Origin of the sequence: Aeromonas sp. CU5 (genome assembly GCF_002586745.1) — a bacterium.
Taxonomy (GTDB): Bacteria; Pseudomonadota; Gammaproteobacteria; order Enterobacterales; family Aeromonadaceae; genus Aeromonas; species Aeromonas sobria.
Genome location: NZ_CP023817.1, coordinates 1,265,092 through 1,322,762, shown reverse-complemented (window position 1 = coordinate 1,322,762; position 57,671 = coordinate 1,265,092). Strand labels below are relative to the sequence as shown.

The following is a 57,671-nucleotide window of genomic DNA, read 5'->3' as shown; positions in this document are numbered from 1 at the left end:
ATACGTTACCGCCGCTGGTGCCGCCAGCTGGAGGGGGATCCGGCGCTACTGGTGCCACACATACAGGAGGCCCTGCGCCATGAAGCGCTGCAACGCTGGCCCGAGGCGCGCCAGTTGCAGGGAGAGGCGTGGCTCGCCTTCGTCGATCGTCACGGCGGCAGCGATTTCAGCCAGTTTTCCCATCACTGGAGCAGTTGGCTCTATGGCAGCCAGAGCCCGACTCGCGAACAGTGCGAACTGCTGCGGCAAGATTATCGCCGCTGGGGCCAAACCCTCTTCTTGCAGCGCTCTCCCCGCTCAGGGCGTAAAGCCGCGCGGAGACATCCATGATCCTGGCCTGGCCTTGGTTCGCACCGGCACTGGTGCTGCCCTTGCTGGTGCGCTTCGGCTTGCCGCCCCTGCGCCGTGGTTATCTGACTCACCCCGGGTTTGCCCTGTTGCGCCCTCACGCCGGATTGCCGCTCTGGCGCGCCATGCTGCTCTGGTGTGCCCTCATCTTCGCCCTCTGCCGCCCCCAGTGGTGGGGAGAACCGGTTATCAGATATGAAGGGAGCCGGGATCTGCTGATCGCGGTGGATCTCTCCGACAGCATGCGCACCCCGGATATGCTCGACAACGGCGAGCAGCAAGCGCGGCTGACAGCGGTGCGCCAGCAGATCAAGGCATTGATCGCCAAACGGGCCGGTGACAGGGTGGGCATTATCGTCTTTGCCGATCACGCCTACCTGCTCTCTCCCCTTACTCAAGAGATCCCGGCGCTGCTGACCTTGAGCGACGAGCTCGATTTTGATCTGGTCGGCCGCACCACCGCCCTTGGTGAGGCCATTTTGCTGGCACGCCAGCATGGAGACCCTGGTCGCCCGACCGCTCTGCTACTGGTGACCGATGGCCGCAATACTGCAGGCAATGCCGACCCGCAGCAGGAGGCCAAACTCGCCGCAGCGCAGGGAATACGGATCTATACGCTGGGGGTTGGGGCTGATCCCGATACCTTTATCCAGCCCTACGATGAGGCGGGCAGTGGTCAGGCCGATCCCAGCAGCGAACTGGACGAGCCGCTGCTTAAAGAGCTGGCGCAGATCGGCAAGGGGCATTACTTTCGGGCACGCACCCAGAGCGATCTCGATACCATCAACGCGACCCTCAATACCCTTGAACCTGCCCCCATGCCCGTTGCCCACTACCAGCCGGTGATCGAGCTCTACCCTTGGCCGCTGACACTGCTTGGTGGCTTGCTGCTTCTGCCGGCAGGGCGTGGCAGGCTGGAGTTGCGCAAGGTACGTAGCTGGCTGGCCCGAGGCGCGCGCAGATGGAGCTGATCTTGTTGCGGCCCCTGTGGCTAATCGCAGTCATCCCCTGGCTCTGGCAAGGGTGGCGCCGTCGTCGCCAGCCTCCTCTGCTCGCGCCAGCCATGCACGCTTATCTGCTGCCAGCATCCCGCCCTCAACGCCCCTGGCTTTGGTTGGCAACCCTGCCCGTCATTTTGGCCCTGAGCGGACCGGCACTGCGCGGTGAGTTGCAACAGCAGCCTGCAGCGCCGCTCGATATCTGGCTGCTGGACTTGTCACGATCGATGACCGCCACCGATCTCAAACCGGATCGGGCGACCCGGGTCAGATGGCAGTTGCAGCAACTGCTGAGCCGCGCTCAGGGCGAACGCATTGCGCTGATCCTCTACGCCGGTGATGCCTACCTCGCCATGCCGCCCACCCGGGATCATCAGGCCCTCGCGTTACTGCTGCCCGACTTGCGCCCCGATATCATGCCGCTGCAGGGCAGCAACCCGGCACGGGCCATTGAACTTGCCATGAAGCAGCTGGCCGCCGGTGAGCAGGCGCGTCTGCTGCTGATCACCGACGACCTCACCACGAACCAGATGGAACAAATTAGCGCCTTGTGGCCCTGCCAACAGCGCCTGCTTTGCCGCGACACTCAACCGGCTCGCCTCGATATTCTGCTCGCCAGCAGCGGCCAAGCGGCCTCCGTGCCCGCCATTCCAGCCAATGAGCTGGGGTTTGCTACCCGCTTGCCCGCACAACTGCCTGCCCCCGATCGTCAGGCCATAGCCGCGCTGGCCAATCGCCTCGGCGGTGAGCTGCAGTGGCTTGGCAGCGACGCGCCGCGCTTTGCGCCGCTGCCCGCCACTAGCTCGGCCCTCACCCCGGCGCCACTCGATTTGGGCCCCTGGCTGCTGATCCCCTTGTTACCGCTGGCCTTGCTGGCCAGAGTCGGCGCCCGGCTGATGGTGGCGCTGATGCTGGGATGGCAACTGCTTGCGCCGCAAGATCTGCAAGCAGTTGAGAGGGGCGAGCAGCAAGCGATGCAGGATTATCAACAGGGGAATTTTCAACAGGCCGCCCGCACTTTCGACGATCCGATCTGGCGCGGCAACGCCTGGTATCGGGCCGGAGCCTACCGGCAAGCCATCGCAGCCTATCAGCAAGCAACGAGCGCCACCGCCCACTACAACCGCGGCAATGCCCTGCTGCAACTGGGGGAGTTTGCCGCAGCCAAGGAGGCCTATCTGGCCGCCCTGGCGCTGGAACCCGGCCATGAAGATGCGCTCTATAACCTCTCTCTGTTACAAGGCGGAGCGGCCGCCGCTCCCGATACCAACAGCAGCAAGCAACCCGAACCATCAGCTGATCAGCAGGCAACGGCAATGCCCCTGCCACCCTCTCCCCCGGTGTTGCTGCTGGAACAGCGACTGCGCAAAGAGGCGCTGCGCCGGGATCTGATCAAGGTGGAGGAGCCCTGGTGACGCGGGCAGGATGGGGACTGTTGCTCGCACTGGCGAGTCCGCTTGGCTGGGCCCTGCCCCCCCGGGCAGAGCTGCTGCCGGGGGCCGACCCCAGCGATTGGCTGCTGATCATCGAAGCGGATGGCGAGCGCCAGAGCAGCGAGCTGGAGATCACACCCTTGCTGCGCCAGTTTGCGGTGGGCAGAGTGACCATGAGCCGGGTCACTACCCCGGTACAACAACTGACTCGCTGGCAGATCCCGCTGCACCAGAGCGGTTCACCTGCCAATACAGGGGTGGTGATTGCCCCGCTCAAACTGGGAAATGAGTTCACCCCTTCGCTCACCCTGCCCATGCGTCAGGCGAGTGCAGCGGCACTGCCGCAGCCCGCAGCCCCCTCGCCCCTCGAGATGCAGGCAAGCCTTGACCATCAGGGCCCGCTCTATCCCGGCCAGCCGGTGATCTATCGGCTGATCCTCTGGCTGCCCATCAGCATGCAAAACCCGGGACTGAGCGAGCTGAGCTCCACCCACTTCACCATCCGTCGCCTCGGCAGTGATGAGTGGATCGCCCCCGCTCAGGCTGGACTGCCCGGCAGGCTCACCCGCAGCTGGCTCGTTCAGGCAAAAGCAGCGGGGCTCTGGCATATCGACTCCCCCCGCTTGCAAGGCCAGCTGATACAGCAAGGGAGCAACCCACAGCGACTCTCAGCCAGAGCGGCACCTCTTGCGATACGGGTAGACAAGGCCCCCGCCACTGCGGTGGCATCCCGCCTCACCCTGACACAACGACTGGAACCCGGCACCTCCACAGAGGTGGGGGAGCCGCAGATCCGGATCCTGACCCTGACTATGGAAAATGGCGATGGCAGCCAACTCCAGCTTGCCCAACTGATGGCTCATCAGCTGCCAACCGGGGTGCAGGCCCATCCCGATGGCGAGCAGCAACAGGAACGCTATCGCGAGGGAACACTGCTGTTTGAACGGGAGTGGCGTCAAACTCTGGTCGCAGAGAACAGCGGCAAGTATCAGCTCCCCCCCATTGCGGTGCCCTGGTTCAGCACCCAAAGTGGCCGGATTGAGCAGGCCAGTCTGCCGGCTATCGACCTGACTGTCCTCGCGACGGCTCGCCCACAGCCAGACAGTCAGCCGCCACAGATCCCTAGACCAGAGAGCCTCTGGTGGGTGCTGCTAGCGCTAGCCCTTCGTGCCGTCCAGCGCCACGGACCACGCTGGTACGCCTTCTATCGACTGCAACGGGCACTGGCCCGGCGTCAACCAGAGGCAAGCCGCAAGGCGCTGATCCACTGGGCTACCTTGCGCTGGCAGGTTCCCTATTATCAATTAGGCCAGTTGCCCGGAGCTGGGCATAATCGGATCAGCAACGCGCTCGGCGAACTCGAGCGAGCCTGTTTTTCACCACCCTCTTCTGGCGAGCCCATCGAGTGGTGCGCTCTGGCGCATACCCTCAGGGCTCATGAAACCGCTGGTATTGCGCACCTGATTTCCCTGCTGGCGTACAGGGGTTCCCGCTCCCGCCGCCACGCCCCCTGACAAGGATTACCCCATGGCTCTGCTGTTTTTTAGCAAAAAACGCGCTCAACAGCATATGGGTGGAAATGATCCGGCCACTGCGCCGGTCTCTACTCCTATGGCTGACAAACAAACCAAATTTGAAGCTCTGGTCCATGCGCTGCACGGGGATCTCTACCGGTATGGCTACTGGCTGACCCGGGATCCCAGCGTGGCGGAAGATCTGGTGCAAGAGACCTTCCTGCGCGCCTGGAAGGCGATCGACACCCTGCAGGATGACAAGGCGGCCAAGGGGTGGTTGATCACCATTCTCAGACGGGAGAACGCCCGCCGCTTTGAACGCAAGCAGTTCGATTTGGTCGATCTCGATGATTTCCCGCAAAGTGATCCTGACGCCTTACACAGCGAGCAGGAGATGGAAAACGAATGGCTGCGCCGTCACATCACCCGCCTGCCAGAGGAATATCAGGAGCCACTCCTGCTGCAAGTCGTAGGGGGATTCAGTGGTGAGGAGATCGCCAAGATGCTCGGCCTGAACAAAAATACTGTCATGACCAGACTGTTTCGCGCCCGCAACCAGATCAAGGAGGCGATGGAGCAGAAGAACCAAGCAAGAGGACACGGACATGGATGAACTCGAATTTCGCCGCAACGCCATGATCCAGCCCAACGATCAACAGCCGGACTTTCTCAAGACTGCCGATGCCAGCCAGGCCAATCGCCACTACCTCGACGAGATGAAGCAGTTCGACCGCGCCCTCAAGGGTGCCATGCAGGTAGACGTCCCCGCCGGATTGGCCGAGCGGATCCTGCTCAAACAAGCCATGTTGCAAGATACGCCCGATGACAATATTCATCCCCTGAACAGCGCCAAAACATTAGCCAGCGATCGGACGCCGTCCCCCTGGCGCCAGATCGCCATGGCGGCATCGGTGGCCTTCTTGTTGGGGATGAGCACTCGCTGGATCAGCCTGCCAGAAGCGCCCCCCACCGCCCGATCCCTCGCACAAGTGGCCATGGCCCATGTCTATGAGGAAGCGCCCTTTATCCAGGGAACGGATGAGAGGGTCAACTTGTACAGCATCAACAGCAAGATGGAAAAATACGGGGCAACACTGAGCGAGATGAATGGACTTAACGTCACCTATGCCAATCACTGCTCGTTTTACCAGGGGCCGGCCTTACACATGGTGATCCAGGGGAAGATGGGGCCCATTACCCTGTTCTTGGTGCCCAAACATGTCCCCCTCACCCTGCAACAGGCCAGCTTTGAAGATGGCACCCTCAAAGGGGAAATCGTCCAACTCAAAGGGGCCAACATGGTGCTGATTGGCGAGATGAAAGAGTCCCTCGAACCTGTTGCCACGGCACTGCAGTCACGCTTGCACTGGGCCATTTAACAAAGCTTGACAGCCCCTGAATGACAGGTGGCGGTGGTAAGCCGCTGCCTGTTATCTCCCCTTACACCCCTTTACCGCTGATTTGCCTCAAAATTTCGAAAAATCAGTAAAATTATTTTTGTGACTAGGATCGGTTATCTCGGTCAATAATCCCCCGTTACCCCTTGAAAGTGATGAATTAAACAGCAAGTTAAAACAAATGATTAACACATTAGTCACTTTTATGTATTCTGCTGTCACTGGTCTGATTTCTTACCTCCTACCAGATCCATAGAATCGAACCAGAATTGACAAGAAGAAGCTGAAATAAAAACGGATTTTGCCGTGATCTGCACCGGACGTGCAGCCTTCATTGGCAAAAAAATCTGCCTACAAGAGAGAACTCCATGACGACAACTATTTTCAAGAAGAGCCTGATTGCCGCCACCATCGCACTGGCCACCGGTCAAGTCCATGCTGCGGCATTCCAGTTGAACGAGCACTCAGCCTCCGGTCTGGGTCGCGCCTATGCAGGCGAAGCAGCCATCGCCGATAACGCCTCCGTGCTGGCCCGTAACCCGGCAGCCATGATGACGTTTGACAAAATGGCGGTCTCCGTCTCCGGCACCTATATCAAGCCGGATGTGGATGTGGATGGAGCCCTATACGCAGGCCCTAACAAAGCGGCGCCGGCAAGCGAAAGTGGCATTGCTCCAGCAGCCTTCGTTCCCGCCTCCTACTTTATTCAGCCGCTGAATGACCAGTGGGCTTGGGGTATTGGCCTCTTCTCCAACTACGGTCTCTCCACCGAGTACTCCAAAACCTTCCCAGCCGGTGCCGGTGCCGGCGATACCGAGTTGATGACGTTCAACATCAACCCTAACATTGCATATCGTATTAATGAGCAATTTAGCATTGGTGCAGGTATTAATGCTGTTTACGCACAAGCAGAATTGAATCGTTATGCTGGCGTGCTATCTACTCAGCCCCCGTTAAATAAAGTTCCGGGTATTGGTTATGACACCAACATCAGTAGCCTGAAAGGGGACACATGGGGCTTTGGTTGGAACGTTGGTACTCTGTATGAAATTAACGAAAATAATCGCTTTGCCCTGACCTATCGCTCTCAGGTTGATCTGAGCTTTGATGGTGACTTCCAAGGTTCTGCGGCCGGTCTTCAGACAATCCAAAATGGTAAGCCTGTATTTAAAACCGTTGATGGCAATTTGAAACTGGATCTGCCAGCTCAGGCTGAGTTTGCCGGTTATCATCGTCTGAACCAGCAGTTTGCCGTCCATTACTCAGTCAACTGGACCGACTGGAGCGCATTTCAAGAGCTGAAAGCCACCAGTGGTGCTTGTAATGACGGCACACTAGGTCAGTGCCTGCAAAAAGATGAGAAATTCAAAGACGCGATGCGTTACTCCATCGGTGGTACTTGGTATATCAATCCAGCTTGGGAAGCGCGTCTGGGCTTTGCCTATGACAACAGCCCGATCGAAGCTGAGTACCGTAGCTTGAGTATTCCCGACTCAGACCGTATCTGGTATAGCGCTGGTGCCACCTACCATTTCAACCAAGATATGAGTCTGGACTTTGGTATGACATATATCGATGGGAAAGAGGTGGATGTTAACGAAGGTATCCCAACTCATAACAGTCCTCTTCGCTGGAAAGGTACTTCCCATGGTGATGCCTACCTAGCTTCTGTTGGCTTCAACATGAAGTTCTGATGATTGACCGATTTGAAAGAGCGCCGCCAGGCGCTCTTTTTTTATCCGCAAAACCCATTTCAGCGCACACATGTAGCACACACGTGTTTATTTTTCTTTTTTAATCAAGCTATTAGAGTGCATCATCCCAGCATTAAATCTTGTTTTATCCAGATACCGGCCATTACCGTTGCCTTACTGGTCATACCATATAAAATCCTGCCTCCATTCATATGACCTATTGAACCTTCGGGTAACAGCAAGGATTTTGCCATGCATCCCATCATCAAACCGTCCGCAATCGCCCTGCTGGTGATCGCGGGTCAGACCCATGCCGCCGGGTTCCAGCTGGCTGAACAGTCCGCTACAGGTCTGGGACGCGCCTTTGCCGGTGAGGCCGCCATTGCGGATAACGCCAGCGTGCTCTCCCGCAATGCGGCTGCCATGACCCGCTTCGATCAGATGGCGCTGTCTGGCGGTGCCATCTATGTCAGTCCTGACGTCAATATTGAAGGCAACACCCGCTTGCCGACAAAAACCGGCATCGTCACTTCCGATGCAAGTGCACATGATATAGCCGCCGCGGCCTGGGTTCCCAACGCCTATCTCATCATTCCACTCAATGAGCAGTGGCGCCTCGGCTTCTCGGCTACTTCTTACTATGGTCTTGGCGTCAAGATGCCGGATAACTACAGCGCCGGCCACTTTGGCAATGTCTCTGATATCAAGACCATGGATCTGGGTACCTCACTCGCCTATCGCATTAATGAGATGTGGTCGGTGGGGGCCGGAATTTCGGCCATTCAGGGCGAAGGCGAGGTGGGTGGCACCTTCCCCTCCCGTAACCTGATCGCGAAACATCTACAAGGTGATGGCTGGGCATGGGGCTGGAATGTCGGCACCTTGCTGGAGTTGTCCGAGCAAACCCGGATCGGCCTCTCCTACCGTCACGATGTCACTTTGACGCTCTCGGGGAACGCTATTGTAGGCCGGCCCAATGCTGACGGCTCCGTTACCGAGCTCAGAGATACCGGCAGTCTGGATCTACCATTGCCCGCGACGGCAGAATTGGCGGCTTTCCATCAGCTGACTGACAAGCTGGCTCTCCACGGCAGTCTGAACTGGACCAACTGGAGCAAATTCGTTCAGTTGGAAGCTGATCTTAACAATTTGCAGAGCATGCACATCAAGGATGAGCACTGGGAAGATAGCTGGCGCTATGCCGTCGGTATGACCTATCAGGTCACGCCCAAGTGGCAACTGCGATCCGGTGTGGCCTATGACGCAAGTCCGGTGCCAACCGATCGTCGCACCATCTCCATCCCGGACGCCGATCGGATCTGGTACAGCCTGGGGATGGGGTATCAGTTCACACCCAACCTGACCGTGGATCTGGGGCTGACCCTGATCGATGGCAAAAAGGTGGATGTCACTGAAAAAATGGAGCTGCTACCAGGTATCACATCTACCTTCCAGGGCACTTCCGAAGGGGACGCCTGGCTGGCTGGTGCACAATTGAGCTATCTCTTCTAAATTCCTTCCCTGCAGAAAAACACTATGCCAATTATTGCCTTACTCCATAAGGTGAGCACTGGCATAGTGTTCTGCTACACCATAAACTCAACCCAGTACCCATACTGGAGCAAGGCATGTATTCCTACGTAGCAAGACAGCCAATACTCGATAGAGACCTCAATACTTATGCCTATGAGCTGCTCTTTCGCGATAGTCTGAATAACGTCTTCCCTGGTATCTCCTCCCAGCAGGCGACTTCGCGTCTGGTGGTCGAACAATTCCTGCAACAGAACATCGATCAGCTGCTGGGTGGCCTGCCCTGCTTTATCAACTTCCCTCACTCACTGCTGTTGGAAGGCTTGGCAGAGTGCCTGCCGCCCGAAAAAGTAGTGATCGAAATTCTGGAAGACTCGCCGCCGGATGATGCGTTGCTGGAAAAGGTGAAACAGCTGCACAAACTGGGTTATCAGCTGGCGCTCGATGACTTCACCATGTCGCCGGATTGGGAGCGTTTTCTCCCCTTTATCCATATCATCAAGTTTGATTTGCGGGCCACGTCGTTGCTGATGATCAAGGTGTTTATCCAGCGTCATACATCACTTGGATTAACCTATCTGGCAGAAAAAGTGGAGGACAAGGCCGAGTTCGAACGGGTCAAAAACATGGGGATCCAGCTGTTCCAGGGCTTTTTCTTTAGCCGCCCAGAGATGGTCAAGCAGGCCACCATGGCACCAGCCCAGGTCGTGGTGATGCAGTTGCTCAATGTGGTCAACGAAGCCGATCCGGACTTTAACCGGATTGAACAGTTATTGAGCCAGGATGTGTCCCTCTCCCTCAAGCTGCTACGCTACGTCAACCACCTCAAAGGACAGAGCAACCCTATCTCCTCGTTTCGCCAGGCAGCCATCTACCTCGGCGATACCCAGCTAAAACGTTTTGTTTCGCTGATCGCCACCACCAGTGCAGGTAAGGGTAAGAGCGCCGAGCTCTACCAGATGTCGCTGATCAGAGCTCGTTTCTGCGAGCTGCTCGCCCATGCCCATGCCCCGGCCCAGCAGTCACAACAAGCCTTTATTACCGGCCTTTTCTCTTTGCTGGATGTGTTGATGGAACAACCCATGGACAAACTACTGGGGACTATCCCCTTAGTCGAAGATATCCGGCTGGCGTTGCTGAAACGCCAAGGCAACCTCGGTTTTTATCTCGCGTTTTGTGAAGATTATGAAAATGCCAACTGGTCGCGGATCACCGCCAAGACAGCACAGTTAGGGCTCAATGAGGACAAAGTGAGTCACCTCTACCTGACGGCAACCGCCTGGGTCAATGAACAGTGGCAAGCAATGACGGCCCCGGTTAAATGACTTCGACTGCGATGGCGGTCGCCTCCCCGCCACCGATACAGAGGGTAGCCACCCCCCGACGCAAGCCCCCTTGTCTCAACGCAGTGATCAGCGTCACCAGAATGCGCGCGCCGCTCGCCCCCAGCGGATGCCCCAGCGCACAAGCCCCGCCATGCACATTGACCTTGTGATGAGGAATGCCACAACCGCTCATGGCCAACATGGTGACCATGGCAAAGGCCTCGTTGATCTCGAACAGGTCCACCTCGTCCACCGACCAGGCCAACCGTTCAAGCAAGCGTGATATTGCGCCAATAGGTGCAGAGGTAAACTCGGCGGGCAACGCAGCATGGCTCTGATAACCGACAATCCGTGCCAGCACCGGTATCTGCCACGCGCGCGCGGTGGCGCCATCCATCAAGATCAGCGCCGCCGCGCCATCCGAGATTGAGCTCGAATTGGCAGCGGTGATGGTTCCGCCCTTGCCAAACGCCGGTTTCAAGGTAGGTATTTTATCCGGTCGCCCCTTGCCCGGCTGTTCATCTTCGGCCAGCAACAGCTGGCCATCGCGATAACATGGCGCCAGCTCCATGGCAAAAGAGCCCGCTTGTTGCGCCTGACGAGCCCGTTGCAACGATGCCAGAGCAAACGCATCCATGGCGCTACGGGTTAGCCCGGCATGATCCGCACTGTGCTGGGCATGTACGCCCATCAGCTGGCCATCATAGGCATCCTGCAAGCCATCAAGAAAGAGGTGGTCCAGCACCTGTTGATGACCCATCCGAAAGCCGCTGCGGGCATTCTCCAGCAGATAGGGGGCGCGGCTCATGCTCTCCATTCCGCCCGCCACCACCACCCGGTTATCTCCCAATCGAATGGAGTCTGCCGCCAGCATCACCGCCTTCATGCCTGAACCGCACACCTTGTTGACCGTGGTGGCGGGTACACTATCAGGCAGCCCCGCCTTCAACAGCGCCTGTCTGGCAGGTGCTTGGCCCATCCCTGCAGCCAGCACGTTACCCATGAACCCTTCATCGATCTGTGCAGGATCAAGCCCGCTTTGAGTCAGTGCCGCCGCAATGGCGCAAGCGCCCAACTCAGGGGCCGTCATCGCTGCCAATGCCCCCTGAAATGCCCCCATGGGGGTACGCTTTGCCGCCACAATCACAATATCCATCTGCGAATCCCTCCTTGTTACATGGCAATAACATAGGCGGTCTGGCGCGATGGAACAAGAGTTGCAGTGCCGTTTACGTTTAGGTAAGGTGCCCATCAGGAACGTTCGCCAAGAAGCCTGTATGAACAAAAGCAAGGATGATAAACGGCGCTACAGCATCAGTGAGCTGGCCCGGGAATTTGATATTACAACGCGCAGCATTCGCTTCTATGAAGATCAGGGTCTGCTGGATCCAAGCAGAGAGGGTCAGACCCGGATCTACAGCAAGCAGGATCGGGTGCGTCTCAAGCTCACCTTGCGTGGCAAACGGCTTGGTTTTAGTCTGGCGGAGATCCGCGAATTGTTTGATCTCTACGATGCCGACAAGAGCAGCCGCAGCCAGCTGCAGACCATGCTGGGGCTGGTCGCAGAGAAGCGGGAGACACTGCAACAGCAGATGGAAGATATCAGGATGGTACTGCTGGAACTGGATGCAGCCGAACAGCGTTGCCAGCAAGCACTCGGTCAATTGAGATAGCCTGGATCAACTAGCACCGCCCGGCATCTCATGCTTCGGGTCGCTGCTGGCTGGCTTTATTAAATACCAGATAGCAAAAAGCCACTCCTGAGAGTGGCTTTTTCTTCAACTGAATAGCTCGCGATTAAACGCGAACGAAGTCCAGGTGAACCAGCTTGTAACGTACAGGGTGACGCTGGATAGCTTTCACTTTTACGTTAACTTCTTCGCCATTGATAACCATGGTCAGTACAGACTCATAGAATTCCGGCTTCTCTTGAGCCAGAACAATTTTCTTGTGGTCAACAGCGATGGACAGTGCTTCTTTACCAGCACCGTAGATGATGGCAGGAACTTGGTCAGCGTGACGCAGGCGGCGGCTCGCACCTTTCCCCAGGTCAGTACGGACTTCAGCTTGGAATACGAAAGACATAGTGTGTATCTCTTTTAAGATGAATTTATGGTGTTAACTGCGACCGGTCAACACCTCGCAAAACGAGCGCGAATACTACCACGGGCTAAATAGGGATACAAGGTAGATGCCCCTTACCTCCGCTGCCCCTGCTCCAGGCGGGCAAATTGCTGCTGGCGCTGGGCCGCACTCAAAGCATCGAACTGCGCCAGTGTCTCGGCGCGAGGGCAATAAAGTCCATCCCCCGTCCTGACGTTGATGCTGTTACCGAGCCGCCCCTGATTTTCGGCTACCAGCGCCAGTAAATAGCTATAGGTATCCGCCCCCCGGGCACTGGATAACTGGTTGGCAATGCGCCACAGGGTCTCACCCGCGGCGACCTGATGGCACACCGTATGCTGCGTACCCGCTGCCGGAGCAGAGAGGGTGAGCATGGTATCGCTGCTCACTGATGACTCAGCCACGCGACTGGCCAGCGTCATATCGGCAGGCTTCATCCCTTTGGTGGACAGCATTCCCGCTGCACGCGGCGTCAGCCCAAGCTTTGCCAGCAGGGGTTCGCTGTTGTCCGCGGGAATGGGCATATCAGTGCCGCCAAACGCCCCTTGGGGGATATGAAACTCGGCGATAAAAGGGATCACAGACTGCGCAGTATCAACATCAACCGGCGAACGACTCCCCTGCTGCATCACGGCAACGGCCTGGCCAGACGCGACCCCATAGGCCATCTCATCGATACGCCGCAGCCTTGCCAGATAGGTTTTAGAAAGCTGCGCCTCCCCCTCGAACAGATCAAAGGGGGGCACTAATCTGGCAGGAAACAGGATCTGCCAGCGACCCTGTTTCTGCTTTTGAGCCAAAGGCGGAAACTGATTGCCGCGCCAGGCAACAAACATCGCAGGCGGGGTACGCGCCAATGGGTAGTATTCCGGGTTTAATTGCACCCATGTGTGTTCCGCAATGGGTTGATAGCCGCTGATCATCACCTGTGCGACCCCTAACCAGATCCCCAGCATCCTTGCCTCCTGATCCCCAGAGGAAGGGAGCCGCCACACAGCAGCCCCTTCTCATTCTCTATATCACGCTGTTAAAACAGACAGATAGCAGCTTAGCACTGCGCAATGGCGTTAAGCACCCGTTTATCTGAAACCGGATAGGGGGTCCCCAGATTCTGGGCAAAAAATGACACCCGCAGCTCCTCGATCATCCAGCGGATATTAGCCACCTCGGTCGGTACCAGCTGGGATTTGGGGATCTTGGCCAACAGCCCCTTGTAATCGCTTTCCACGCTCTGCACCTTGAGCATGTAGACCCGATCCCGGTTGGGGTCGATAGCCAACTTCTCCATGCGCCGCTCAATGGCACGCAAGTAACGCAACAAGTCCGGCAGCCGCTGCCAGCCGGTCTCGGTCACAAAGCCTTTATGGATCAGTTTGTCGAGCTGGAGCTGAATATCTGACATGGCGAACGCGGTATCGAGCTGCATCTTGCCCTTGAGCCGCTTCTTGATCTCATGGGAGAGGGTCAACACCGCCTCTACCTGCTTGGCCACCTCCACCACCGCATCGTTGAGCTCGGCCCGGACAAACTCTTTGAGCCCCTCAAAACCGGCCTCATCCCATGCCAATCCACCATGCTGGGCGATCAGCTTGTCGCAACCGCAGGCGATGCAGTCATCAATCAGCTCGGCCACCTTGCCAAAGGGATTGAAGTAGAGCCCCAGCTTGGCTTTATTGGGTAGCTTCTCTTGCAGGTACTTGATGGGAGAAGGCACGTTGAGCAGCACCAGCCGGCGCTGACCCGCCCACATCAGTTGCTGCTGGGCCACCGGACTCTCCACCAGCTGGATGGAGACCGAGTCTTTCTCATCCACCAGCGCCGGATAAGCCTTCACTTCGAAACCGCCCCGCTTCTGGCTGTACTCCTGCGGCAACTCGCCAAAGCTCCAGAGGGTCAGGCCGGATTGTTCGATATCGTCATCAGCCACTTGCGACAAGGTCTCCTGCACCTTGCCACGCAGGGATTCTTTCAGCGCGTCCAGATCTTTCCCTTCCGCCACCTGCTTGTGCTTGTCATCCACTACCCGAAAGGTGAGCTTCAGGTGATCGGGCACCGCATTCCAGTCCCACGACTCGCGAGGCACGGTGACCCCTGTCATCCGCCGCAGCTGACGCTCCATCTCGTCCAACAACGGCCCCTGCTCGGGATTAAGGCTGGCCAGCAGCGCATCGGCATAGTTGGGCGCCGGTACGAAGTTTTTGCGCATCGGCTTTGGCATCGACTTGATCAGCGCGACCAACAGCTCGTGGCGCAGCCCGGGGATCAGCCACTCGAACCCCTGCACGTCTACCTGATTCAGTAGCGGCAACGGAATATGCAGGGTGACGCCATCGGCAGCCTCCCCCGGTTCAAACTGATAGCTCAACTTGAGCTTGAGCCGCCCCTGCTGCCAGAAGTTGGGATAATCAAGATCACTGATGTGGGCCGCATCCCCCTTCATCAACATCTCTTTCTCGAAGTTGAGCAGTTCGGGATCCTGCTTGTGGGCCTCCTTCCACCATTTGTCGAAGTGGCGGCTTGATATCACCTCCTCCGGCAAACGGGCATCGTAGAAGCGGAACAGATCCTCGTCATCCACCAGAATGTCGCGGCGACGGGATTTGTGCTCCAGCGCTTCCACCTCGGCCAACAATTTGCGGTTTTCGCCAAAGAAGCGATGACGGGTCTCGAAATCCCCCTCCACCAGCGCGCGGCGGATAAACAGCTCACGGCACAGGGCCGGATCCAGGGTGCTGAAGTTGATGGTCCGCTCATTGACCAGGGTCAGACCGTAGAGGGTCACCTTCTCCTTGGCCATCACGGCACCATTTTTCTTCGACCAATGGGGGTCACTGTGGTGCAATTTAATCAGATGCGCTGCCAGCGGCTCCACCCATTCGGGTTCGATCTTAGCGTTGACCCGGGCGTAGAGCCGTGAGGTCTCCACCAACTCGGCGGCCATCACCCACTTGGGCGGCTTCTTGAACAGACCAGACGCCGGGAAGAGGTGGAAACGACCGTTGCGGGCGCCGAGAAACTCAGGTTTTTCCAGATCCTTGTTACCGATATGGCTGAGCAACCCGGTCAACAGCGCACAGTGCACCGTCTTGAAGTCTGCCGGTTCATGGTTGGCTTTAAAACCGAGCTCTTTTACCGTCTGGCGCAACTGGAAGTGGATATCCTGCCATTCGCGTACCCGCAGGGAGGAGAGAAACTCCTTCTGACACATCCGGCGGAACGGGTTGCTGCCCAGCAGATCCTGCTGCTCTTTGAGGTAGTTCCACAGATTGACGAAGGCGAGAAAATCCGAGTCTTTGTCTTCAAAGCGTCGGTGCTGCTCGTCGGCGGCCTGCTTTTTCTCCATCGGCCGCTCGCGAGGGTCCTGGATACTGAGACCGGCGGTGATCACCATCACCTCACTCAAACAACCGGTTTGCGCTGCGGTGATCACCATCTTCGCCAGACGGGGATCAAGGGGGATGCGCGACAGCTGACGACCGGTATCGGTCAGTTGCAGTTTGGCTTCCAGCTCCTGCCCTTGTGATTCACGGGCCGGCAGTTCACGTACCGCTCCCAGCTCTATGAGCAGCGTCAGGCCATCCTTGATATGACGCGACTCGGGTGGCTCAACGAAGGGGAAGGCTTCCATATTGCCAAGCCCCAGCGCCAGCATCTGCAAGATGACCGACGCCAGGTTGGTGCGCAAGATCTCGGGATCGGTAAAGGCCGGACGGCCGTTGAAATCCTCCTCCGAGTAAAGCCGGATACAGATACCGTCCGCCACTCGGCCACAACGCCCTTTACGCTGGTTGGCACTGGCCTGAGAGACCGGCTCGATGGGCAGGCGCTGCACCTTGGTACGCCAGGAGTAACGGCTGATCCGGGCTGTACCCGGATCGATGACATAGCGGATGCCCGGCACTGTGAGTGAGGTCTCTGCCACGTTGGTGGCGAGCACGATACGCCGTCCTGCATGCTGCTGGAACACCTTGTTCTGCTCGGCGTTGGAGAGACGGGCGTAGAGCGGCAACACCTCGGTATCGCGCAGATTGAGTTTGCGCAAGGCATCGGCGGTATCACGGATCTCCCGCTCACCGTTCATGAAGATCAGGATGTCCCCCAGCCCTTCACGGGCCAGTTCTTCTACCGCGTCGAAGATCCCCTGCAGCTCGTCGCGCTCCTCCAGCCCTTCACTTTTATCACTGGCAAGGGGGCGATAACGCACATCAACGGGATAAGTCCTGCCGGAGACCTCGATCACCGGCGCCTTGTTGAAATGGCGAGAGAAACGCTGCGGATCAATAGTGGCCGAGGTGATGATCACCTTGAGGTCCGGGCGCCGTGGCAGCAGTTGCTTGAGGTAACCCAGAATGAAGTCGATGTTGAGGCTGCGCTCGTGGGCTTCATCGATGATGATGGTGTCGTACTGGGTGAGCATCCGGTCATTCTGGATCTCTGCCAGCAAAATACCGTCTGTCATCAGCTTGATGTGGGTCTGCTCGCTCACCTGATCGGTAAAGCGCACCTTGTAACCCACATATTGACCCAGCTCGGACTCCATCTCCTCGGCAATACGCGCAGCAACGGTTCGGGCCGCCAGACGTCGCGGCTGGGTGTGACCGATAAAGCCCTTCACCCCGCGCCCGAGGGCCAGACAAATCTTGGGGATCTGGGTGGTTTTGCCCGAACCGGTTTCCCCGGCGATGATCACCACCTGATGTTCACTGATCGCTTTGGCGATCTCCCCCTGCTTCTGGCTGACCGGCAGGTTGGCTGGATAGGTGACCTTGGGCACGCCGGCCAGACGCGACTGATAGCGCGCTTGCGCGGCATCCAGATCAGCGGCAATGGTCTCAAGCACAGCAGTCTGCTTAGCCTCCGGCAGTTTCTTGACCCCGTGCAGACGGCTGGAGAGACGACGGGCGTCGAGGTTCATGCAGGCGGAAAGGCGGCGGCGCAGCGCCTCGATAGAGAGAGACAAGGTACGAATTCCTTAAATGAGAGCCCGACAAGGGGCCATATCGATAAGCTGCGGCAGATCCTAAAGAGCGAGTGACACAGGTGCAAGCCCTAACATCATGCAAGCCAAGCGGCCGGGATGTGCCACTGATGATCAGCGAACGAATTGGGACATTTTTTGTGATGGCATACATCATCGCTAATTGATGCCCCAACATAGTCAAAGCAGGCCGAAGCCTGCTTTGGGGAAGAGAATATCTGGGGATCAGCCGTGGGAATGGTGGACAAAACAACTGGTAAGCTGGGCGTGAATGGCCTGCATCACGTTGTGACGGTTGATCACCCCGAGCAGCCGTCCATCCTGCACCACCGGATAGATCTTCGGCTTTTGCCCCATCATCATCTCTGCCAGTGCCAGAATGCTGGTATCGGGTCCGACCGTCAGCACCTCGTTGCGCATCACATCCTTGACCTGCGCTATTTGCTCGCAGTGATAGGCCTCCTTGAGCATCACAGCAATACAATCCTGCTCCGAGATCCAGCCGATCAAATGCCCCTTCTCATCCACCACCGGGCCGCCCAATTGATGACTGTTCAAAAATTTTTCGACCGCAGACTGCACCATCATGTCGGCAGTGAAGGTAATGGGCCTGCTTTGCATATAATCTTGGGCTTTTAGCGATTCCATATCGACTCCCCTATTGTGGTCAGTAACGCTGGCCTCATGCGCTTATTCCGGCAAGCGCTATGCACCGCTTATTGCAAGCATAGCTGGCTCGCGGTTAGATGTGCGCCGCCACCCGCACGTTAGTGGCCATATAAATCAACCGCTTTGGCAACCGGAATGGCCGCCTGCATCATGGCTGGCAGATTATCAGCGAGGACCGCAACCACTGCAGGATCGACTCGCCCCTGACCTGCCAGTTGCATCATAAAGGCAAGCACCTCACCGGTGGGCAGACCGCACCGATAAGGCCGATCCTGCACCATCGCCTGAAAAATATCCGCTACCCGTAAAATGCGCGCCTCCAATGCCATAGCAGAGGCGGGCAGGTGGAATGGGTAGCCCTCTCCATCAGGCTCTTCGTGGTGATAAGCAGCCCAACAGGCGATCTCTTCAAATCCCTCGATATGGCGCAAAATCTGGTAAGTTTCGAAGCTGTGGGTATTGATAACGGCACGCTCGGCCCCCGTCAGACGGCCGGGTTTATCCAAAATTTCGTCCGGCACCCTGAGCTTGCCCAGATCGTGCAATAATCCCGCGATTTCGAGCATATCGCAATGAGTCCTACTGACCCCCATATCTTCGGCTAGCAAACGTGACACACGGGCAACCCCCAGGGAGTGAGCCATGGTAAAGGGGCTCTTGGCATCAACAATGCCGGAAAAGATCCGCGCCAGCGCTTTCAGTTCTCCATTGGAGGTCAAGCAAGGTTCCCGCTCCCGCAACATTTCCAACATGTAATCATTGATGGCTCTAGCTTCCAGTTGCAGCCAGAACGCTTCCGCACGGGAGGTGTCCAAAAAGGCATCCACCAGCTCAGGGGCAAAAAACTCGCCGCTACATGACTGCAATTTTGCGCGAATGTCACTGGTATGCAGCAACAGTGTGCCATCACCATAATAGGGTGCTGCCAGCGCATCACAGCGATCCACCAGAAAGATAAGGTTCGCCTGAAGAGCGACCTTGGCGTCGACTTCACGCAGCTTGCACAGCTGATACCAGTGGGTGTGATGATAACGGATGGGCAGAGCCAGAGGGGCCAGCGGTCGAAAGTCCTTGAGTAGTTGATATCCCACCTCACAGTGGCGCTGGGACGACTCCCAATCGAACTCGCTAACAAGGTGATGGTGAGTAATAGTTGAAGAGACACCGATGTCGTGCAGCACCCCTAACTCGAACAACAAGCAGCGTTCAACATCATCCATTCCCAAGTTACGGCTACATTCTGCAGCCATAATCCCGACCCGCTTACCATGAGCCACATCACCGATCCCCACCAAATCAAGTGACGCCGACAGGGCATACACCACCTGCCGAAGATCTACCTGCAACGAAATTGTGCTCGTCCCTGCATGCTCATTGTTCATGATCCACATCCCATGCGGTGCTATTTTCTACGTTATGCTGAATAGAATGAGTCGATTTACACCCTCTTAAATATTAAGTTAGTCAACAAAAGCCGCTTTTACCTCATAGCCCCGATAAAGCAGGCACTGTCACCACAACGTGTTGGAAGACCAGTCTGCAATCGACTTGGGAACCACCATCAAAATACACCCGCCTGCCAATACCTTGCTTAGCTAACCTGGCACTGCCAGACTTGCCTCCCCACCCTGCTGGCAGTGATTTCCCCACGCTCCAGCAAATGACATACCACAGGCCCCTTGGCCAGATTAAGTCACACACAACATGTAACTGGGGCATCGCCCTTTTAGCACCACAAACACCAGCCAGTTCGATAGCGGCAGATGAAGATCCCAATCCTGCGCAGAGCGGTTGAATATCCTGTGGCGGCTGATTAAGGTGGTGGCCACATCAGAACATCAGTCAAGGAAAGACGGTATGAAGATTGTCATACTCGGTGGCGGCGTGATTGGGGTAACCAGCGCCTGGTATCTAGCCAAAGCGGGTCACAAGGTGACCCTGCTGGAGCGGCAGAGTGGCGTCGCCCTTGAAACCAGCCATGCCAACGCCGGGCAGATATCCCCCGGCTATGCGGCCCCCTGGGCGGCCCCTGGCATCCCGCTCAAGGCCGCCAAATGGATGCTGCAAAAGCATGCCCCCTTCACGGTGCGCCCTACCGCCGACCCCTTCCAGCTGCGCTGGATGCTCAGAATGCTCGCCAACTGCACCCCGACCGCCTATGCCACCAACAAGGGGCGCATGGTGCGTCTGGCCGAATACAGCCGCGACTGCATGAAGCTGCTGCGCGACGAGCTGAGCATCGATTACGAAGGGCGCCAGCTCGGCACCCTGCAGCTGTTTAGAAGCCAATCCCAGCTCGATGCCAGCCAGCGCGATATCGAGGTGCTGGAGGAGTATGGCGTCCCCTACCAGTCCCTCGATGCCAGCGGCTGCGAAGCGGCAGAGCCTGCGCTGGCGCGGGTGCGTGGCAAAATCGTCGGCGGCCTGCGTCTGCCCGGCGACGAGACCGGCGACTGCTTCCGCTTCACCAAGGCCCTTGCCCTTGAAGCCGAGAAGCTCGGGGTCAAGTTCGTCTTCAACTGCGACATCGACGAGATTGAGCAAGCCCGTGGCCGCGCCGTGGCGGTGCGGGCGGGCGAGCAGCGCTATCGCGCCGATGCCATCGTCTGTGCGCTCGGCAGCTATGCCACCGGCTTTTTGCGGCCGCTGCTGCGCCCGCTCGGGCTGGAGCTGCCGGTCTATCCGGTCAAGGGCTACTCCCTCACCCTGCCGATGATCAACGCCGAGGCCGCGCCGCGCAGTACCGTGCTCGATGAAACCTACAAGGTGGCCATCACCCGTTTTGACGAGCGGATCCGGGTCGGCGGCATGGCGGAGCTGTCGGGCTACAATCTTGCCCTCAACCCGAGACGCCACGACACTCTGGCGATGGTGGTGGGCGATCTCTTCCCCGAGGGGGGTGATATCAGCAAGGCCGAGTTCTGGACCGGCCTGCGCCCCATGACGCCGGACGGCACCCCGCTGGTGGGGCCGAGCCCCATTCCCGGTATCTGGCTCAATACCGGCCACGGCACCCTGGGCTGGACCATGGCGGCCGGTTCGGGTCAGCTGTTGTGCGATCTGATCAGCGGCAGCGAACCCGCCATCAGCGATGAGGGGCTGACCCTCGCCCGTTACGGCTAAGCGCCCACGCTGTCGGGCTGTTTCACTTGCCATTTTATTGACAGGCCACCGCCATAACCGGTGGCCTTTTCGTCTGATATTGACCTCTCCCCCACCCGCCTGTCGCAGCTACGCGGTCCCTGCCGGTTAATGCAGCAAACGGCACAGAATATTGCGCAATTCGACTTGCGCAAGCCGCCACAATCCGTAATGTGGATAGACGCATTTTTCGCAGCGCATATTTTTTAAATGGCCTGTAAACCGCTTGTAAACAGGCGTCGCCAGACAAGGGGTTACGGGTGTCATCGCGAGTTTCTTTAGCAGCAATCCAGGGTAGGACACTATGAAAAAAGTAGGTTTGGTCGGTTGGCGTGGCATGGTGGGATCGGTTCTGATGAGCCGGATGCAGGAAGAGCAGGATTTCGCCCATATTCAACCCACATTCTTCACCACCTCCCAGGCCGGTGAGGCCGCACCCAACTTTGGCGTCGATGCCGGTACCCTGCAGGACGCCTTCGATATCGCGGCGCTGGCCAAGCAGGATATCATCATCACCGCCCAAGGCGGCGACTACACCAAGGATGTCTATCCGCGTCTGAAAGCCGCTGGCTGGCAGGGTTACTGGATTGACGCCGCCTCCTCCCTGCGGATGGAGAAAGATGCCGTCATCATTCTGGATCCGGTCAACGGCGACGTGATCGAGCAAGCCCTGAACGACGGCATCAAGACCTTCGTTGGCGGCAACTGCACCGTCAGCCTGATGCTGCTGGCCCTCGGCGGCCTGTTCAAGGCCGATCTGGTGGAGTGGGTCAGCGTGGCCACCTATCAGGCAGCCTCCGGTGGCGGTGCCCGCCATATGCGCGAGCTGGTCACCCAGATGGGCATGCTGCGCGATGAAGTGGCGGTCGAGCTGGCCGATCCTGCCTCCGCCATCCTCGACATCGAGCGCAAGATCACCGAGAAGACCCGCTCCGGCACCCTGCCGGTGGACAACTTCGGCGTGCCGCTGGCCGGTGGCCTCATTCCCTGGATCGACACCAAGCTCGACAACGGCCAGAGCCGCGAAGAGTGGAAGGGTCAGGCCGAGACCAACAAGATTTTGGGTATCGAAAACGCCGTCATTCCGGTGGATGGTCTCTGTGTGCGGATCGGCGCCCTGCGCTGCCACAGCCAGGCCTTCACCATCAAGCTGAAAAAGGATGTGCCGCTGGCGGAGATCGAAGCGCTGCTGGCTGCCCACAACGACTGGGTGAAAGTGATCCCCAACGATCGCGACATCACCGCCCGCGAGCTGACTCCGGCGGCCGTCACCGGCACCCTCAGCATTCCGGTGGGTCGTCTGCGCAAACTCAATATGGGCCCTGAGTATCTGGCCGCCTTTACCGTGGGTGACCAGCTGCTGTGGGGCGCCGCCGAGCCGCTGCGCCGCATGCTGCGTATCCTGCTGGCGCGCTAATTCGCTACAGAAGCAGAAAAAACAAGGGCGGGGAGTCACACTCCCCGCCTTTTTATTGCTTGTTTTTTAGTCAGTCGTCTTTGCCTGATGAGTGGGCCTGTAGCTTTCCATCACTTAAGCAAGATCCGCTGACAACCGCTGTAGATCTCGGCCCGTCCGAGGCGGCAAAAACCCACCAGCGTCAGCCCGGTCTGCTCGGCCCGCTCGACCGCCAATTCAGTGGCGACGGAGATGGCGAGCAAAATCTCCCACCTGCGCTGGCAAACTTTTGCCCCATCTCTAAGCTGGCGCAGCTGGTCACCAGAATGGCGCCATCCGGCCGACCGCTACGGCACAGATAGCGGAGGAGTGTGGACAGCGATCTTTTAGTAGTAGAGGCCGCTTCTAAAGCGCTTGTTCTTGATCATGGAGAGCAGATCGCAGTTGGTGGCAACCAACCAGCCGCACCTCCACCGCGATGGGGTTGCTGTCAAAAAGATAGGTGTCCCAGATTTCCCTGATTTCCCACCTCGCAGAGATATCTTGCCAGATAGATGCCAGCCGATCATGGCAAAGAGCGCCTGCCCGCACACCTTGCGGTGCCTGTTATGGCGCCACCTTGGCCTGCACCGCTGTGCCCAGCAGCAGGGCTGGCCTTGCCTGCCACACCCGTTCGGGGTCGGGCTCGACAATGGCGGCAGCGATCAGCTGCTCGCTCCAGTGGCGGTGCAGCAGCCACATCTGCTGGCCGAGATCCCCGTCGGCCCGGGTGCACTGCTTGGTGACATCGGCGGTGCGATAGAAATAGCGCACCAGACTCGTGAGCTCTGGCTCGGGCCAGCGGCAGCCAAAATCACGCAACAAGGCTGACCAGAACAGCACCTGTCCCCGCTCATGTTGCTGCTCGACAATTTGAAGATCGGGGATGAGATCCATGGCGTGCCACAAGGCGCCATAGCCGACAAAGCGGCGCTCCAGCGCCTCCAATGCCTCGTCGAGCAGCACCAGCGCCTGTGGCCAGCTGGTCGCCTGCAGCCGGATCGCCTGCTGCGCCTCGCAGACCGCCGCCAGCCACCCCATGGCAAGGCGGCAGATGATCGCCTCCTTGTTGGGATAGAGATGGTAGAGCGACTTGATCCCCACCCCCGCCCGATCGGCAATGGCATTGGTATTGAGGGCAGTAAAACCCTGCTCCTGCAACAGGCTCAGGGTCGCCTCCTCGATACGGCTGGCCACCGCCTGACTGCGCTGCTGTTTGGGTTGGCGGCGCATGGCCAGCACTTGGGGTAACGGCCCCTCGGTCACTGACTCCTCTGACATCACTCCTCCCGGTTGTTGGCCCATCGGCAAGGCGCTCTGGTTGTACATCTTGGTACATCAGCAAAACGGGCACTGCGCACCGCTCGCCACCGATTGATGTGACATAGTAAACAAAACGTTAAATATTTGCAGCAATTGCTGGCATTTTTTGACCGGGCAGCCATAAAGAGATCGCGCTATTTGCAGTAAACGCTGCACAAAACCCGACCTTCAAGGAGATCACTGCATGGATTGCAAGGCACCACACCACTCCCTTTCCTGCACATTGTTGCTGCTCGCCCCGCTGCTGGCGGCCACGCTGGCGGGCTGCCAGCAAACGCAACCGCCCACCGCCGCGCGCACCCTCTACCTCAACGGCAAGATCCACACCCAGGATGGCCTGCGCCAGGTGGCAGAGGCCATGGTGGTGAGCGGCGACCAGTTCCTCTATGTGGGAAACAGGCAAGGGGCCGAGGCGCTCAGCCCCCCCGACACCCAGGTGGTGGATCTGCAGGGGAAGATGGTGCTGCCGGGGCTGCACGACAACCATATCCACCTGTTTGGCACGGTGGCGCTCGATATGTGCGATCTCGACGGCAAGCCGGTCAATCTCGGCGAGCTGGCGGCCAAGGTGAAGCGCTGCCTGCCCCGCTACGCCCCCAAGGCTGGCGACTGGCTGGTGATCAATCAGTGGTCCCCCTACGAGGGCAACACCCCCACCGCCGCTTATAAAACCGTACTGGCGGCCCTCGATGCCGCCGCCCCCGACAATCCGGTGGTGCTGGCCGGGGTCGATGGCCACGCCAGCGCCTACAACTCGCGAGCATTGGCGCAGGCAACCAACCAGAGCGGCAAACAGATAGGCTTCACCGCCGCCACGCTGGCGCCGGGCGGCCTCTTTGCCCCCTTCAAACCCTATGTGGATCTCGATAGCGGCGTCATCCGCGAAGGGGCCCGCAGCGCCATCCCCGCCCCCGACAGCGGCCTGCTCAGCGCCCATGACGAGCAGGCGGCAAGCCAGTATCGCCAGATCCTGCCCGCCGTCTCGACCCTGATGGCCTCGCGCGGCATCACCAGTATTCAGGATGCCTGTGCCACCGACTTTATCCGCGATCGCCTGCGGGAGATGGAAGATAAGGGGCTGCTCAATATGCGGGTCACCGCCGCCACCTGTTTTCACGAGGATGACTACAGCGGCAAGCTCGACATCAGCGGCCATCTGGCCAAGGCCAACCGGGTGCGCGACCAGTTCGTCAGCGATCCGCTGATCAAGGCCGATGCGGTCAAGATCTTCCTCGACGGGGTATTGGAAGGGGATCCCTTCAGCACGCCCCCCTTCCTGCCCAACGCAGGCATGCTGGCCAACTACCAGACGCCCCACCTCGCCATGGATGAGGCAGGCGAGCAGGTCACCATCACCGCCAACAGCGAGGATGCCGGCAGCAATGGGCTGGTCAACTACCGCGCCGCCGATCTCACCCGCTACGTAGGGGAACTCGACAAGGCGGGCTTTGGCATCCATATGCACAGCATCGGCGATCGCACTACCCGCATGGCCCTCGATGCACTGGAAGCAGCCCGCACCAGCAACGGCGATCACGGTATTCCCCACACCCTCGCCCATCTGCAGGTGGTACATCCGGACGATCAGCAGCGGCTCGGCCAGCTTGGCCTCTACCTTACCTTCACCTACGCCTGGACCAACCCCCAGCCCGAATACGACATGCTGGTCACCCCCTTTATCCAGCCAACCCGCAAGGGGCAATCCCTGCATGAGGCGATGTACGATCCCAAGGGGTATCTCAAGCAGGCCCTCTATCCGGTGGCCAGCTCGCGCAAGGCGGGAGCCATTCTGGTGGCCGGCAGCGATGCACCGGTCGACAGCCGCGATCCGCGCCCCTTCGTCAATATGGCCGCCGGGGTCAACCATGCCCCCCAAAGCGGCGATGACTTTCGGGCGAGCCAGCGCATCACCCTCGATCAGATGCTGGATGCCTACACCATCAACGGCGCCCGAGCGGTGCGCCAGCAGGCCGTCAGCGGCTCCATCGAAGCGGGCAAATCGGCTGACTTTATCGTGCTCGACCGGGATCTTTACCAGTTGGTCGCCAGCGGCAAACCAGAGCAGATCGCCGATACCAAAGTCACCCGCACCGTCTTTCGCGGGCAGACGGTCTTTAGCCAATAGGCTCAGGCGAAATGGCGAGTGTGAGGATCTCGTCAGCGGTGAGCTAAGCGCATATGCCGCCAGCCCGGTACCTTGTAAAAGCAAAATGCCGACCTTTGGGTCGGCATTTTTACTTCCGAGAGTGATAGCCAGAACTGATTGCGATGGAAGCTACACAAAGGTCAATAAGCGGGAGTTAGCCCGCGTTCGGCTTGGCTCTTTAACCCAAATCGGCGGGGCATTGGCAACCAGCATGGCCAGCTAGCTGCCCCAAGCAGCGGCAGGATTGATTCACCAACGAAACAGCATCAACCAACTTGGTTGCAACAGCGTAACAATCTTGGGCTACTCGATTCTGGCCGCAGGCAATGGCTGTGGCATACTAACTCCCCGATTGTCCGAATACGCTTCGCTATTCGATCCCACGGGTTGTCACTCAGGGCGATAGCGTAATTGGTAGGTTGGCGCAGAACGTAGCGAAGCCCAACATACGAGATTCATAGGTCAGGGGCAGGTTATAAAACGATAATCTGATTGTAGATGTGATAGCTAAGATAGATGCTCCAAATCTCCTCGCATGATCTCAAAACAATCAACCATTGATATTCACAACCATAAAAAATAAACTACTTCTACACCAACCACCTTAACCAATATTTAAAATGGATTTAAAATGCTACAAAGAATTATTTTATTAATGACATTGCTAATGCTGGTGGGCATCAGTATAAGCCTTTTCATTTCGCCTGAAATATTTAACAAACCTAACTCTATTTTTGACATATTGAGAGCAGGAATGAGAAATATACCCGCATGGTTTGGTGCTATTGCAGGAATATTTGGATCAACACTTCTATCCTATTTTTATGCATTGGACAAACAAAAGCGTGACGACTTAAAAAAAGAACATGAAAAAAATATAGAAAGTGCGTCAAAAATATTAATAACGATCGCGGGCTGTATAGAGCAACTGAAGTCCATTAAACATGTTTATATGAGGAAAATTGAAAATCAAACTAGCATACAACGCTCCTTTAGATCGATGAACTTAGTGTACGGTGAACTAACAGCAGTATCTATTGATGCTGCATCTCTAAGCTTTTTAGTAAAACCAAAAGAAAAAATCGTCTTTCATTTCACAGCAAGCAATCCAGTTTTTATTCAAATAGCAATTGGTCAATATAATGATATATTGGCACTAATGAAAGAAAAAAAAGCCATGAGTGATCGATTAATAACTACATTGTATGAAAGTAAGATAGGTGCGTCTCAATCATACAACATTAGCTTTGAACCAAGTTATTTTTTTGGAAAAAAGACATTCCATGACATAATAAATTTCATTAGGCTCTCGGAATGTTTTTTTAAAACCGTAGATGAAAGTATAGACACGCTATCATCTATAGCGATGGATTTGTCTAGAGAAATGAAGTTGTATGTGAAAGAGCATAATTTCACAGAGAAGTTTTTATCTTACGAAAATGAAAGTCATATTTTTACAAGACCACCAAAAATAGATGTGGAAAGAGAGATTGAAGCCTTGGTCAACCGCTGTATGTACCGGGGAGATAACTTTGACATAGAAAACTGGCCTATATTTACAGCTAGCACATTAAAATAATACACATTTACTTTAACTACCATGTATATAAACCAACATCAATAAAAAAAGCCGCCCATTGGGCGGCATTTTTATTAGAGATAACGGGCGATAAGGAATTACCAGCCGGTCACTTCGCGCAGGGCCTTGCCGATATCGGCCAGGGAGCGGACGGTTTTCACGCCAGCATCTTCCAGCGCGGCAAACTTGTCGGCGGCGGTACCCTTGCCACCGGAGATGATGGCGCCAGCGTGGCCCATCCGCTTGCCGGGAGGCGCGGTAACACCGGCGATATAGGAGACCACCGGCTTGGTGACGTGGGCCTTGATATAGGCGGCCGCGTCTTCCTCGGCGTTGCCGCCGATCTCGCCGATCATCACGATCGCTTCGGTCTGCGGGTCGTTCTGGAACATCTCCAGAATGTCGATAAAGTTGGAGCCCGGGATGGGGTCGCCACCGATACCGACGCAGGTGGACTGGCCAAAGCCCTCATCAGTGGTCTGCTTGACCGCTTCGTAGGTCAGGGTGCCGGAACGGGAGACGATGCCCACCTTGCCCGGTTTGTGAATGTGGCCCGGCATGATGCCGATCTTGCACTCACCCGGAGTGATAACACCGGGGCAGTTGGGGCCGATCATCCGCACGCCGGTCTCTTGCAGCTTCACTTTCACATCCAGCATATCCAGAGTCGGGATGCCTTCGGTGATGGTGACAATCAGCTTGATGCCCGCATCGATCGCTTCCAGGATCGCGTCCTTGCAGAACGGCGCCGGCACATAGATGACGGAGGCAGTGGCGCCGGTCGCTTCAACCGCGTCACGGACGGTGTTGAACACCGGCAGGCCCAGATGGGTGGTGCCGCCCTTGCCCGGAGAAACGCCGCCCACCAGCTGGGTGCCGTAAGAGAGCGCCTGCTCGGAGTGGAAAGTACCCTGACCGCCGGTAAAGCCCTGGCAGATGACTCGGGTTTCCTTGTTAATCAGTACGCTCATCAGTTGGCCTCCGCTGCTTTGACGACTTGCTGCGCGGCATCGGTCAGACTCTTGGCCGCAATGATGTTGAGGCCGCTTTCGGCCAGCTTGATACCACCCAGCTCGGCATTGTTGCCTTCCAGACGCACAACCACGGGCACCTTGACCCCCACTTCCTTGACCGCACCGATAATGCCTTCTGCGATCATGTCGCAGCGCACGATGCCGCCGAAGATGTTGACCAGCACCGCTTTGACGTTGCTGTCGGAGAGGATGATCTTGAACGCCTCGGTTACGCGCTCCTTGGTGGCGCCACCGCCGACGTCAAGGAAGTTAGCGGGCTTGCCGCCGTGCAGGTTGACGATATCCATGGTACCCATGGCCAGACCGGCGCCGTTGACCATGCAGCCGATGTTGCCATCGAGGGCCACATAGTTGAGCTCCCACTGGGCGGCGTGCGCTTCGCGGGGGTCATCCTGTGACGGGTCGTGCATCTCGCGCAGCTTGGGCTGACGATAGAGGGCGTTGGCGTCGATGTTGATCTTGCCATCCAGGCAGTGCAGGTTGCCCTGCTTGGTGATCACCAGCGGGTTGATCTCCAGCAGTGCGAAGTCGCAGTCGAGGAACATCTTGCCCAAGCCTAAGAAGATCTTGGTGAACTGCTTGATCTGATCGCCGACCAGACCCAGCTTGAAGGCCAGTTCGCGGGCCTGATAGGCCTGCGGACCCACCAGCGGATCGATGGCCGCCTTGTGGATCAAATGGGGGGTTTCGTGGGCAATCTTCTCGATATCCACGCCACCTTCGGTAGAGGCCATGAAGACCACGCGGCGTGAGCCACGGTCAACCACGGCACCCAGGTAGAGCTCTTTGGCGATGTCGGTGCAAGATTCAACCAGGATCTTGGTGACCGGCTGGCCGCCCGCATCTGTCTGGTAGGTCACCAGATTTTTGCCAAGCCAGTTCTGGGCGAAAGCACGGATCTCATCCTTGCTCTTGGCCACTTTCACGCCGCCCGCTTTACCGCGACCACCGGCGTGCACCTGGCATTTGACGACCCAGATATTGCCGCCAATCTTGTCAGCCGCTTCGGCCGCTTCTTGTGGGGTAGCACAGGCATAACCTTCGGAGACCGGCAGGCCATACTCGGCAAACAGCTTTTTTGCCTGATATTCATGCAGATTCATAGATGCTCTATCCGTGTTGTAGGTATTTCCGTCCGGGGTTGGTGTTTCTCAATCCCCTATGAATGGGGGCCTGGGCGGCCCCTCGTTATCTTTCGCTCACTCGGGTATTACAGTGCTCAGACGTCCAGCAACAGACGGGTTGGATCTTCCAGCAGCTCCTTGACGGAGACCAGGAAGCCGACCGATTCACGTCCGTCGATGAGACGGTGATCGTAGGAGAGTGCCAGGTACATCATCGGCAGGATCTCGACCTTGCCGTTGACCGCCATCGGGCGATCCTGGATCTTGTGCATCCCCAGAATGGCGCTCTGGGGCGGGTTGATGATCGGGGTGGACATCAGGGAGCCAAACACGCCACCGTTGGTGATGGTGAAGTTGCCGCCAGTCAGTTCATCCACGGTCAGCTTGCCGTCACGGCCCTTGCCCGCCAGATCCTTGATGGCCTTCTCGATGTCCGACAGGCTCATGTTGTCGCAGTCGCGCAATACCGGGGTCACCAGCCCGCGCGGGGTGGAGACGGCGATGCTGACATCGAAGTAGTTGTGGTAAACCACTTCATCGCCATCCAGTGCGGCATTCACTTCCGGATAGCGCTTGAGGGATTCGACCACCGCTTTCACGTAGAAGGACATGAAGCCGAGCTTGATGCCGTGCTTCTTCTCGAAGATCTCGCCGTACTGCTTGCGCAGATCCATGATCGGCTTCATGTTGACCTCGTTGAAGGTGGTCAGCATGGCGGTGGTGTTTTTCGCTTCCAGCAGACGCTCGGCAATGCGTTTGCGCAGACGGGTCATCGGCACCCGCTTGTCACTACGACCGCTGAGCGGCGCCACTTTGGCCGCAGGGGCAGCAGCGACGGGCGCGGCAGCTGCAGGCTGGCTCTTCGCTTTGATGTAAGCCTCCACATCTTCCTTGCTGATGCGACCGCCTTTGCCGGTGCCAGTTACCTTGCTCACATCGATGTCATGCTCGCCAATCAGGCGGCGCACCGAGGGGCTCAAGCCATCGGCGCCGTCATCGGCCACCGCTTCTGCCGGTTTCTCTTTGGTCTCTTCACCCGCCACCGGGGCCGCGTTGAGGATGGCAATCAGCTGACGGGACAACACGGTCGCCCCTTCCCCTTGCAGGATCTCCCCCAGCACACCGGCTTGCGGTGCCGGCACTTCCAGCACTACTTTGTCAGTTTCGATGTCGACCAGCACTTCGTCACGGGCGACCAGATCACCGGGCTTCTTGTGCCAGGTGGCGATAGTGGCATCGGCCACTGATTCCGGCAGGTCCGGTACCTTGATCTCGATAGTCATCTAATCAGTTCCTTTTACTTCTATGCCAGAGGCTTTACAGGGTAAGGGCATCTTCCACCAAGGCTTTTTGCTGCTTGGTGTGGACAGACATATAACCAACGGCCGGCGAGGCTGACGCGGGGCGACCGGCATAACGCAGGGTGGCACCGACCGGCAGCACCCCATCGTAGTGGTGACGGGTGCAGTACCAGGCGCCCTGATTCTGGGGCTCTTCCTGACACCAGACAAAGTCGGTGACATGGCTGTAGTGGGCCAGAATGGCGCGCACTTCCTCTTCCGGGAAGGGGTAGAGCTGCTCAATCCGCACCAGTGCCACATCCTGCTGCTCGGCCTTGCGACGAGCATCGAGCAGGTCGTAATAGACCTTGCCGGAGCAGAACACCACGCGCTTGACCGCTTTAGGATCCAGCGCATCGATCTCGCCGATGGCATTCTGGAAGGTGCCTTCCGCCAGCTCTTCGAGCTTGCTCACCGCCAGTGGGTGGCGCAGCAGGGATTTGGGCGTCATCACGATCAGCGGACGGCGCATCGGACGGATCACCTGACGACGCAGCATGTGGAATACCTGCGCCGGGGTAGAGGGCACGCACACCTGCATGTTGTGCTGGGCACACATCTGCAAGAAACGCTCGAGACGGGCGGAGGAGTGCTCCGGGCCCTGCCCCTCGTAACCGTGCGGCAGCAGCATGGTCAGGCCGCACATCCGGCCCCACTTCTGCTCGCCGGAGGAGAGGAACTGATCCACCACCACTTGGGCACAGTTGGCGAAGTCACCAAACTGGGCTTCCCAGATGGTGAGGCCAGCCGGCTCGGCGCTGGCGTAGCCATATTCAAAGGCCAGTACCGCGTTCTCGGTCAGCACCGAGTCGTAAATCTCGAACGGCCCCTGCTCGTCGTGCAGGTTGCACAGCGGGGTGTAGGTGCTGGCATCGGTCTGATTGTGGACCACGGCGTGGCGGTGGAAGAAGGTGCCACGGCCGGAGTCCTCACCGGTGAAGCGGATGCGGGAGCCCTTGTCCACCAAAGTGGCATAGGCCAAAGTCTCGGCAAAGCCCCAATCCAGCAACTTCTCACCCGCCGCCATCAGACGACGGTCTTCGTAAATTTTCTCAACCTGACGCTGCAGCACATGGGTCGCCGGATACTGGCTCACCCGATCGCCGAGGGATTTGAGGTAATCCAGCGGCAAGGTGCTGTCATAGTGCATCGCCCAGTCGTGACCCAGATAGGGGGTCCAGTCGACGGAGTGCAGCTCCATCGGCCGCCACTCTTTGCTCACCCGCTCACCGCGATCCAGGGTGTCGCGATAGTCGTTGACCAGGGTGGTGGCCAGCTCCTGACTGACAGCGCCCTCGGCCACCAGCTGATCGGCGTAGATCTTGCGCGGGGTCGGGTGCTGTTTGATCTGCTGGTACATCAAGGGCTGGGTCGCACTCGGCTCATCAGCTTCGTTGTGACCATGACGACGGTAGCAGACCAGCTCGATCACCACGTCGCGCTTGAAGGTATTGCGGTAATCCAGTGCAATCTGGGTCACCAGCACCACGGCTTGTGGATCATCGCCGTTAACGTGCAGCACTGGCGCCTGTACCGCCTTGGCGATGTCGGTGCAATATTCGGTGGAGCGCAGATCACGATGGTAAGAGGTGGTGAAACCAACCTGGTTGTTGATGACAATGCGCACCGTCCCACCCACGCCATAAGCACGGGTCTGGGACATGTTGAAGGTCTCGGCCACTACGCCCTGACCGGACATAGCCGAGTCACCGTGAATGGTGATGGGCAACACGCTTGCGCCATCCTTGTCGCCATGGCGATCCATCCGCGCGCGCACCGAACCGATGACAACAGGGTTGACGATCTCGAGGTGGGACGGGTTGAATGCCAGCGCCAGATGCACGTTGCCACCCGGGGTCGCGAAGTCGGAGGAGAAGCCCATGTGGTACTTCACATCGCCGGTGCCCCAGGACTCCCCATGCTTGCCGGCGAACTCGTCGAACAAGTCTTGTGCGCGTTTGCCAAGCACGTTGATCAGCACGTTGAGGCGGCCACGGTGGGCCATACCGATGACGGCCTCTTTGCAGCCCTGCTCACCGGCGCGACGGATCAGCTCCTTGAGCATGGGGATCATGGCGTCGCCACCTTCCAGCGAGAAGCGCTTGGCCCCCGGGAATTTGGCGCCCAGATATTTCTCCAGCCCTTCGGCGGCGGTCAGGCTCTCGAGGAAACGGGTCTTCTCTTCGAGGGTGTAGCTCCCCTTCCCTTCAATGGATTCGAGACGCTGTTGCAGCCAGCGCTTCTCTTCCGTGGAGGTGAGGTGCATGTAGTCGGCACCTATGCTGCTGCAGTAGGTCTTTTTCAGCGAGGCGTACAGATCACCAAGTACCATGGTCTCGCGACCGATGGCGTAGGAGCCCACATTGAAGGTGGCCTCCATGTCTGCGCCCTGCAGGTTGTGGAATGCGGGATCCAGTTCGGCAACGGTTTCACGCTGCCACAGGCCCAGCGGGTCCAGATTGGCATTCTGGTGACCACGGAAACGGAAGGCATTGATCAGCTGCAGCACCCGTACCTGCTTGGCATCCACTTGGGGATCGGTAACAGGGGCGCTGTAACGGGAAGGATCCTTGGCCAGACGACGGAAATAATCGCGGACCTGGGAGTGAGGTTGTTCAACCACGTGGCCATTGACCTGGGGCAGCTCGCTAAACAGGCTGCGCCACTCGTCGGACACGGAGTCAGGATTTTCCAGAAAGGATTCGTAAAGATCCTCGATATAGCTAGCATTCGCACCAGCCAGGTGAGATGACTCCAACCAGGCCTTCATCACGCCGTTATGCATTTCTATCCCTTGTACATCTTGTTACTGCTGCGCAGCTTGTAGGGTTCAAAAAGCCATCCTGCCACGGGTGGGATGGCTCTCCAGACGTTGGGCTAGCCCAAAAACTAAACGGCCCGATTGAGCAACATCGACTTGATCTGGCCAATCGCCTTGGTCGGGTTCAAGCCTTTCGGACAGACGTTCACGCAGTTCATGATGCCGTGGCAGCGGAACACGCTAAAGGCGTCGTCCAGATTACCCAATCGCTCGGTGGTCGCGGTGTCGCGGCTGTCTGCCAGCCAACGGTAGGCTGCGAGCAGCCCGGCCGGACCGATGAACTTGTCAGGGTTCCACCAGAAGGAGGGGCACGAAGTGGAGCAGCAGGCACAGAGAATGCACTCGTACAGGCCGTCAAGCTTGGCGCGCTCTTCGGGGGATTGCAGGTGCTCATGCACCGGCGGCAACTTGTCATCGTTGATGAGGAAGGGTTTGACCTTCTCCCACTGGGTGTAGAACTGGGTCATGTCGATCACCAGATCGCGGATCACCGGCAGCCCGGGCAAGGGACGCAGCACCACGTTATTGCCCTTCTTCAGCAGATCAGAGAGCGGGGTGATACAGGCAAGACCGTTCTTGCCATTCATGTTGAGACCGTCAGATCCACAGACCCCTTCGCGGCAAGAGCGGCGGAAGGAAAGGGTGGGGTCCAGCTCTTTCAACTGGATCAGTGCATCGAGCACCATCATGTCGGAACCTTCAGGAATATCAAGACGATATTCCTTCATATGGGGGACGTTATCAACATCCGGATTGTATCTGTAGACAGAGAATGTGACGTTCATAGGGCTTGGCTCCGCAATCAGTAATACCGCACGTTGGATAAGAGGGAGGGGTGTTCCTCCCCTCTGTTCACAGACCGGCAGATGTCGCGACATACCGGGCATGTGACCTTCATTGTGCTTGTCTCCGTAATCAGTAAGTCCGCACCTTGGGTGGGAACGCTTCACGGGTTTTCGGAGACATGTTGACCGCGCGACGGGTCATGGACTCGGAGTCCGGATGATAGAGGCTGTGGCACAACCAGCTCTCGTCGTCCCGATCCGGGAAGTCAAAGCGGCTATGCGCACCGCGACTCTCGGTACGGAAGTTGGCCGCCACCGCGGTGGCAAACGCCGTCTCCATCAGGTTGTCCAGCTCCAGGCACTCGATGCGCTGGGTGTTGAACTCCTTGGAGGTGTCATCCAGCCGGGCACGCTTGAGGCGCTCGCGAATGAGTTTCAGCTCGGCCAGCCCTTCTGCCATGGCATCACCTTCACGGAACACCGAGAAGTTATTCTGCATGCAGGTCTGCAGGTCCTTGCGGATCTGCACCGGGTCTTCGCCGTCACGGCAATTTTCCCAGCGGTTGAAGCGGGCCATAGCGGCGTCGATGTCGGACTCTGACGCTTCGCGGCCGTGCTCCATCTCGCCCAGGGTGTTGACCAGATACATGCCAGCGGCACGACCGAACACCACCAGATCCAGCAAGGAGTTACCACCCAGGCGGTTGGCGCCGTGCACAGAAACGCAGGCAATCTCGCCCACCGCAAACAGGCCGACCACAGGTACGTCATTGCCATCTTTGTCTTGTGCCAGACACTGGCCATTCACGTTGGTCGGCACGCCGCCCATCATGTAGTGGCAGGTCGGGATGATCGGAATAGGTTCTTTGACCGGATCCACGTGGGCGAAGGTGCGCGACAGCTCGCAGATACCCGGCAGACGGGATTCCAGCACCTCTTTGCCGAGGTGATCCAGCTTGAGCTTGATGTGCGGGCCCCAGGGGCCGTCACAACCACGGCCTTCGCGGATCTCGATCATGATGGAGCGGGCCACCACGTCGCGACCGGCCAGATCCTTGGCGTTGGGGGCGTAACGCTCCATGAAGCGCTCGCCATCTTTGTTAAGCAGATAACCGCCTTCACCACGGCACCCTTCGGTCACCAATACCCCTGCCCCGGCGATGCCGGTCGGGTGGAACTGCCAGAACTCCATGTCCTGCACCCCTACCCCGGCGCGCAACGCCATGCCGACACCGTCGCCGGTGTTGATGTGGGCATTGGTGGTGGACTGGTAGATACGACCGGCACCGCCAGTGGCCAGCACGGTCGCCTTGGCCTTGAAGTAGACCACTTCGCCGCTCTCCATATCGATGGCGGTACAGCCAACGATGTGACCGTCCTGGTTCTTCACCAGATCCAGCGCATACCACTCGGAGAAGACAGTGGTCTTGCTCTTGACGTTCTGCTGATAAAGGGTGTGCAGCAGGGCGTGACCGGTACGGTCAGCGGCCGCCGCGGTGCGAGCAGCCTGCTCACCACCAAAATTCTTGGACTGACCACCAAACGGACGCTGGTAGACAGAACCGTTTTCAAAGCGGGAGAAGGGCAGGCCCATGTTCTCCAGCTCGTAGATGGCCTCGGGGCCCGTCTTGCACATGTACTCGATGGCCTCCTGGTCACCGATATAGTCGGAGCCTTTGACGGTGTCATACATGTGCCACTGCCAGTTGTCGTCGTGGGCATTGCCCAGCGCAACCGTGATCCCGCCCTGAGCGGAAACCGTGTGGGAACGGGTTGGAAAGACCTTGGACAACAGAGCGCAGCTCTTGCCGGACTGGGCAATCGAGAGCGCGGCGCGCATACCGGCACCACCGGCACCAATCACCACAGCATCAAATTCACGAGTTGGAATAGTCACCTTACACACCCCACAGCACGACGAAACCCGTCATCAGATAGACAAACAGCACCACGACCAGGGCAAATTGCAGCGCCCCACGCAACCCTACCGGCTTGATATAGTCAGTCAGCACCTGCCACAGACCAATCCAGGCGTGGATCAGTACGCAGAGCAGGGTCAACAGGGTGAATACTTTGGTGAATGTTTTGGCGAAGAAGCCTGCCCACACCTCGTAGGTGATGTCGTTGAACGCGACAAATCCCACCAGATAGAGCACGTAACAGGTCATGATGAGGGCGGTGGCGCGGATCAGGATGTAATCGTGAACGCCGCTGCGCCCGAAGGTTGCAGAATTGGTTACCATACAAGCACTCCCGCCAATACCGCCAGGATCGCGGTGATCACAAAGGCCACACGGGCACTCTGATTACCGGATTCCAGCTCTTCCCAATAGCCCATATCCATGACCAGATGACGCAAGCCGCCCACAATGTGGTATGCCAGCGCAGTCAGGATCCCCCACAGCACGAGTTTGACCAGGAAGTTGTCCATGATGGCAACTACGGTGGCAAACCCTTCGGGAGAGGCGAGTGAAGTACCAAGCATCCACAGCAAGATGCCCAGTGCGACAAAGGTGATAACCCCTGAAACACGGTGCAAGATGGATGCAATGGCAGTGACAGGAAAGCTGATCGTCTGTAGGTCGAGGTTGACCGGTCTCTGTTTGTTTTTCACGCTTGCCCACTCAGCTCCATTGAGCACGTTAGTTATTGTTTTAACTCACACTTGAGGGCACGGGATGGTGATTGTTGGTTATTTGTTACCAAAACACGCTGAAAAAGCCAAAAATCCAGTTTTCGGTTTCACATCAGGCTTTGCCAACGCGTTTCAAACGCCCACAGCCATGACCCACGTGGCGCAGTATATCGGCGGCTTTAACCGAAGACAATCAAACAGCTACAAAGAAAACACAAAACCGCAAACTGGATCGCATATTTAATTTAACATTTCATTAATGTCATTAATGGGGTCCCAGCAAAATTGACATTGATAAGGAACTCTGTTTCAAATAAGGCGCTCCAGCCGCCTCGGTATGGGTAACAACCTTTGCCAGCGTCATGAAAGTCGTAATAGAGTAGGACTGGAACCAAATTATAAAGAGCAAAGGAGACGTGCTATGGCTGATAAAATAGCCACCCTACACCTACCCGGAAAAGATCCGGTCGAACTGCCTATCCTCTCTGGTACGATCGGACCGGATGTCATCGATGTCAGAAAATTAGGCGCTCAAGGGTATTTCACCTTCGACCCCGGTTTTATGGCCACCGGTTCTTGCAAATCCGCTATTACCTACATCGACGGAGATCAGGGTGTCTTGCTGCACCGTGGTTTCCCCATCGCCCAACTGGCGATGCAATCGAGCTACCTCGAAGTCTGCTACATCCTGCTCTATGGCGAAGCACCGACCAAGGCGCAATATGCCGAGTTCCACCGACTGGTGACCCGTCACACCATGGTGCACGAGCAGATCGCCTTCTTCTTCCGCGGTTTTCGTCGTGACTCCCACCCCATGGCCATCATGTGCGGTGTGGTCAGCGCCCTCTCCGCCTTCTATCACGATGCCCTCGATATCAACAACGAGCAGCACCGCGAGATCTGCGCCTTCCGTCTGCTCTCCAAGATGCCGACCCTGGCCGCCATGTGTTACAAGTACTCCATCGGCCAGCCGTTTATGCAGCCACGTAACGCCCTCTCCTATGCGGGCAACTTCCTGCACATGATGTTTGGCGTGCCGACCGAAGAGTACAAGGTCAACCCCACCGTCGAACGGGCCATGGATCGTATTTTTACCCTCCATGCTGATCACGAGCAGAATGCCTCCACCTCCACCGTCCGTCTGGCTGGCTCTTCCGGTGCCAACCCGTTTGCCTGTATTGCTGCGGGGATCGCCTCCCTGTGGGGCCCGGCTCACGGCGGCGCCAACGAAGCCTGCCTGCGCATGCTGGAAGAGATCGGCTCGGTGGATCGCATTCCCGAGTTCATCGCTAAAGCCAAAGACAAGAACGATCCGTTCCGTCTGATGGGCTTCGGTCACCGGGTCTACAAGAACCACGACCCCCGTGCCCAGGTGATGCGTCAAACATGTCACGAAGTGCTGACCGAATTGCAGATCAAAGATCCGCTGCTGGATGTCGCCATGGAACTGGAGCGCATTGCGCTCTCCGACCCCTACTTCGTCGAGAAGAAGCTCTACCCGAACGTCGACTTCTACTCCGGCATCATCATGAAGGCGATCGGTATCCCGATGAGCATGTTCACCGTGATCTTCGCCATCTCTCGGACCATTGGCTGGATTGCCCACTGGAACGAAATGCACTCGGATCCGGATCAGAAGATCGGTCGTCCACGTCAGCTCTATATCGGCCAGCCACAGCGGGAATTCGTTCCGCTCGAGCAGCGCTAACAGGCTGAATCAACATAATTTGTTACAAAGGCGGTCATTGACCGCCTTTTTGTTTGCCGCTCTAATGCCCCCTTTCGCGTTGAAGGAGTCCATCATGAAACCACTGTTTATCAGCGCCGCCTTGCTGCTGACCGCCTGCCAGAGCGCACCCGCACCGTCACAGGGGGAGACCCTCTATATCAACAGCCAGCTGGTCGATTGCGTCGGGGTTGGCCCGATGCAGTGCATGCAGGTGCGCAGTGACGAACAGCAACCCTGGACCTTCTTCTATGAGCAGATTGAGGGCTTCCAGTTCGAGCCGGGCTACCAGTACCAGCTCAGCGTCAGCACGGAGCAGCTCACCGATGTGCCAGCCGATGCCTCGTCCCTGCGCTATCAGCTGATCAAGGTGGTGAGCAAGGTCGCCAGCAAGTAACAGGCGGGATCAAAAAACGGGGGATGGCAGACGCCATCCCCCGTTCGTTTATGGGTACAACGCCTCATCAGGAGCGACTAGCACATCGCCAACGCCATATGCAGCAGCGGATAGGGCTTGCCCTGACCATCCAGCGCTGAGCGGCCCGTCACGGTGAACCCCATCTTTAGATAGAAGCCCACCGCCTGTTCGTTCTGCTCGTTGACGTCAACCTGCGTCACGCCACCCTGATCGATGGCATGTTCCACCAGCAGACGACCCACACCGCCGCCGCGCGCCTCGGGGGCGACAAACAGCATCTCCAGCTTGCCCTCGTGCGATCCGCTAAAGCCAGCAATGCTCCCCTCTTCTGTGCGGGCACAGTGCAGTGTCACCGCATCGAAATAGTGTTCGAGAATAAGGGGTTTGAGGGCCAGGATCTCGGCCTCGGGCAGGAAGTGGTGGGTTGCCCGCACCGAGGCCTCCCACAGCTTGATCAGCGCCGGATAATCGGCTCGGGATACAGGAACAATCTTCATTAAATGACTCGATATGATAACCAGCGGGAAGAGACACCTCCCCGCTGGCAAAGGTGATTAGCGAGCCTGCACCGCCTGCAGTAATACTGAAACGTCGGCGCCAAAGCTGCGGGTGCGGATCGCCTCGCAGATATCCACTTCGCTATAACGGCTGCCCGGGTAGACCACCACGCAGGCCGTGTCGCCCGGTTTGAGGAAGTGGCTCTCGCCAAACGGGGTATAGCGGGTGGCACCGATACTGATCAGCGCGTGGGGAGGGTGTCCCGCCTGCGCCAGCAGCCCCTGAATGTGCTCCGCCGGACCTTCATCCTGTTGATGGTTGAACTTGTCGATGGCCCAGTCGAGCAACTGACCGTGGAAGTAGCTGTAATCGATGGCGGCGCTGTCTACCCCATAGGCGTGCAGCTCACCATCCCGCTCCAGATAGCAGGCGATGCGATAGTCATCGAGTTCGCAACCGGCGGCAAAACCGGAGAGCGGCAGCAGCTTGGCCGCCAGCCCCTTGCTCTCTTCGCCCCAGTTCTTCTTCTCGCTGATCTTCTTGGCGTTGGGACGGCGGATGGAGCAGTCGTTGTAGGCGCCAAAGGCACGGGGATGGATCGCCACCACCTGCTTGCCCGCATACTCCAGCTCACACCAGAGGGCCACTTCCGGCTCAATCTGCACCTTCTCGTCACCACTGACCGCCGCTTCCGGCAGGAACACTGCCTTGTCGCTTAAGGGGAACACCCCAAGCTGGCCCGGGTGGCCCGGCACGAAGAAGGGGAACAGTGCCTTGGGCGCCGTGGTATCACGCACCACCACCGCCACGAAATCTGACGCTTCGCCCGCCTGCTCCAGATGACCGGCGAAATTGCCCGCTACCCCGAGTCCGATAAACTTGCTCTCTGCTGCTATCTGCATCTTGCTCACCTGCATCTTGCCCACGCAAGGTAGCAGGCCCATCGCCCACTACCGCTAAAGTGGCAAGATTAAACCACAAGGCCCCCACCTTCGCCCAGTCCGGGCCTGCTGTGGTGTGCGCCAGTCCGCTTTTTTAGGAACGAGGCGCCTGCACTTGCGCACTGTTTCCAGCCTTTCCCCTCTTTCCCCTTGGGACTCAACTTCATCTTTGTTAGGCTGCCAGCATGCAAAACTGCGGCGCGCTTGACTGCGCCCCGGCTCATCACGGCAACACCATCGGAGAGAAAACGGATGATCGACAAACTCGCTTGGCTCACCTTTAAAGATCAGCAACTGCTCTGCGCCCGCTCCCACGGCAAGGCGATCTACTACATTCCCGGCGGCAAGCGCGAACCGGGCGAAAGTGATGAGGCGGCCCTTATCCGCGAGATTGAGGAGGAGCTGGCCGTCACCCTGCAACCCGATACCCTGCGCTTTGCCTGCGAATTCAGCGCCCAGGCCGATGGCAAACCTGCAGGGCTCGAAGTGCGACTACGCTGCTACACCGGCAAAGCCAGCGGCACCCCGGTCGCCTCAGCCGAGATCGCCGAGCTGCGCTGGCTCGACAGCACTCATCTTGATGAGCTCTCCCCCGTCTCCCGCCTGCTGTTTGCCTGGCTGGTTGAGCAGGGGTTGATCCGTTGATACATAGCTCTCACGCCAACCACTGGCGGGCAGCGCAATCAGAGACCCATTAAGCAAACAGCAGCTTCCCGCACGTTTGCACCCGGTCCAAAACATAACGACAAGGAGGTCAGATGGAAATTGTTGACGTTGACAGTACAGAGCCCTACCAGAGCGGACTCATCGCCCTACTGCAAGATTGTGTCGATAGCGGCGCCTCGGTCGGTTTTTTACCGCCGCTGTCTATTGAGGAAAGTGCACGCTACTGGCAAGGGGTGGAAGCGGATCTGGCGGCAGGCAGCCGAAAAGTGTGGCTTGCCCTTGGGCAGCAACAGATCGTGGGGGCCGTTCAGCTCGCGCTCTGCGGCAAGGCCAACGGCCGCCACCGGGGCGAAGTGGAAAAACTGATGGTGCTGCAAACGGCGAGAGGCAACGGCGTTGGCCGTGCGCTGATGCAGGCGATGGAACAAGGCGCCCGTGAGGCTGGCCGCTCCTTGCTGGTGCTGGATACCCGTACCGGTGACGTAGCTTCCCACCTCTATCGCCAGCTCGGCTATCAGGAAGCGGGCCAAATCCCGGGCTTTGCGCTCGGCGCCGATGGCGAGCTTGCTGCGACCGTCATCTTCTACAAACAGCGCTGAAGGTCACCTATCTCCCAATCGAAAACAGCAGGGCCGCTCTGGTGAGCGGCCCTGCTTATTGCTATGACGCGGCAACGGGATCTATCTGCCTCACGGCAGCTTGATGGCCCGCGCCTGAACCTCTGGCAGGGCAAAGGCGTCTTGCGCGGCGATCAGCTGCAGCTCGTAAGCCTGCTGGCGCCAGGTCTCTTGCAGCACCGCATCCACCGAGGCGTTGGTGCGCTCGAATGCGCTGACCGCATCGTGGCCAGCCAGCAAATTGGCCAGCATCAGGGCGCTGATGAGATCGCCAACCCCCACCGGCTGGCGGGCAAAGTCGTAGAGCGGACGGGCAATCAGGTAATCCCCTTGCGGGGTCGCCAGCAGCATCTCGAAGCGGCTGGAGTCCTGCGCCGCACGGCCGAGATGTTTGACCAGCACCAGCTTGACGCCGCGGGCCAGCAGCTGATGGGCGGCGGTGCGGGTCTGGGCCAGATCCGCCAGATGGGTATCGCAGAGGGTCTCCAGCTCCAGCAGGTTGGGGGCCATCATGTCGGCTACCGGCAATGCCTGCTCGGTCAGGAATCGGGTGACGCCGGGGGCAACGATACACCCCTTCTCCGGATGGCCCATCACGGGGTCACAAAAATAGATGGCATCGGGGTTGGCGGCCTTGACGGCCTTGACCACGGTCAGGATCTCGTCCCCCTGCTCGGCGGAGCCAAGGTATCCGCTCAGCACGGCGTCACAGCCACCGAGCACCTCGATATTGCCCAATCCCTCAACCAACGCGCTGATATGGCCAGCTGGCATCGCCATCCCCTGCCACCCCTGGGCATATTGGGTATGGTTGGAAAACTGCACCGTGTTGATGGGCCATACATCCATACCAAGGCGGCGCATGGGGAAGACGGCCGCACTGTTACCGGCACAGCCAAAGACCACGTGGGACTGAATAGAGAGAACGGATTTCATCGGGAATACCACAACAAAGGATCAGCAAGGTGGGCAATATATCGGATGAAGATAACGATGCGCCACCTTGGCGCGGGATGAACAGGCAATTTCCTGACTAAAGACAGGTTTTTGCGCCATTTAGCCAAGTTCGGAACAGTGAGCGGCGCCATGATGCGCCGTGCCCCCGTCCGTCATATCTCATTGCGCTTAACACCATACTAGCGGGCAAAGTGATAGACCCACCCCTCGTCACGAGGCATGTCACTTGGCGGTTGCACCAGTGCGGGCAACGCAGCCACCTTGCCACCAGCAGCATATTGCAGCGCCATCAGGGCGCAGAGCGCCGCATCGTAGCGATCGGTGCCAACCACCAGATCATCGGGCAGCAAGGCAGCCAGCTCGGGGCGTGCCGGAGATGCCTTGCCGCCGACTTTGGCCAGTGCCGGATAGACCTCCAGCACGGCGCGGCTGGCCTGCTCCTGCACCTTGGGCACCAGTTGCAGATCCGAGAACTGCGGCAGCATGGAGAGCGCCAGGGTGGCGTTGTTGCCGAGCCGGTCGAAGGTGGCCGAGAGGGGCTTCTTGCCGTACTGCTGATAAAGCCAGCGTTCGCAGTCGCGATAGGCGTAGGGGTTGTCTATCTCCCGCTCGGGGGCGGCGCAGCTATGTGGCTGGCCGTTGAGCAGATCGCGCAAAGCGCGGGGAAAGGCGAGCGGCGCATCGATGCCGAGCGCCAGTTGCGGGCAGGCCTCGACCTGCGCCAACGCGGCCTCATTTTGCAGGGCCGGACGCAGCAGGGCCGCCAGATCTGGCGCCACCCGCGAGCTCAGGCGAAACAGTGGCGACACCCCGAGCCAGTGCAGGCTGTTTGAATCAGCCTGCCAGCCCACCACGGCCACCGCCTGGGCGCTGCCCTGCCAGCCACGCACATCCCAGCCGATCCCGATTGCACTCATCTGCCCTGCCGTCATCAATTACCTCATTTTGCCTGTCACACGTTGCAAGGGGCACAGGGTAATCAGCAGACGCCCTTAACGCAAAGCGAACCGCCTTGTCAGAACGATTTCTGGAAGTTCACCAGCGGCAGAATGGGGAAAACACCGTTGGCGGCGTAGTTGGCGAGCCCGATCTGCAACCCATCGAGATGCTGGGTGGCATTGATAAAGCCAATCTGGAAGGTGGTGCGCTCGGCATAGTTGATCAGACCGACGTTGGCCAGCGCGTTGCCCTTGGCGATGTTGACCGCACCCCAGTTGAGGCCATGCACGTTGTTGGTCAGGTTGACCAGCCCCAGATTAACGCCGGTATCCTGCCCTTCGTGCCAGTTGATGGCGTTGATGGCGACCCCGTTAAACTGGTGGCGTACCCGCCCAGCGCCGAGGAAGATCCCGAGTTGCAGACCGCTGAACTGATCCACATCAGACAGCGCGAAGATCGGCAGATCAATGCCCTTCACCTGACCGGTGCGGCCATAGAGCAGCGAGGCGCGTGCCCCCTCTACCTGATGGGAGGCGGGCAAATTGACCCCGGGCAGCGAAATCTGCACCGGTGTACTGGCCTGCGCGACACCACACAGGGTAAGGGCGCAGCACGCCAGTAGCAGGCGTGCCAGTTGCTGTCGTGAAAATGTCATGGGAAGTTCCTTGGGCCATTGAGAGTGACCCGATCCTAACAGTCAGGGGAGAGTGTGGGCACACCAGCGGGGACGAGGTGCGTCACGATACGTCACGGCCGCCAACGGCGGTATCCCGCGATTTTTGGCGGATTGGCACAAGGATCAGCACTATCTGGCACTTTTTCGCCTGACATACCGGCCTTTCCTTTCATTGCCTCACTTAACTGCCTAAAATAGCCGCCCTGCTGTAATCGGCATTTATCCATCTAGAGGATTTTCCATGGAGACGTTTTTGCTCGAAGGCCACCCCTTCGTTGCCTTGTGTGACCTTATCAAACATCAGGGTTGGGCCGACTGTGGTGGCGCATCCAAGGCGCTGATCGCCGAAGGTCTGGTAGAAGTAGACGGCCAAATCGAAACCCGCAAACGCTGCAAAATCGTGGCGGAGCAAGTAGTCAACTTCAACGGCATGAAAGTGGTGGTCAAAGAGGGCATCAGCCCGGAGATTGGCTAACGCCCCGAGTCAGGGGTCTGCCTCTGACAACTCGCTAGCTGGCCTTGATCGACAAGGTCAGTACAAAGCGCGCCATCGCCTCATCCCCGTTCAATGACGGACAGGTGGCCACCACCTGGATGGGGCGGTTGATGCGCTGACCGGTCGCCAGCGACTCGTCGATCATGGCATCGATCTCCTCCCCCGCTGCGCAGTCAAACTGCACATCCCCTTCCGGACGCTTCAGAAATTCCCCCTGCACATCCTTGAAGGCGAAGTGCACCTTCTTGCGCCGCTGCCGCCCCTTTTCCATCACCAGCAGGCCGCCCACCAGATCGGCGCCGGTCGCCAGCGCACCAAAGTACATGCTGCCAAGGTGGTTGCGGGTACGCCAACCAAGGGGAATGCGAATGCGCAGCGCTTTGGCGTTCATCTGTTCGATGACCGGGGCGCAAAATCCGATGACGGGAATGTAGCGCCAGGCAAATAGCCGAAGCGCCAGATTGGCTTTGAAGCGTTGCAAATCCATATGCGAACTGATCCGATGAGTTTGTGTAAACAGCATGTTGCCAGCATGGCAGCTGTTCTACAAGGCTTCCGATGACGCAAGAAGCCTGTGACTCAGTTAAACGACATTGCGGGTGGCGACACCATCTGCCAAATTGCGCAGCAGCACTTCGGTGTCGGCCCAGCCGATACAGGCATCGGTGATGCTCTGGCCGACGGTGAGTTCACACCCTTCCACCAGATCCTGACGACCTTCCACCAGATGGCTCTCCACCATCACGCCAAACACCGCCTTGCTACCGGCACGCAGCTGATCGGCTACGTCTTCCGCCACCGCCATCTGGTTCTTGAACTGCTTGCTGCTGTTGGCGTGGCTAAAGTCGATCATCACCTTTTGCGGCAGACCGGCCTTCTCCAGCCCCTTCACCACCTCGCTGACATGGGCCGCGCTGTAGTTCGGCTCACGGCCACCGCGCAGGATGATGTGACAATCCGGGTTGCCGCGGGTCGCCACAATGGCGGAGTGACCATATTTGGTGACCGACAAGAAGTGGTGCGGCGCACTGGCGGCACCAATGGCATCGATGGCGACCTTGATGGTGCCGTCAGTGCCGTTCTTGAACCCCACTGGACAAGAGAGACCGGAGGCCAGCTCGCGGTGTACCTGGGATTCGGTGGTACGGGCACCGATAGCGCCCCAGCTCATCAGATCCGCCACATATTGCGGGGTGATCATGTCGAGGAACTCGGAGGCGGTCGGCAGCCCCATGTCGTTGAGATCCAGCAGCAGCTTGCGGCCAATACGCAGACCGTCGTTGATCTTGCAGCTGTTGTCGAGGTACGGGTCGTTGATCAGCCCCTTCCAGCCCACTGTGGTGCGCGGTTTTTCGAAGTAGACCCGCATCACGATCTCCAGCTGACCTTTCAGCTCGTCGCGCAACGCCTTGAGGCGCTTGCCGTACTCCAGCGCGGCCACCGGATCGTGGATGGAGCAAGGGCCAATCACCACCAGCAGACGCTCATCTTCACCGGTCAGGATCCGATGAATGGCCTGACGGGATTCAAAGACCGTATTTGATGCGGTCTCGGTAGCCGGAAACTTCTCAAGCACCGCAACCGGGGGTAATAACTCTTTGATTTCACTGATACGAACGTCGTCGGTTTGATGCTGCATGACAAGGCTTCCTGCTAGATGACTGCGATTAAGAAATCTCAACATAGCCCGCGACAGGGCATGTGTAAATAGGAAATTACAGCAATAGCAAAACTATTTTGCGTGGCAATCTTGCAAGTTATTGAAATGATGCTAAGCGAGGTGGCGATACGGGTGGGGAAGGTAAAAAGGCCCGCTCAGCGCGGGCCAGAAGAGTCGAGGATGACGGGTTTGTCAGTGATCAGCCACGCTGGCTGATACTGGCCAGCTTGTCGAAGTAATCCGGGAAGGTCTTCGAGGTGCACTTGGGATCATTGATGGTGACCGGGGTATCCGACAGCGCTACCAGCGAGAAGCACATAGCGATACGGTGATCGTTGTAGGTATCGATCTCGGCGTGCTTGAGCTGGGTCGGCGGGGTCACGGTAATGAAGTCCCGCCCCTCATCTACCTCAACACCCAACTTGCGCAGTTCGGTCGCCATGGCGTGCAGACGATCGGTCTCCTTCACCCGCCAGTTGTAGATATTGCGAATGGAGGTCGGCCCCTCGGCAAACAGCGCGGCAACGGCGATGGTCATGGCCGCATCGGGAATATGGTTCATGTCCATATCCACTCCGTGCAGCGGTGCCTGCTCCGCCTCGATGAAGTCATCGCCCCAGGTGATGCGCGCGCCCATCTTCTCCAGCACGTCGGCGAAGTGGATATCACCCTGAATGCTGTGCTTGCCGATACCGGTGACCCGCACCTTGCCCTTGATGGCACCCGCCGCGAGGAAGTAGGAGGCGCTGGAGGCATCCCCTTCCACCAGAAAATCACCCGGGCTGATGTAAGTCTGGTTGCCCTTGATGTAGAACAGCTTGTAGTTGTCGTGCTCGATGACCACCCCGAACTGCTTCATGATGTGCAGGGTGATGTCGATGTAGGGCTTGGAGACCAGCTCCCCCTTGATGTGGATCCGGGTATCACCGGCCGCCATCGGCGCCGCCATCAAAAATGCGGTCAGGAACTGGCTGGAGACAGAGCCATCGACGTGCACATCGCCGCCCCACAGCCCCTTGGCATCCACCACCAGCGGCGGATAGCCATCTTTTTTCAGGTACTGGATATGGGCACCCGCTTCACGCAGGGCATCCACCAGATGGCCGATGGGACGCTCTTCCATGCGCGGCTCGCCACCCAGGGTATATTCACCGGAGCCGAGGCACAGCGCGGCGCAGAGCGGACGCATGGCGGTACCGGCGTTGCCGAGGAACAGATTGACCGGCTCTTTCACCGCAAAACTGCGACCCAGACCGTGCACGGTGCACTCGGTCTTGTCGGCGGAGAGCTTGTACTTGACCCCAAGCTGGGTCAGCGCAGCCAGCATATGACGAATGTCATCGCTGTCGAGCAGGTTGGTCAGACGGGTGGTGCCACGGGCCAGCGCCGCCAGCAGCAGCGCACGGTTAGAGACACTCTTGGAGCCTGGCAGATTGACCTCACCGGCCACACGAGAAATGGGTTCCAAACGCAACGAATTCATAGACTTCCTGTGCTATCTCAAAATAAACGCCTGTCCGGACGTTAACAGCCTGCGTCCCACTCGGCAAGGGCACTTTCAGGGGAAATCCCACGGCGAACGCCAGCACTCTGGTTCTGTTGAAAAAAAGACGCCGGGTCTCCCCGGCGTCTTGAATCACTGCAATAGCTGGAAGCGGCTCATGGGTTGTCACAAGAAGCCGCCAGCAAACAGATGAGTGCTCTCTTCTCAGCCGTGGCGCTTGGCAAAACCGTCCATAAAGCTCACCAGGGCCTTCACCCCTTCCAGCGGCATGGCGTTATAGAGGCTGGCACGCATACCACCGACAATGCGGTGCCCTTTGAGGGCCAGCAGGCCAGCGGCTTCAGATTCGGCCAGGAACTGCTTGTCCAGCTCGGCATTTTTCAGCTGGAACGGGATATTCATCCGCGAACGGCAGCTGACATCCACCTGATTGCCGTAGAAGCTCGACTGATCGAGATAGTCATACAGGAAGTCGGCCTTCTCCTTGTTGCGCGCCTCCATCGCCTCGAGGCCACCCTGTTCTTTGAGCCACTCGAACACCAGACCGGCCAGATACCAGGCGTAGGTGGGCGGCGTGTTGAACATGGAGTCGTTCTTGGCGGTGAGCTTGTAGTCGAAAATCGAGGGCACATCGGCTCTCGCCTGATCCAGCAAGTCATCGCGCACGATGGCGATGGCAAGCCCGGACGGCCCGATATTCTTCTGGGCACCAGCATAGATGATGCCAAAGCGGCTCACGTCGATAGGACGGGAGAGAATGGTGGAGGAGAGATCCGCCACCAGCGGCACCTCACCGGTGGCCGGGATGTCGAACATCTCGATGCCGTCGATGGTTTCGTTCGGGCAGTAGTGAACATAGGCCGCATCGGCGCGAAACGCCGGGGTCGGCAGCAGGTGAGAGATCCCCTGCGCGTTCTTGGCAACGCCCTGGAAGGTCTGGATATCGCCATACTTTTTGGCTTCATCCACCGCACTCTGGGACCAGACGCCGGTCAGCAAGAAGTCAGCCTTCTTGTTGGCCCCGCCCAGCAGGTTCATGGGCACGGCGGAGAACTGGCCGCGACCACCACCGTGCATGAACAGCACCTTGTAGTTATCCGGCACCGCCAGCAGCTCGCGCAGATCGGCTTCGGCCTTCTCGGCCACCGCCATGTAGGGCTTGCCACGATGGGAAAGCTCCATGACCGAGGCTCCCAGCCCCTGAAAATTACAAAATTCGCGCTGGGCGCGCTCCATGACTTCAACCGGCAGCATGGCGGGGCCGGCGCAGAAGTTGTAAATCTGTTTGCTCATGACGCTTTCCGTGAGTGGATGAGAGGAATCGATGACTTGTCAGGTTTTACACAAGAGCAGCCAGCGGATCAAAGGCTTTTTGGGAGCTGGCTCAACCTTTTACCGTCACTCTTCATCCCCCTTGCAGCAGAAAAAGCCCTGAACGGGTCAGGGCTTGCAGGGAACATGCACAGAAATGGCGGGCAGAGCGCATAAACGACCACTGCTCAGTCATTTCTGACAAATTTACAGTTTGGCGGTGAGCTCCGGCAGCAGGGTGAAGAGATCCCCCACCAGCCCGTAGTCCGCCACCTGAAAGATGGGGGCCTCGCTGTCCTTGTTGATGGCCACGATCACCTTCGACTCCTTCATCCCCGCCAGATGCTGAATGGCACCCGAAATACCGACCGCGATATAGAGCTCGGGCGCCACCACCTTGCCGGTCTGCCCCACTTGCAGATCGTTGGCCACATATCCCGCATCAACGGCGGCCCGCGATGCCCCCACCGCGCCACCCAGCTTGTCGGCCAGCGCTTCTATCAAAGCAAACTGCGCCTTGGAGCCAAGGGCTCGGCCACCGGAGACCACCACCCGAGCGGCAGTCAAATCTGGTCTGCTGGAGCGCACCGCGCGGCGCTCGACCAACCGGGTACGACCAACAAACTCGGGTACGGCCAAGCGCTCGATGAGAGCCTGCCCGCCCGTCGCCGCCTTGGCAAAAGCGGTGGCCCGCACCGTCATCACCTTGACCGATGCAGAGCTCGCCACTCTGGCGATGGCATTGCCCGCATAGATGGGGCGCAGGAAGGTGTCGCTGCTCTCGATGCCGATCACCTCGGAGAGCATCTCCACCCCGAGCCGGGCCGCCACCTGTGGCAGCAGCGCCTTGCCCATGGCGCTCGCCGCCATCAGGCAGTGGCTGTAACCTTCGCACCAGCTGGCCAGCAGCTTGTCGACCCCATCCAGAAGCCCGTCGGCCAGCCGTGGATGTTCGGCAAGCAGTACCTTGTCGACACCGCCGAGGGCAGCCGCCTGTTCACCCGCCTCGGTCAGCCCCTGCCCCAGCAACAGCAGATCGACCTGACCGCCGATGGAGATGGCAGCGGTGACCAGTTGTGCCACGTTGTCGGCCAGATGGCCCTGATGATGTTCGGCAATGATCAGCACGCTCATGGCAGCACCTTCGCTTCGTGTTTGAGTTTGTCCACCAGCTCGTCCACCGAGCCCACCTTGACCCCGGCGCTGCGGGCTGGCGGCGTCATCACCCCGAGCAGGCGGGTCTGGTTAGCCACCTCAACGGCAAGTGTCGAGAACGGGGCGCTATCCAGCGGCTTGCGCTTGGCCTTCATGATGTTGGGCAGCGAGGCAAAGCGCGGTTCATTCAAACGCAGATCGGCGCTCACCACCGCAGGCAGCGGCATGCCCAGGGTCTCGAGGCCACCGTCAATTTCGCGAGTCACCAGCAGCTCAGCAGCTTCCACCTTGAGGGCGGACGCGCAGGTCGCCAGTGGCCAATCATTGAGGGCAGCCAGCATCTGGGCCACCTGATTGTTGTCAGAATCGATGGACTGCTTGCCGAGCAGCACCAGACCCGGCTGCTCCTGCTCACACACCTTGTGCAAGGCACGGGCGACAGTCAGCGGGGTGAGTGTCTCATCGGTGACATAATGCAGCGCCCGATCCGCCCCCAGCGCCAGCGCATGGCGCAGTTGCTCGGCCGCCGCGTCAGGGCCGAAGGTCACCACCACCAGCTCGCTGGCAATACCCGCTTCCCGCAGCCTGACCCCCTCCTCCACCGCAATTTCACAAAAGGGGTTGATCCCCATCTTCACATTGGCGAGCTCCACGTCGGAGCCGTCTCCCTTCACCCGGATCTTGACGTTGTAGTCGACTACCCGTTTGATCGCGACCAGCAGCTTCATGGGGTCATGCCTCGTCTGTTTGGATTGAATTCATTAGATTGCCTCTGCACTTGTTGCAGTACGCCTTTGCCTGATTTTTTGCTTTTTCTTGCTCAGTTTTGCTTACAACCGCTTTACGTTTACGTAAACTACCAGCATTACCCTAGGCCAACCAGAGCGCAGAGGCAAGATGGAACGGGAAGCAATGGAATTTGATGTCGTCATCGTCGGCGGCGGTCCGGCGGGGCTCACTGCAGCCATCGCCCTGAAACAGCAGGATGCCACTCTATCTGTCTGTCTGCTGGAGAAAGGGGCCGAAATTGGCGCCCACCTGCTCTCCGGCGCGCTGTTTGATCCCGTCGCCTTGCAAGAGCTGCTGCCGGATTGCTGGCAGCAAGCGCCGCTTGGCGTGCCGGTCAGCGACGATCAGGTACATCTGCTGCAAAGCGAGCAACGCTCCCTGCAACTGCCCGCCTGGGCGGTGCCACCCCGGATGCACAATGAGGGCTGTCACATCGTCAGCCTCGGCAACCTTTGCCGCTGGCTCGGCCAGCAGGCGGAAAAACTGGGAGTCGAAATATACCCGGGGTTTACCGCCAGCGAACTTATCATGGAAGCGGGCCGGGTCAAGGGGGTTATCACCGGCGATCTGGGGCTGGATCGGGCAGGCAACCCGAAAGCGGATCATGTGCCCGGCATGGCGCTGCTCGGCCGCTACACCCTCTTTGCCGAAGGGGCTCGCGGCCATCTCGGCAAGCAGCTGATCGCCGACTTCAATCTGGCAAATCCTGCCCAGCCCCAGCACTATGCCATCGGCTTCAAGGAGCTGTGGCAACTGCCAGCAGGTCGGGGGAAAGCAGGACAGGTGCTGCACGGCAGTGGCTGGCCCCTTGGCAAGCAGGGCGGCGACGATAGCCACGGTGGTTTCTATCTCTATCAAATGGAAGGGGATCAGGTCGCGGTCGGGCTGATTGTCGATCTCAACTACCAGAATCCCTGGCTCAGCCCGTTCGACGAATTCCAGCGCCTCAAGCATCACCCGCTCATCGCCGACCTGCTGCAAGGGGGAGAGCGCATCAGCTACGGTGCTCGCGCCATCACCAAAGGGGGCTGGCACGCCCTGCCCCGCATGCACTTCCCGGGCGGCCTGCTGATCGGTTGTGATGCGGGCACACTGGATTTTTCCCGCATCAAGGGGATCCACACCGCCATGAAATCTGGGATGCTGGCGGCAAAAACCGTCGCGATGGCACTGCGGGGGGGACGGGATCTGGCCCAGTATGGTGACGAGCTGCAACAGAGCTGGCTGGCCCGCGAGCTCAAGGCGGCGCGCAACTTTGGCGCGGCTCTTCACAACTATGGTCCCTGGTTGGGCGGTGCCTTCAACTGGCTGGAGCAACGGCTGTTTGGCACAAACTCGCCCTTCAAGCTGCTCGATAAGGCTCACGACTACCGTCAGCTGCGCGTGGCCAGCCGCTGCGAGCCCATCCATTATCCCAAACCCGATGGCAAGCTGAGCTTTGACAAGCTCTCGTCTGTGTATCTCGCCAACACCAGTCACGACGAGGATCAGCCTTGCCACCTCAAGCTGCAGGACGAGCGCATTCCGGTGGAGGTCAATCTGCCCACCTGGGCCGAACCCGCCCAACGCTACTGCCCGGCCGGGGTGTTTGAAGTGCTGGAAATGGAAGGCGCGGCCAAACTGCAAATCAACGCAGCCAACTGTATTCACTGCAAGACCTGTGACATTAAAGATCCCAGTCAAAACATCGTCTGGACACCGCCACAGGGAGGCTCCGGGCCGAATTATCCGAATATGTGATGGAACACGGCGATACCAAGATGCGGTGACATCAAAGATACTCAGCCCCAAAACATCATATGGACGCCGCCACAGGGGGGCTCCGGGCCCAACTATCCCAATATGTAATGAAGCAAGGCGATATCAACGCCCTGTTCCTGATATCCATCCCCCCTGCTTGGTGCGGGCTCGACCCCGCACGGCCGCTCAGGTGATCCGACCTCGCTGCTTTTTTAAACAAACACGCCAGACCCCCTATGAATTGGCCCTGACAAGCGCGGCCCGCCCCTGTATAGTTCGCCGCATTCAGGTTTTCCATCGGCCCGTTTTGCTTATCCACGGGATCGCTTTCTGTGCGATCTAGGCCGCATGACCTGTGCAACCATCCCTGATGACCCATGACTTTTTAAGGGGGGACAGATGATCACCGCCTACATTCTCAATAACAAGGTGCTGGACATAGTCACGCTCGGGCCTGACGACATAGTGCCTGACAACACGATCTGGCTGGATGCCTACAAACCAGACACGGCAGAGCGAGAATGGTTGACGGGCCTGTTTCTGGAAGAGGTTCCCGACAAGGAAGAGCTTGACGATATCGAAGCATCTGCCCGTTTTTACTGGGATACCGATGGTCTGCACATTCACTCTCTGTTTCCCCAGCGGATCGGCCGTGACACCAAGGGTGTCCACGTCTCCTTTACCCTGCGCAACAACCTGCTGATCAGTATTCGTGAAGATGATATCGGGCTGGTGCGCCTGCTACGCCACTATATGCGCCAGGATCGGCTGGAGGTGGAAGATGCCCTCGATGTGTTGCTCGAGGTGCAAAACCTCAAGGTAGAGTACCTCTCGGATCTCATCGAAGATGGTTACAAGACGTTGGAAAACACCGCGGATCAAATCTTCGAGCCTGACCAAATCAATTCCATGCTCAAGGAGCTGATGGCGCAGGAAGAGGCCAACGGCCAGATCCGTCTCTCCCTGCACGATACCCGCCGCGCCCTGCGTTTCCTCAAACGCAGCCTGCGCCAGCGCATGAGCCTGGAGCAGAACAAGTGGATCGACGAGATGCTGCATGACGTGGAATCTCTCTTGCCCCACACCCAGTTCCTGTTCGACAAGATCAACTTCCAGCTGGAGGCCTCCATGGGGGTCACCAATCTGGAGCAGAACAAGGTGATCAAGATCTTCTCGGTTGCTGCGGTGATCTTCCTGCCGCCGACCCTGATCGCCAGTATCTACGGCATGAACTTCGGCCGCATGCCGGAGCTCGCCTGGGAGTATGGTTACCCCATGTCGCTGGTGCTGATGGTGATGTCATCACTCGGCACCGGCCTCTTCTTCAAGCGCAAGGGCTGGCTGTAACGCGCACGCCGTGCACGGCGATATCTGAAGAAACAGATTGGGGGGCATGGCCCCCCGATTAATTCACGCAGCTCCCAACGCCTTGCAAAGGGCTCTTCGTCGCCCCATATCCCCTCTATCACTCCATTCACGTGGATAACGGGCAACCATGACCTTCTACCCCGAACACCGATATGACGATCACGGCCAGTTACGCCCGCCCCTCTGGTTCTGGCCCATCGCCCTGCTGCTGACCCGCTCGGTCTGGCTGTTTCTGATGGCTGGGGTCACCCGCGAGAGCGGCAGCGAGATCCTGACCCTCTTCTATCCGGACAAGATCACCCTCTATATCAGCCTGCTGACCGACGTGCCCGCCATGCTGGCGCTGCTCGCCTGCGGGGGCACCTATCAGCAGACCCACAGCATTCGCGCCAGACTCCGGCGCCACAGCCCGCTGCTGCTGCTCTGCTCTGCCGTCAGCGGCCTGCTGATGCAACTGCACAGCCTCAATCTGCAGAAGTGGTCGTTCAGCTGGCCCACCGCGCTGGTGCTGGTCGCCAGCCTCTGGTCCCTCTGGTATCTGCTGCGCAGCCGCCAGCTGCGGGAATATGCCGCAGACCAGCCCCACTAGCAGACCTGACACCCTATTGGCGAGTGACCCGGATCTGCAGGGTCTGGCGCTCGCTCTGGCTGCCTCGCCCGCCCTGTAGCTGGGTACCGAGGCTGCTCCCTTGATCCGCAGAACTGGTCGAGAGCTCCCCCACCGTCAGCCACTGGCCCGGAGCCCCGCTGACCTCGGTGGCACTCTGCCCACGATTGATGGTGCCCTGATCCAGCCTCGCCTGCTCGCTGCTCAGCGCAATCTGCACCCGATCGCCAATCAAGGTGGCCGTGGCATAGAGGCCGTTGATCAGCGGCATCATCCCCACCACGGCGCCCCCGTTCCACTGATAGAAGGTCACCGGCTGATAGGAGCCCATCTGCAGCAACACGGGACGACCCGAAAGCCCACGCACCTGCCAGCTGTCGTTCTGGCTGCGCTGATACTGCTCGGCATTGCCATCGAGCAGCCACTGCCTTTTGGCCTCGTCGCGACTGATTGAGCCCCCCAGTTGCTGACCGCTGGCGGCCCCATCCACCCGCCACTCGATAAGCAGGCTTTGCGGCGGCTGGTTGATCTGGGCCAACGTGGCTTCGGCCTCCTGCAGCTGGGCTGGCGTTCCGCTCAGCACCAGCTGATTGCCCATGGCACTCACCCCAAGCTGGGGATAGATCTCCTTGAGGGTCTGCACCGCTGCCTGCGCCTCGAAGACCGGAATCACTTTCACCTCGGCCCACAGCAACGGGCTCCAGAGTCCCATCATGCAGCCAAGCCACAGCAGCACCCTGCGGCCAACCTTGCCCATCCGCTCCATTGCGCTCTCCTCGCTCTCTTCTTGTGCTCTACTCACGATCTGCTCAGGCGTGGGCCAACGCCCGTTGCCAACAGCTCTGCCCTGCTCAGTTAACCCGTCGATGATGAACCCGACGGTTGCCAAAAAACAACCGGGAATGCAGCAACCCCGTGATTTCCCACGGTATGAGGCTCTCATTCCACGCCCATTATCGCGTAAGATAGCGCCATCATATTTGCCCAAGCGGAATCCATCATGTTGAAACAGCTGTTGTTACTCCCCCTCGCCCTGCTGCTGGGGGCCTGCTCCCTGACCCAGTACAACGTCAGCGAGGCCGAAATCAACCAGTACCTCAAAGATCAGGTCTCTTTTGAAAAACAGCTGGGGATCCCCGGCATCATGTCGAGCAAGATCCGTCTGGACGAGATGCAGAGCCGTATCGGCCGCAAGCAAGCGGATCGCATCGAGCTGGATGCCGCTGGCGACCTGCAGGTGAGCAGTCCCCTTGGCAGCCAGCAGATGAAGATCCGCTTTGCCCTGAGTGCCCGCCCGGACTATGTGGCCGACCAGGGTGCCATCTATTTGCGCGACCTTGAGCTGGTCTCGGTCAAGACCGAGCCGGCCGATATCGGGGCCGCCCTCACCCCGCTGCTGCCCACCTTCAATCAGTCGCTCTCCCTGTTCCTGTCGCAGACCCCGGTCTACCGCCTCGACAGCAGCCGCAAGAACGAAGCCAGGATCAAGGATAAGGTCGAAGCCCTCAAGGTAGAGCCGGGCCGCCTGGTCATCCCGTTCAAGCTGCTCTGATCCCCGCCGCACTGGCACTTTTATCGCGATCAGCAGATAACCGTCCTCTTCGACAGCACGCATCCGGTTTAACGTGCTGCCGATCGGGGCGGTTTTTTACTTCTCAAGTCCACTCCAACACAGCATAATGCAGACCATTCTCATTTAGATTCGTCATGAGAAGCGTCAATAATAAAACCAATGGTGAGAAGGGACATGAGAAAAACCGTACTGGTTCAGGCGATCGCCTGCGCACTGATCAGCGGCGCCGCGCACACTGCCGTCAAGGTCGAAGACAAAACATTCAATACTGCCGCCAACATGCTGGCCTATACCGAATTCGAGCTCTCCGGTGAGCCGCTGGCCGAAGCGCTGGGGCTGGATCTGGATGTGCTGGATGCCAACCGTGCCGATGAGCCGACCCCGTTCGACTTCGCCGCTGGCATCGAATCTTACGAATACTCCGAAGAGGCGATGTACGCCCTCAACTACCAATCCGGCATGGGCCCCCATCTGGTGAACGGGCCGCAAAACCTGGCCCGTGGCGGCACCATGGCCGATCTCGGCAAACGGGTGCTGGCCATGGCCGAAGCTGTTGGCTTCCCGGCTGATGAAGTGCCGCAGGGCATGTATCCCCTCTCCCTGCCCTATGCCTCTACCAATCCGGAGTTTGCCCAGGCGGTCAACGCCACCCCGGTC

At 58.6% G+C, this 57,671-nt stretch carries 53 protein-coding genes and 1 pseudogene (2 of these 54 only partly in view); 26 read left to right on the top strand and 28 right to left on the bottom strand.

All coding sequences use genetic code 11. The features are described 5' to 3' along the window. The 9 genes from CK911_RS05930 to CK911_RS05890 form a co-directional block, all read left to right on the top strand. On the top strand, positions 1–330 hold the 3' portion of the coding sequence (locus tag CK911_RS05930; protein ID WP_098969313.1) for a DUF4381 domain-containing protein. The gene continues 210 nt to the left of window position 1, outside the view; 330 of the gene's 540 nt are visible here — the last part of the coding sequence; the start codon falls outside the window, past its left edge; the stop codon is at positions 328–330. Further along, positions 327–1,319 carry a VWA domain-containing protein gene (locus CK911_RS05925; protein WP_098969312.1) on the top strand — a complete coding sequence of 331 codons (993 nt, stop codon included), beginning with the start codon at positions 327–329 and terminating at the stop codon, positions 1,317–1,319. The genes CK911_RS05930 and CK911_RS05925 overlap by 4 nt, the downstream gene beginning before the upstream one ends. Then, positions 1,310–2,761, top strand: a complete 1,452-nt coding sequence (locus CK911_RS05920) for a VWA domain-containing protein (RefSeq protein WP_098969311.1) — start codon at positions 1,310–1,312, stop codon at positions 2,759–2,761. Before CK911_RS05925 ends, CK911_RS05920 begins: the two co-directional genes overlap by 10 nt. A gap of 20 nt (positions 2,762–2,781) precedes the next feature. Next, positions 2,782–4,293 (top strand): BatD family protein, encoded by a 1,512-nt coding sequence (locus tag CK911_RS05915; RefSeq protein WP_098969310.1) that lies wholly within the window; start codon positions 2,782–2,784, stop codon positions 4,291–4,293. Positions 4,294–4,306: 13 nt separating this feature from the next. After that, a complete protein-coding gene (locus tag CK911_RS05910) occupies positions 4,307–4,906 on the top strand; it encodes a sigma-70 family RNA polymerase sigma factor (protein WP_042023850.1) in 600 nt (199 codons plus the stop codon). Continuing rightward, complete coding sequence (locus tag CK911_RS05905; RefSeq protein ID WP_098969309.1) at positions 4,899–5,672, top strand: DUF3379 family protein; 774 nt, start codon at positions 4,899–4,901, stop codon at positions 5,670–5,672. Before CK911_RS05910 ends, CK911_RS05905 begins: the two co-directional genes overlap by 8 nt. A 386-nt stretch (positions 5,673–6,058) precedes the next feature. Next, complete coding sequence (locus CK911_RS05900; RefSeq protein WP_098969308.1) at positions 6,059–7,384, top strand: outer membrane protein transport protein; 1,326 nt, start codon at positions 6,059–6,061, stop codon at positions 7,382–7,384. Between the two features lie 252 nt (positions 7,385–7,636). Further along, positions 7,637–8,896, top strand: a complete 1,260-nt coding sequence (locus tag CK911_RS05895) for an OmpP1/FadL family transporter (protein WP_098969307.1) — start codon at positions 7,637–7,639, stop codon at positions 8,894–8,896. A gap of 116 nt (positions 8,897–9,012) precedes the next feature. Beyond that, positions 9,013–10,239, top strand: a complete 1,227-nt coding sequence (locus CK911_RS05890) for an EAL and HDOD domain-containing protein (protein ID WP_098969306.1) — start codon at positions 9,013–9,015, stop codon at positions 10,237–10,239. Here CK911_RS05890 and CK911_RS05885 read toward each other — a convergent pair. After that, entirely contained in the window at positions 10,232–11,395 is a 1,164-nt protein-coding gene (locus CK911_RS05885; protein WP_098969305.1) for an acetyl-CoA C-acyltransferase, read from the bottom strand. The genes CK911_RS05890 and CK911_RS05885 overlap by 8 nt on opposite strands. 121 nt (positions 11,396–11,516) lie before the next feature. On the opposite strand from CK911_RS05885, the gene CK911_RS05880 reads away from it, so the two are divergent. Continuing rightward, positions 11,517–11,912, top strand: a complete 396-nt coding sequence (locus CK911_RS05880; RefSeq protein ID WP_098969304.1) for a MerR family DNA-binding transcriptional regulator — start codon at positions 11,517–11,519, stop codon at positions 11,910–11,912. A gap of 124 nt (positions 11,913–12,036) precedes the next feature. On the opposite strand, the gene rplY is transcribed toward CK911_RS05880, so the two are convergent. The 5 genes from rplY to CK911_RS05855 all read right to left on the bottom strand — a co-directional run bounded on the left by rplY (position 12,037) and on the right by CK911_RS05855 (position 19,401). Continuing rightward, entirely contained in the window at positions 12,037–12,324 is a 288-nt protein-coding gene (rplY, locus tag CK911_RS05875) for a 50S ribosomal protein L25 (RefSeq protein ID WP_042023867.1), read from the bottom strand. A gap of 113 nt (positions 12,325–12,437) precedes the next feature. After that, positions 12,438–13,319 (bottom strand): hypothetical protein, encoded by an 882-nt coding sequence (locus CK911_RS05870; protein ID WP_098969303.1) that lies wholly within the window; start codon positions 13,317–13,319, stop codon positions 12,438–12,440. A gap of 92 nt (positions 13,320–13,411) precedes the next feature. Beyond that, positions 13,412–17,323: an ATP-dependent RNA helicase HrpA gene (hrpA, locus tag CK911_RS05865; RefSeq protein WP_098969302.1), complete on the bottom strand. Its 3,912-nt coding sequence runs from the start codon at positions 17,321–17,323 to the stop codon at positions 13,412–13,414. A gap of 243 nt (positions 17,324–17,566) precedes the next feature. Beyond that, the gene (locus CK911_RS05860) at positions 17,567–17,989 is read right to left on the bottom strand and encodes a CBS domain-containing protein (protein WP_042023873.1); all 423 of its coding nucleotides are present in this window, start codon (positions 17,987–17,989) and stop codon (positions 17,567–17,569) included. 119 nt (positions 17,990–18,108) lie between these two features. After that, positions 18,109–19,401: an HD-GYP domain-containing protein gene (locus CK911_RS05855; RefSeq protein ID WP_098969301.1), complete on the bottom strand. Its 1,293-nt coding sequence runs from the start codon at positions 19,399–19,401 to the stop codon at positions 18,109–18,111. Between the two features lie 466 nt (positions 19,402–19,867). On the opposite strand from CK911_RS05855, the gene CK911_RS05850 reads away from it, so the two are divergent. Further along, positions 19,868–21,133 (top strand): D-amino acid dehydrogenase, encoded by a 1,266-nt coding sequence (locus CK911_RS05850; RefSeq protein ID WP_098969300.1) that lies wholly within the window; start codon positions 19,868–19,870, stop codon positions 21,131–21,133. Between the two features lie 322 nt (positions 21,134–21,455). After that, entirely contained in the window at positions 21,456–22,568 is a 1,113-nt protein-coding gene (gene asd, locus CK911_RS05845; protein WP_033112620.1) for an aspartate-semialdehyde dehydrogenase, read from the top strand. A gap of 110 nt (positions 22,569–22,678) precedes the next feature. On the opposite strand, the pseudogene CK911_RS05840 reads toward asd, so the two are convergent. Both CK911_RS05840 and CK911_RS05835 read right to left on the bottom strand, forming a co-directional pair. Next, positions 22,679–22,929: pseudogene (locus CK911_RS05840) on the bottom strand (formate dehydrogenase accessory sulfurtransferase FdhD); the annotation flags it as partial. Positions 22,930–23,153: 224 nt separating this feature from the next. Then, positions 23,154–23,819: a TetR/AcrR family transcriptional regulator gene (locus CK911_RS05835; RefSeq protein WP_172954090.1), complete on the bottom strand. Its 666-nt coding sequence runs from the start codon at positions 23,817–23,819 to the stop codon at positions 23,154–23,156. Positions 23,820–24,093: 274 nt separating this feature from the next. Here CK911_RS05835 and CK911_RS05830 point away from each other — a divergent pair, with 274 nt between their 5' ends. Both CK911_RS05830 and CK911_RS05825 read left to right on the top strand, forming a co-directional pair. Next, complete coding sequence (locus tag CK911_RS05830) at positions 24,094–26,034, top strand: amidohydrolase (protein WP_098969298.1); 1,941 nt, start codon at positions 24,094–24,096, stop codon at positions 26,032–26,034. 652 nt (positions 26,035–26,686) lie between these two features. Beyond that, positions 26,687–27,634, top strand: a complete 948-nt coding sequence (locus CK911_RS05825) for a hypothetical protein (protein ID WP_098969297.1) — start codon at positions 26,687–26,689, stop codon at positions 27,632–27,634. A gap of 98 nt (positions 27,635–27,732) precedes the next feature. Here the strand turns inward: CK911_RS05825 and sucD are convergent, their stop codons facing one another. The 8 genes from sucD to sdhC form a co-directional block, all read right to left on the bottom strand. Then, positions 27,733–28,605: a succinate--CoA ligase subunit alpha gene (gene sucD / locus CK911_RS05820; protein ID WP_033116130.1), complete on the bottom strand. Its 873-nt coding sequence runs from the start codon at positions 28,603–28,605 to the stop codon at positions 27,733–27,735. Continuing rightward, entirely contained in the window at positions 28,605–29,771 is a 1,167-nt protein-coding gene (gene sucC / locus CK911_RS05815; RefSeq protein ID WP_042023890.1) for an ADP-forming succinate--CoA ligase subunit beta, read from the bottom strand. Before sucC ends, sucD begins: the two co-directional genes overlap by 1 nt. Before the next feature lie 116 nt (positions 29,772–29,887). Further along, on the bottom strand, positions 29,888–31,075 hold the full coding sequence (odhB, locus tag CK911_RS05810; RefSeq protein WP_098969296.1) for a 2-oxoglutarate dehydrogenase complex dihydrolipoyllysine-residue succinyltransferase: 1,188 nt from the start codon (positions 31,073–31,075) through the stop codon (positions 29,888–29,890). A 34-nt stretch (positions 31,076–31,109) separates the two neighbouring features. Beyond that, positions 31,110–33,917, bottom strand: a complete 2,808-nt coding sequence (sucA, locus tag CK911_RS05805; protein WP_098969295.1) for a 2-oxoglutarate dehydrogenase E1 component — start codon at positions 33,915–33,917, stop codon at positions 31,110–31,112. A 104-nt stretch (positions 33,918–34,021) separates the two neighbouring features. Continuing rightward, complete coding sequence (locus CK911_RS05800; RefSeq protein WP_098969294.1) at positions 34,022–34,738, bottom strand: succinate dehydrogenase iron-sulfur subunit; 717 nt, start codon at positions 34,736–34,738, stop codon at positions 34,022–34,024. 130 nt (positions 34,739–34,868) lie between these two features. Next, on the bottom strand, positions 34,869–36,635 hold the full coding sequence (sdhA, locus tag CK911_RS05795; protein WP_042023903.1) for a succinate dehydrogenase flavoprotein subunit: 1,767 nt from the start codon (positions 36,633–36,635) through the stop codon (positions 34,869–34,871). A gap of 1 nt (position 36,636) precedes the next feature. Further along, the gene (gene sdhD / locus CK911_RS05790; protein ID WP_005333558.1) at positions 36,637–36,981 is read right to left on the bottom strand and encodes a succinate dehydrogenase, hydrophobic membrane anchor protein; all 345 of its coding nucleotides are present in this window, start codon (positions 36,979–36,981) and stop codon (positions 36,637–36,639) included. Next, positions 36,975–37,352 (bottom strand): succinate dehydrogenase cytochrome b556 subunit, encoded by a 378-nt coding sequence (gene sdhC / locus CK911_RS05785; RefSeq protein ID WP_021231296.1) that lies wholly within the window; start codon positions 37,350–37,352, stop codon positions 36,975–36,977. The genes sdhD and sdhC overlap by 7 nt, the downstream gene beginning before the upstream one ends. Before the next feature lie 64 nt (positions 37,353–37,416). Here sdhC and CK911_RS21120 point away from each other — a divergent pair, with 64 nt between their 5' ends. The 3 genes from CK911_RS21120 (at position 37,417) to CK911_RS05775 (ending at position 39,496) form a co-directional block, all read left to right on the top strand. Continuing rightward, the gene (locus CK911_RS21120) at positions 37,417–37,617 is read left to right on the top strand and encodes a hypothetical protein (protein WP_139244989.1); all 201 of its coding nucleotides are present in this window, start codon (positions 37,417–37,419) and stop codon (positions 37,615–37,617) included. Positions 37,618–37,794: 177 nt separating this feature from the next. Further along, on the top strand, positions 37,795–39,081 hold the full coding sequence (locus tag CK911_RS05780) for a citrate synthase (protein WP_068978418.1): 1,287 nt from the start codon (positions 37,795–37,797) through the stop codon (positions 39,079–39,081). A 94-nt stretch (positions 39,082–39,175) separates the two neighbouring features. Further along, positions 39,176–39,496 carry a DUF4377 domain-containing protein gene (locus CK911_RS05775; RefSeq protein WP_098969293.1) on the top strand — a complete coding sequence of 107 codons (321 nt, stop codon included), beginning with the start codon at positions 39,176–39,178 and terminating at the stop codon, positions 39,494–39,496. A gap of 77 nt (positions 39,497–39,573) precedes the next feature. Here the strand turns inward: CK911_RS05775 and CK911_RS05770 are convergent, their stop codons facing one another. Beyond that, on the bottom strand, positions 39,574–40,014 hold the full coding sequence (locus tag CK911_RS05770; RefSeq protein ID WP_098969292.1) for an acetyltransferase: 441 nt from the start codon (positions 40,012–40,014) through the stop codon (positions 39,574–39,576). 57 nt (positions 40,015–40,071) lie between these two features. Then, positions 40,072–40,917 carry a DUF5718 family protein gene (locus tag CK911_RS05765; protein ID WP_098972475.1) on the bottom strand — a complete coding sequence of 282 codons (846 nt, stop codon included), beginning with the start codon at positions 40,915–40,917 and terminating at the stop codon, positions 40,072–40,074. Between the two features lie 291 nt (positions 40,918–41,208). Between CK911_RS05765 and CK911_RS05755 the strand changes: the two genes are divergently transcribed. Together CK911_RS05755 and CK911_RS05750 are read left to right on the top strand one after the other, a co-directional pair. After that, positions 41,209–41,601 (top strand): NUDIX domain-containing protein, encoded by a 393-nt coding sequence (locus CK911_RS05755; RefSeq protein WP_098969290.1) that lies wholly within the window; start codon positions 41,209–41,211, stop codon positions 41,599–41,601. A gap of 113 nt (positions 41,602–41,714) precedes the next feature. After that, positions 41,715–42,221, top strand: coding sequence for a GNAT family N-acetyltransferase (locus tag CK911_RS05750; RefSeq protein WP_098969289.1), 507 nt, complete (start codon positions 41,715–41,717; stop codon positions 42,219–42,221). 90 nt (positions 42,222–42,311) lie between these two features. Here the strand turns inward: CK911_RS05750 and pdxY are convergent, their stop codons facing one another. From pdxY to CK911_RS05735, 3 genes are all read right to left on the bottom strand, one after another. Continuing rightward, positions 42,312–43,175 (bottom strand): pyridoxal kinase PdxY, encoded by an 864-nt coding sequence (gene pdxY / locus CK911_RS05745; RefSeq protein ID WP_098969288.1) that lies wholly within the window; start codon positions 43,173–43,175, stop codon positions 42,312–42,314. Positions 43,176–43,375: 200 nt separating this feature from the next. After that, complete coding sequence (locus CK911_RS05740) at positions 43,376–44,128, bottom strand: DUF429 domain-containing protein (RefSeq protein WP_098969287.1); 753 nt, start codon at positions 44,126–44,128, stop codon at positions 43,376–43,378. Positions 44,129–44,211: 83 nt separating this feature from the next. Further along, positions 44,212–44,790: a phaC PHA synthase gene (locus CK911_RS05735; RefSeq protein ID WP_098969286.1), complete on the bottom strand. Its 579-nt coding sequence runs from the start codon at positions 44,788–44,790 to the stop codon at positions 44,212–44,214. Positions 44,791–45,052: 262 nt separating this feature from the next. Here CK911_RS05735 and ybcJ point away from each other — a divergent pair, with 262 nt between their 5' ends. Continuing rightward, positions 45,053–45,286 carry a ribosome-associated protein YbcJ gene (gene ybcJ / locus CK911_RS05730; protein ID WP_042023921.1) on the top strand — a complete coding sequence of 78 codons (234 nt, stop codon included), beginning with the start codon at positions 45,053–45,055 and terminating at the stop codon, positions 45,284–45,286. 34 nt (positions 45,287–45,320) lie between these two features. On the opposite strand, the gene CK911_RS05725 is transcribed toward ybcJ, so the two are convergent. The 6 genes from CK911_RS05725 to CK911_RS05700 all read right to left on the bottom strand — a co-directional run bounded on the left by CK911_RS05725 (position 45,321) and on the right by CK911_RS05700 (position 51,665). After that, entirely contained in the window at positions 45,321–45,794 is a 474-nt protein-coding gene (locus CK911_RS05725; RefSeq protein ID WP_172953969.1) for a DUF4442 domain-containing protein, read from the bottom strand. 96 nt (positions 45,795–45,890) lie between these two features. Next, a complete protein-coding gene (aroG, locus tag CK911_RS05720) occupies positions 45,891–46,946 on the bottom strand; it encodes a 3-deoxy-7-phosphoheptulonate synthase AroG (protein WP_098969284.1) in 1,056 nt (351 codons plus the stop codon). Positions 46,947–47,166: 220 nt separating this feature from the next. Next, a complete protein-coding gene (gene aroA / locus CK911_RS05715) occupies positions 47,167–48,450 on the bottom strand; it encodes a 3-phosphoshikimate 1-carboxyvinyltransferase (RefSeq protein WP_042023927.1) in 1,284 nt (427 codons plus the stop codon). A gap of 225 nt (positions 48,451–48,675) precedes the next feature. Further along, positions 48,676–49,764 (bottom strand): 3-phosphoserine/phosphohydroxythreonine transaminase, encoded by a 1,089-nt coding sequence (gene serC / locus CK911_RS05710; protein WP_098969283.1) that lies wholly within the window; start codon positions 49,762–49,764, stop codon positions 48,676–48,678. A 225-nt stretch (positions 49,765–49,989) separates the two neighbouring features. Next, positions 49,990–50,916: an electron transfer flavoprotein subunit alpha/FixB family protein gene (locus CK911_RS05705; RefSeq protein WP_098969282.1), complete on the bottom strand. Its 927-nt coding sequence runs from the start codon at positions 50,914–50,916 to the stop codon at positions 49,990–49,992. Continuing rightward, on the bottom strand, positions 50,913–51,665 hold the full coding sequence (locus CK911_RS05700) for an electron transfer flavoprotein subunit beta/FixA family protein (protein ID WP_098969281.1): 753 nt from the start codon (positions 51,663–51,665) through the stop codon (positions 50,913–50,915). Before CK911_RS05700 ends, CK911_RS05705 begins: the two co-directional genes overlap by 4 nt. Positions 51,666–51,834: 169 nt before the next feature. Between CK911_RS05700 and CK911_RS05695 the strand changes: the two genes are divergently transcribed. The 4 genes from CK911_RS05695 to CK911_RS05680 all read left to right on the top strand — a co-directional run bounded on the left by CK911_RS05695 (position 51,835) and on the right by CK911_RS05680 (position 55,423). After that, positions 51,835–53,466: an electron transfer flavoprotein-ubiquinone oxidoreductase gene (locus tag CK911_RS05695; RefSeq protein ID WP_098969280.1), complete on the top strand. Its 1,632-nt coding sequence runs from the start codon at positions 51,835–51,837 to the stop codon at positions 53,464–53,466. Positions 53,467–53,478: 12 nt separating this feature from the next. After that, on the top strand, positions 53,479–53,574 hold the full coding sequence (locus tag CK911_RS21640; protein WP_075112430.1) for a 4Fe-4S dicluster domain-containing protein: 96 nt from the start codon (positions 53,479–53,481) through the stop codon (positions 53,572–53,574). 291 nt (positions 53,575–53,865) lie between these two features. Further along, positions 53,866–54,813 carry a magnesium/cobalt transporter CorA gene (gene corA / locus CK911_RS05685; protein WP_042023944.1) on the top strand — a complete coding sequence of 316 codons (948 nt, stop codon included), beginning with the start codon at positions 53,866–53,868 and terminating at the stop codon, positions 54,811–54,813. Positions 54,814–54,961: 148 nt separating this feature from the next. Next, positions 54,962–55,423, top strand: coding sequence for a DUF2919 domain-containing protein (locus CK911_RS05680; protein ID WP_098969279.1), 462 nt, complete (start codon positions 54,962–54,964; stop codon positions 55,421–55,423). A 13-nt stretch (positions 55,424–55,436) separates the two neighbouring features. Here CK911_RS05680 and CK911_RS05675 read toward each other — a convergent pair whose 3' ends face one another. After that, complete coding sequence (locus CK911_RS05675) at positions 55,437–56,207, bottom strand: hypothetical protein (RefSeq protein ID WP_098969278.1); 771 nt, start codon at positions 56,205–56,207, stop codon at positions 55,437–55,439. 234 nt (positions 56,208–56,441) lie between these two features. On the opposite strand from CK911_RS05675, the gene CK911_RS05670 reads away from it, so the two are divergent. Then, positions 56,442–56,993, top strand: coding sequence for a lipoprotein (locus CK911_RS05670; protein WP_098969277.1), 552 nt, complete (start codon positions 56,442–56,444; stop codon positions 56,991–56,993). Positions 56,994–57,188: 195 nt separating this feature from the next. Then, positions 57,189–57,671, top strand: partial view of a hypothetical protein gene (locus tag CK911_RS05665; RefSeq protein WP_098969276.1) — the 5' end (the start) only. It continues 1,515 nt past the right edge of the window; only the first 483 of its 1,998 coding nucleotides appear in the window; its start codon is at positions 57,189–57,191; its stop codon lies off the right edge, out of view.

Bases quoted from the DNA above. Each gene is read 5' to 3' on its own strand.
- rplY (WP_042023867.1), bottom strand. From the start codon at position 12,324: ATGTCTTTCGTATTCCAAGCTGAAGTCCGTACTGACCTGGGGAAAGGT.
- CK911_RS05700 (WP_098969281.1), bottom strand. From the start codon at position 51,665: ATGAAGCTGCTGGTCGCGATCAAACGGGTAGTCGACTACAACGTCAAG.
- CK911_RS05770 (WP_098969292.1), bottom strand. From the start codon at position 40,014: ATGAAGATTGTTCCTGTATCCCGAGCCGATTATCCGGCGCTGATCAAG.
- CK911_RS05850 (WP_098969300.1), top strand. From the start codon at position 19,868: ATGAAGATTGTCATACTCGGTGGCGGCGTGATTGGGGTAACCAGCGCC.
- CK911_RS05910 (WP_042023850.1), top strand. From the start codon at position 4,307: ATGGCTCTGCTGTTTTTTAGCAAAAAACGCGCTCAACAGCATATGGGT.
- corA (WP_042023944.1), top strand. From the start codon at position 53,866: ATGATCACCGCCTACATTCTCAATAACAAGGTGCTGGACATAGTCACG.
- CK911_RS05830 (WP_098969298.1), top strand. From the start codon at position 24,094: ATGGATTGCAAGGCACCACACCACTCCCTTTCCTGCACATTGTTGCTG.
- aroG (WP_098969284.1), bottom strand. From the start codon at position 46,946: ATGCAGCATCAAACCGACGACGTTCGTATCAGTGAAATCAAAGAGTTA.
- aroA (WP_042023927.1), bottom strand. From the start codon at position 48,450: ATGAATTCGTTGCGTTTGGAACCCATTTCTCGTGTGGCCGGTGAGGTC.
- CK911_RS05905 (WP_098969309.1), top strand. From the start codon at position 4,899: ATGGATGAACTCGAATTTCGCCGCAACGCCATGATCCAGCCCAACGAT.
- CK911_RS05675 (WP_098969278.1), bottom strand. From the start codon at position 56,207: ATGGAGCGGATGGGCAAGGTTGGCCGCAGGGTGCTGCTGTGGCTTGGC.
- CK911_RS05705 (WP_098969282.1), bottom strand. From the start codon at position 50,916: ATGAGCGTGCTGATCATTGCCGAACATCATCAGGGCCATCTGGCCGAC.
- sucC (WP_042023890.1), bottom strand. From the start codon at position 29,771: ATGAATCTGCATGAATATCAGGCAAAAAAGCTGTTTGCCGAGTATGGC.
- odhB (WP_098969296.1), bottom strand. From the start codon at position 31,075: ATGACTATCGAGATCAAGGTACCGGACCTGCCGGAATCAGTGGCCGAT.
- sucA (WP_098969295.1), bottom strand. From the start codon at position 33,917: ATGCATAACGGCGTGATGAAGGCCTGGTTGGAGTCATCTCACCTGGCT.
- CK911_RS05735 (WP_098969286.1), bottom strand. From the start codon at position 44,790: ATGACATTTTCACGACAGCAACTGGCACGCCTGCTACTGGCGTGCTGC.
- CK911_RS21120 (WP_139244989.1), top strand. From the start codon at position 37,417: ATGGTGATTGTTGGTTATTTGTTACCAAAACACGCTGAAAAAGCCAAA.
- CK911_RS05725 (WP_172953969.1), bottom strand. From the start codon at position 45,794: ATGGATTTGCAACGCTTCAAAGCCAATCTGGCGCTTCGGCTATTTGCC.
- CK911_RS05775 (WP_098969293.1), top strand. From the start codon at position 39,176: ATGAAACCACTGTTTATCAGCGCCGCCTTGCTGCTGACCGCCTGCCAG.
- ybcJ (WP_042023921.1), top strand. From the start codon at position 45,053: ATGGAGACGTTTTTGCTCGAAGGCCACCCCTTCGTTGCCTTGTGTGAC.
- CK911_RS05890 (WP_098969306.1), top strand. From the start codon at position 9,013: ATGTATTCCTACGTAGCAAGACAGCCAATACTCGATAGAGACCTCAAT.
- CK911_RS05870 (WP_098969303.1), bottom strand. From the start codon at position 13,319: ATGCTGGGGATCTGGTTAGGGGTCGCACAGGTGATGATCAGCGGCTAT.
- CK911_RS05900 (WP_098969308.1), top strand. From the start codon at position 6,059: ATGACGACAACTATTTTCAAGAAGAGCCTGATTGCCGCCACCATCGCA.
- CK911_RS05885 (WP_098969305.1), bottom strand. From the start codon at position 11,395: ATGGATATTGTGATTGTGGCGGCAAAGCGTACCCCCATGGGGGCATTT.
- CK911_RS05800 (WP_098969294.1), bottom strand. From the start codon at position 34,738: ATGAACGTCACATTCTCTGTCTACAGATACAATCCGGATGTTGATAAC.
- CK911_RS05695 (WP_098969280.1), top strand. From the start codon at position 51,835: ATGGAACGGGAAGCAATGGAATTTGATGTCGTCATCGTCGGCGGCGGT.
- CK911_RS05765 (WP_098972475.1), bottom strand. From the start codon at position 40,917: ATGCAGATAGCAGCAGAGAGCAAGTTTATCGGACTCGGGGTAGCGGGC.
- sdhD (WP_005333558.1), bottom strand. From the start codon at position 36,981: ATGGTAACCAATTCTGCAACCTTCGGGCGCAGCGGCGTTCACGATTAC.
- serC (WP_098969283.1), bottom strand. From the start codon at position 49,764: ATGAGCAAACAGATTTACAACTTCTGCGCCGGCCCCGCCATGCTGCCG.
- CK911_RS05825 (WP_098969297.1), top strand. From the start codon at position 26,687: ATGCTACAAAGAATTATTTTATTAATGACATTGCTAATGCTGGTGGGC.
- CK911_RS05855 (WP_098969301.1), bottom strand. From the start codon at position 19,401: ATGTGGATCATGAACAATGAGCATGCAGGGACGAGCACAATTTCGTTG.
- CK911_RS05925 (WP_098969312.1), top strand. From the start codon at position 327: ATGATCCTGGCCTGGCCTTGGTTCGCACCGGCACTGGTGCTGCCCTTG.
- pdxY (WP_098969288.1), bottom strand. From the start codon at position 43,175: ATGAAATCCGTTCTCTCTATTCAGTCCCACGTGGTCTTTGGCTGTGCC.
- CK911_RS05835 (WP_172954090.1), bottom strand. From the start codon at position 23,819: ATGCGCCGCCAACCCAAACAGCAGCGCAGTCAGGCGGTGGCCAGCCGT.
- CK911_RS05750 (WP_098969289.1), top strand. From the start codon at position 41,715: ATGGAAATTGTTGACGTTGACAGTACAGAGCCCTACCAGAGCGGACTC.
- CK911_RS05680 (WP_098969279.1), top strand. From the start codon at position 54,962: ATGACCTTCTACCCCGAACACCGATATGACGATCACGGCCAGTTACGC.
- sucD (WP_033116130.1), bottom strand. From the start codon at position 28,605: ATGAGCGTACTGATTAACAAGGAAACCCGAGTCATCTGCCAGGGCTTT.
- CK911_RS05755 (WP_098969290.1), top strand. From the start codon at position 41,209: ATGATCGACAAACTCGCTTGGCTCACCTTTAAAGATCAGCAACTGCTC.
- CK911_RS05670 (WP_098969277.1), top strand. From the start codon at position 56,442: ATGTTGAAACAGCTGTTGTTACTCCCCCTCGCCCTGCTGCTGGGGGCC.
- CK911_RS05920 (WP_098969311.1), top strand. From the start codon at position 1,310: ATGGAGCTGATCTTGTTGCGGCCCCTGTGGCTAATCGCAGTCATCCCC.
- asd (WP_033112620.1), top strand. From the start codon at position 21,456: ATGAAAAAAGTAGGTTTGGTCGGTTGGCGTGGCATGGTGGGATCGGTT.
- CK911_RS05780 (WP_068978418.1), top strand. From the start codon at position 37,795: ATGGCTGATAAAATAGCCACCCTACACCTACCCGGAAAAGATCCGGTC.
- CK911_RS05880 (WP_098969304.1), top strand. From the start codon at position 11,517: ATGAACAAAAGCAAGGATGATAAACGGCGCTACAGCATCAGTGAGCTG.
- CK911_RS05740 (WP_098969287.1), bottom strand. From the start codon at position 44,128: ATGACGGCAGGGCAGATGAGTGCAATCGGGATCGGCTGGGATGTGCGT.
- CK911_RS05895 (WP_098969307.1), top strand. From the start codon at position 7,637: ATGCATCCCATCATCAAACCGTCCGCAATCGCCCTGCTGGTGATCGCG.
- CK911_RS05860 (WP_042023873.1), bottom strand. From the start codon at position 17,989: ATGGAATCGCTAAAAGCCCAAGATTATATGCAAAGCAGGCCCATTACC.